At 56.2% G+C, this 57,009-nt stretch carries 50 protein-coding genes, 6 tRNA genes, 2 other RNA genes and 2 pseudogenes (1 of these 60 only partly in view); 31 read left to right on the top strand and 29 right to left on the bottom strand.

What is annotated here, in order from left to right; genetic code table 11:
* From GVK32_RS10675 to GVK32_RS10685, 3 genes and pseudogenes are all read right to left on the bottom strand, one after another.
* Positions 1-214 (bottom strand): annotated as a pseudogene (locus tag GVK32_RS10675) (carbohydrate porin); the annotation flags it as partial.
* A gap of 461 nt (positions 215-675) precedes the next feature.
* The gene (locus GVK32_RS10680) at positions 676-2,355 is read right to left on the bottom strand and encodes a glycoside hydrolase family 43 protein (protein ID WP_159867736.1); all 1,680 of its coding nucleotides are present in this window, start codon (positions 2,353-2,355) and stop codon (positions 676-678) included.
* Positions 2,356-2,415: 60 nt separating this feature from the next.
* On the bottom strand, positions 2,416-3,855 hold the full coding sequence (locus GVK32_RS10685) for an MFS transporter (RefSeq protein WP_200842865.1): 1,440 nt from the start codon (positions 3,853-3,855) through the stop codon (positions 2,416-2,418).
* A gap of 436 nt (positions 3,856-4,291) precedes the next feature.
* Between GVK32_RS10685 and GVK32_RS10690 the strand changes: the two are divergent.
* Both GVK32_RS10690 and GVK32_RS10695 read left to right on the top strand, forming a co-directional pair.
* Positions 4,292-4,520: pseudogene (locus GVK32_RS10690) on the top strand (xylose isomerase); the annotation flags it as partial.
* 60 nt (positions 4,521-4,580) lie between these two features.
* Complete coding sequence (locus GVK32_RS10695; RefSeq protein ID WP_370461150.1) at positions 4,581-4,979, top strand: VOC family protein; 399 nt, start codon at positions 4,581-4,583, stop codon at positions 4,977-4,979.
* A gap of 19 nt (positions 4,980-4,998) precedes the next feature.
* On the opposite strand, the gene GVK32_RS10700 is transcribed toward GVK32_RS10695, so the two are convergent.
* Positions 4,999-6,219 (bottom strand): arabinose transporter, encoded by a 1,221-nt coding sequence (locus GVK32_RS10700; protein WP_227697844.1) that lies wholly within the window; start codon positions 6,217-6,219, stop codon positions 4,999-5,001.
* Positions 6,220-6,304: 85 nt separating this feature from the next.
* Positions 6,305-6,964: an O-methyltransferase gene (locus GVK32_RS10705; RefSeq protein WP_159867742.1), complete on the bottom strand. Its 660-nt coding sequence runs from the start codon at positions 6,962-6,964 to the stop codon at positions 6,305-6,307.
* Positions 6,965-7,091: 127 nt separating this feature from the next.
* Here GVK32_RS10705 and GVK32_RS10710 point away from each other — a divergent pair, with 127 nt between their 5' ends.
* Positions 7,092-7,733, top strand: coding sequence for a TetR family transcriptional regulator (locus GVK32_RS10710; RefSeq protein ID WP_159867745.1), 642 nt, complete (start codon positions 7,092-7,094; stop codon positions 7,731-7,733).
* Between the two features lie 262 nt (positions 7,734-7,995).
* Complete coding sequence (locus GVK32_RS10715) at positions 7,996-8,796, top strand: MipA/OmpV family protein (protein ID WP_159867748.1); 801 nt, start codon at positions 7,996-7,998, stop codon at positions 8,794-8,796.
* A gap of 7 nt (positions 8,797-8,803) precedes the next feature.
* On the opposite strand, the gene cynR is transcribed toward GVK32_RS10715, so the two are convergent.
* Positions 8,804-9,706 carry a transcriptional regulator CynR gene (gene cynR, locus GVK32_RS10720; RefSeq protein WP_159868025.1) on the bottom strand — a complete coding sequence of 301 codons (903 nt, stop codon included), beginning with the start codon at positions 9,704-9,706 and terminating at the stop codon, positions 8,804-8,806.
* Positions 9,707-9,924: 218 nt separating this feature from the next.
* Here cynR and GVK32_RS10725 point away from each other — a divergent pair, with 218 nt between their 5' ends.
* Together GVK32_RS10725 and ypdK are read left to right on the top strand one after the other, a co-directional pair.
* Positions 9,925-11,130: a cyanate transporter gene (locus GVK32_RS10725; protein ID WP_304623241.1), complete on the top strand. Its 1,206-nt coding sequence runs from the start codon at positions 9,925-9,927 to the stop codon at positions 11,128-11,130.
* A 360-nt stretch (positions 11,131-11,490) separates the two neighbouring features.
* Positions 11,491-11,562 (top strand): membrane protein YpdK, encoded by a 72-nt coding sequence (ypdK, locus tag GVK32_RS10730; RefSeq protein ID WP_115193904.1) that lies wholly within the window; start codon positions 11,491-11,493, stop codon positions 11,560-11,562.
* Between the two features lie 69 nt (positions 11,563-11,631).
* Here the strand turns inward: ypdK and alaC are convergent, their stop codons facing one another.
* Positions 11,632-12,870, bottom strand: a complete 1,239-nt coding sequence (gene alaC / locus GVK32_RS10735) for an alanine transaminase (protein WP_041146631.1) — start codon at positions 12,868-12,870, stop codon at positions 11,632-11,634.
* 399 nt (positions 12,871-13,269) lie between these two features.
* Here alaC and GVK32_RS10740 point away from each other — a divergent pair, with 399 nt between their 5' ends.
* Positions 13,270-14,949, top strand: coding sequence for a sensor histidine kinase (locus GVK32_RS10740; RefSeq protein WP_200842866.1), 1,680 nt, complete (start codon positions 13,270-13,272; stop codon positions 14,947-14,949).
* 11 nt (positions 14,950-14,960) lie between these two features.
* On the top strand, positions 14,961-15,701 hold the full coding sequence (locus GVK32_RS10745; protein WP_159867754.1) for a LytTR family DNA-binding domain-containing protein: 741 nt from the start codon (positions 14,961-14,963) through the stop codon (positions 15,699-15,701).
* 38 nt (positions 15,702-15,739) lie between these two features.
* On the opposite strand, the gene glk is transcribed toward GVK32_RS10745, so the two are convergent.
* Complete coding sequence (glk, locus tag GVK32_RS10750; RefSeq protein WP_159867757.1) at positions 15,740-16,705, bottom strand: glucokinase; 966 nt, start codon at positions 16,703-16,705, stop codon at positions 15,740-15,742.
* Between the two features lie 264 nt (positions 16,706-16,969).
* Between glk and GVK32_RS10755 the strand changes: the two genes are divergently transcribed.
* The gene (locus GVK32_RS10755; RefSeq protein ID WP_159867760.1) at positions 16,970-18,205 is read left to right on the top strand and encodes an ion channel protein; all 1,236 of its coding nucleotides are present in this window, start codon (positions 16,970-16,972) and stop codon (positions 18,203-18,205) included.
* Here GVK32_RS10755 and GVK32_RS10760 read toward each other — a convergent pair.
* A complete protein-coding gene (locus GVK32_RS10760) occupies positions 18,202-19,863 on the bottom strand; it encodes an alpha-keto acid decarboxylase family protein (RefSeq protein WP_159867763.1) in 1,662 nt (553 codons plus the stop codon). The genes GVK32_RS10755 and GVK32_RS10760 overlap by 4 nt on opposite strands.
* 176 nt (positions 19,864-20,039) lie before the next feature.
* On the opposite strand from GVK32_RS10760, the gene mgrA reads away from it, so the two are divergent.
* Together mgrA and GVK32_RS10770 are read left to right on the top strand one after the other, a co-directional pair.
* Positions 20,040-21,032 (top strand): L-glyceraldehyde 3-phosphate reductase, encoded by a 993-nt coding sequence (gene mgrA / locus GVK32_RS10765; protein WP_148251406.1) that lies wholly within the window; start codon positions 20,040-20,042, stop codon positions 21,030-21,032.
* Between the two features lie 144 nt (positions 21,033-21,176).
* On the top strand, positions 21,177-21,524 hold the full coding sequence (locus tag GVK32_RS10770; protein WP_045856170.1) for a DUF2502 domain-containing protein: 348 nt from the start codon (positions 21,177-21,179) through the stop codon (positions 21,522-21,524).
* Between the two features lie 61 nt (positions 21,525-21,585).
* On the opposite strand, the gene GVK32_RS10775 is transcribed toward GVK32_RS10770, so the two are convergent.
* On the bottom strand, positions 21,586-22,824 hold the full coding sequence (locus GVK32_RS10775) for an Nramp family divalent metal transporter (protein ID WP_159867766.1): 1,239 nt from the start codon (positions 22,822-22,824) through the stop codon (positions 21,586-21,588).
* 346 nt (positions 22,825-23,170) lie between these two features.
* Here GVK32_RS10775 and GVK32_RS10780 point away from each other — a divergent pair, with 346 nt between their 5' ends.
* Positions 23,171-24,373 carry a NupC/NupG family nucleoside CNT transporter gene (locus GVK32_RS10780; protein WP_041146639.1) on the top strand — a complete coding sequence of 401 codons (1,203 nt, stop codon included), beginning with the start codon at positions 23,171-23,173 and terminating at the stop codon, positions 24,371-24,373.
* A gap of 41 nt (positions 24,374-24,414) precedes the next feature.
* On the opposite strand, the gene GVK32_RS10785 is transcribed toward GVK32_RS10780, so the two are convergent.
* From GVK32_RS10785 to GVK32_RS10795, 3 genes are all read right to left on the bottom strand, one after another.
* Positions 24,415-26,595, bottom strand: coding sequence for an EAL domain-containing protein (locus tag GVK32_RS10785; protein WP_159867769.1), 2,181 nt, complete (start codon positions 26,593-26,595; stop codon positions 24,415-24,417).
* A gap of 208 nt (positions 26,596-26,803) precedes the next feature.
* A tRNA-Ala gene (locus tag GVK32_RS10790) sits at positions 26,804-26,879 on the bottom strand.
* 40 nt (positions 26,880-26,919) lie between these two features.
* A tRNA-Ala gene (locus GVK32_RS10795) sits at positions 26,920-26,995 on the bottom strand.
* A 219-nt stretch (positions 26,996-27,214) separates the two neighbouring features.
* Here GVK32_RS10795 and GVK32_RS10800 point away from each other — a divergent pair.
* Positions 27,215-27,568, top strand: a complete 354-nt coding sequence (locus tag GVK32_RS10800; RefSeq protein WP_041146641.1) for a YfeC-like transcriptional regulator — start codon at positions 27,215-27,217, stop codon at positions 27,566-27,568.
* Positions 27,569-27,572: 4 nt separating this feature from the next.
* Entirely contained in the window at positions 27,573-27,974 is a 402-nt protein-coding gene (locus tag GVK32_RS10805; RefSeq protein ID WP_159868031.1) for a YfeC-like transcriptional regulator, read from the top strand.
* Positions 27,975-28,017: 43 nt separating this feature from the next.
* On the opposite strand, the gene gltX is transcribed toward GVK32_RS10805, so the two are convergent.
* Positions 28,018-29,436, bottom strand: coding sequence for a glutamate--tRNA ligase (gene gltX / locus GVK32_RS10810; RefSeq protein WP_041146642.1), 1,419 nt, complete (start codon positions 29,434-29,436; stop codon positions 28,018-28,020).
* Between the two features lie 259 nt (positions 29,437-29,695).
* On the opposite strand from gltX, the gene GVK32_RS10815 reads away from it, so the two are divergent.
* The 6 genes from GVK32_RS10815 (at position 29,696) to GVK32_RS10840 (ending at position 30,453) form a co-directional block, all read left to right on the top strand.
* Positions 29,696-29,771 (top strand) — tRNA-Val (locus GVK32_RS10815).
* A gap of 44 nt (positions 29,772-29,815) precedes the next feature.
* A tRNA-Val gene (locus GVK32_RS10820) sits at positions 29,816-29,891 on the top strand.
* 46 nt (positions 29,892-29,937) lie between these two features.
* A tRNA-Val gene (locus GVK32_RS10825) sits at positions 29,938-30,013 on the top strand.
* Between the two features lie 4 nt (positions 30,014-30,017).
* Positions 30,018-30,093 (top strand) — tRNA-Lys (locus GVK32_RS10830).
* Between the two features lie 43 nt (positions 30,094-30,136).
* A non-coding RNA gene (locus GVK32_RS10835) (RtT sRNA) lies at positions 30,137-30,273 on the top strand.
* 43 nt (positions 30,274-30,316) lie between these two features.
* A non-coding RNA gene (locus GVK32_RS10840) (RtT sRNA) lies at positions 30,317-30,453 on the top strand.
* Between the two features lie 72 nt (positions 30,454-30,525).
* Here the strand turns inward: GVK32_RS10840 and GVK32_RS10845 are convergent.
* A complete protein-coding gene (locus GVK32_RS10845; RefSeq protein ID WP_159867772.1) occupies positions 30,526-31,452 on the bottom strand; it encodes a LysR family transcriptional regulator in 927 nt (308 codons plus the stop codon).
* A gap of 89 nt (positions 31,453-31,541) precedes the next feature.
* On the opposite strand from GVK32_RS10845, the gene GVK32_RS10850 reads away from it, so the two are divergent.
* The gene (locus GVK32_RS10850) at positions 31,542-32,540 is read left to right on the top strand and encodes a bile acid:sodium symporter family protein (protein ID WP_159867775.1); all 999 of its coding nucleotides are present in this window, start codon (positions 31,542-31,544) and stop codon (positions 32,538-32,540) included.
* Here the strand turns inward: GVK32_RS10850 and GVK32_RS10855 are convergent.
* From GVK32_RS10855 to zipA, 3 genes are all read right to left on the bottom strand, one after another.
* Positions 32,537-32,755 (bottom strand): DUF3820 family protein, encoded by a 219-nt coding sequence (locus GVK32_RS10855; RefSeq protein ID WP_159867778.1) that lies wholly within the window; start codon positions 32,753-32,755, stop codon positions 32,537-32,539. The two genes, GVK32_RS10850 and GVK32_RS10855, sit on opposite strands and share 4 nt — an antisense overlap.
* 1 nt (position 32,756) lies before the next feature.
* Positions 32,757-34,772: an NAD-dependent DNA ligase LigA gene (ligA, locus tag GVK32_RS10860; RefSeq protein WP_159867781.1), complete on the bottom strand. Its 2,016-nt coding sequence runs from the start codon at positions 34,770-34,772 to the stop codon at positions 32,757-32,759.
* Positions 34,773-34,846: 74 nt separating this feature from the next.
* On the bottom strand, positions 34,847-35,851 hold the full coding sequence (gene zipA, locus GVK32_RS10865; RefSeq protein ID WP_200842864.1) for a cell division protein ZipA: 1,005 nt from the start codon (positions 35,849-35,851) through the stop codon (positions 34,847-34,849).
* A 230-nt stretch (positions 35,852-36,081) separates the two neighbouring features.
* On the opposite strand from zipA, the gene cysZ reads away from it, so the two are divergent.
* The 5 genes from cysZ (at position 36,082) to crr (ending at position 41,000) form a co-directional block, all read left to right on the top strand.
* Positions 36,082-36,843 carry a sulfate transporter CysZ gene (cysZ, locus tag GVK32_RS10870; protein ID WP_159867784.1) on the top strand — a complete coding sequence of 254 codons (762 nt, stop codon included), beginning with the start codon at positions 36,082-36,084 and terminating at the stop codon, positions 36,841-36,843.
* A 222-nt stretch (positions 36,844-37,065) separates the two neighbouring features.
* Entirely contained in the window at positions 37,066-38,037 is a 972-nt protein-coding gene (gene cysK, locus GVK32_RS10875) for a cysteine synthase A (RefSeq protein ID WP_041146648.1), read from the top strand.
* A 381-nt stretch (positions 38,038-38,418) separates the two neighbouring features.
* Positions 38,419-38,676 carry a phosphocarrier protein Hpr gene (gene ptsH, locus GVK32_RS10880; RefSeq protein ID WP_000487600.1) on the top strand — a complete coding sequence of 86 codons (258 nt, stop codon included), beginning with the start codon at positions 38,419-38,421 and terminating at the stop codon, positions 38,674-38,676.
* Positions 38,677-38,720: 44 nt separating this feature from the next.
* Positions 38,721-40,448, top strand: a complete 1,728-nt coding sequence (ptsI, locus tag GVK32_RS10885; protein ID WP_041146649.1) for a phosphoenolpyruvate-protein phosphotransferase PtsI — start codon at positions 38,721-38,723, stop codon at positions 40,446-40,448.
* Between the two features lie 42 nt (positions 40,449-40,490).
* Positions 40,491-41,000 carry a PTS glucose transporter subunit IIA gene (crr, locus tag GVK32_RS10890; protein WP_041146650.1) on the top strand — a complete coding sequence of 170 codons (510 nt, stop codon included), beginning with the start codon at positions 40,491-40,493 and terminating at the stop codon, positions 40,998-41,000.
* Positions 41,001-41,067: 67 nt separating this feature from the next.
* On the opposite strand, the gene pdxK is transcribed toward crr, so the two are convergent.
* A complete protein-coding gene (gene pdxK / locus GVK32_RS10895; protein WP_159867787.1) occupies positions 41,068-41,931 on the bottom strand; it encodes a pyridoxine/pyridoxal/pyridoxamine kinase in 864 nt (287 codons plus the stop codon).
* A gap of 82 nt (positions 41,932-42,013) precedes the next feature.
* Between pdxK and ptsJ the strand changes: the two genes are divergently transcribed.
* Together ptsJ and GVK32_RS10905 are read left to right on the top strand one after the other, a co-directional pair.
* On the top strand, positions 42,014-43,345 hold the full coding sequence (gene ptsJ, locus GVK32_RS10900; protein ID WP_159867790.1) for a transcriptional regulator PtsJ: 1,332 nt from the start codon (positions 42,014-42,016) through the stop codon (positions 43,343-43,345).
* Positions 43,327-43,728 (top strand): SgcJ/EcaC family oxidoreductase, encoded by a 402-nt coding sequence (locus GVK32_RS10905; RefSeq protein ID WP_159867793.1) that lies wholly within the window; start codon positions 43,327-43,329, stop codon positions 43,726-43,728. Before ptsJ ends, GVK32_RS10905 begins: the two co-directional genes overlap by 19 nt.
* Here the strand turns inward: GVK32_RS10905 and cysM are convergent.
* The 9 genes from cysM to GVK32_RS10950 all read right to left on the bottom strand — a co-directional run bounded on the left by cysM (position 43,725) and on the right by GVK32_RS10950 (position 51,275).
* The gene (cysM, locus tag GVK32_RS10910) at positions 43,725-44,636 is read right to left on the bottom strand and encodes a cysteine synthase CysM (protein ID WP_159867796.1); all 912 of its coding nucleotides are present in this window, start codon (positions 44,634-44,636) and stop codon (positions 43,725-43,727) included. The genes GVK32_RS10905 and cysM overlap by 4 nt on opposite strands.
* Before the next feature lie 127 nt (positions 44,637-44,763).
* Positions 44,764-45,858 (bottom strand): sulfate/thiosulfate ABC transporter ATP-binding protein CysA, encoded by a 1,095-nt coding sequence (cysA, locus tag GVK32_RS10915; protein WP_159867799.1) that lies wholly within the window; start codon positions 45,856-45,858, stop codon positions 44,764-44,766.
* Positions 45,848-46,723, bottom strand: coding sequence for a sulfate/thiosulfate ABC transporter permease CysW (gene cysW, locus GVK32_RS10920; RefSeq protein WP_159867802.1), 876 nt, complete (start codon positions 46,721-46,723; stop codon positions 45,848-45,850). The genes cysA and cysW overlap by 11 nt, the downstream gene beginning before the upstream one ends.
* On the bottom strand, positions 46,723-47,556 hold the full coding sequence (cysT, locus tag GVK32_RS10925) for a sulfate/thiosulfate ABC transporter permease CysT (protein ID WP_076947707.1): 834 nt from the start codon (positions 47,554-47,556) through the stop codon (positions 46,723-46,725). The genes cysW and cysT overlap by 1 nt, the downstream gene beginning before the upstream one ends.
* Positions 47,556-48,572 (bottom strand): sulfate ABC transporter substrate-binding protein, encoded by a 1,017-nt coding sequence (locus GVK32_RS10930; RefSeq protein ID WP_041146658.1) that lies wholly within the window; start codon positions 48,570-48,572, stop codon positions 47,556-47,558. Before GVK32_RS10930 ends, cysT begins: the two co-directional genes overlap by 1 nt.
* Before the next feature lie 209 nt (positions 48,573-48,781).
* Positions 48,782-49,681 carry a Dyp-type peroxidase gene (locus GVK32_RS10935; protein ID WP_159867805.1) on the bottom strand — a complete coding sequence of 300 codons (900 nt, stop codon included), beginning with the start codon at positions 49,679-49,681 and terminating at the stop codon, positions 48,782-48,784.
* Between the two features lie 95 nt (positions 49,682-49,776).
* Complete coding sequence (locus GVK32_RS10940; protein ID WP_041146660.1) at positions 49,777-50,352, bottom strand: RpoE-regulated lipoprotein; 576 nt, start codon at positions 50,350-50,352, stop codon at positions 49,777-49,779.
* A 61-nt stretch (positions 50,353-50,413) separates the two neighbouring features.
* Complete coding sequence (locus tag GVK32_RS10945; RefSeq protein ID WP_159867808.1) at positions 50,414-50,863, bottom strand: DUF2919 domain-containing protein; 450 nt, start codon at positions 50,861-50,863, stop codon at positions 50,414-50,416.
* Complete coding sequence (locus GVK32_RS10950; RefSeq protein WP_041146662.1) at positions 50,850-51,275, bottom strand: GNAT family acetyltransferase; 426 nt, start codon at positions 51,273-51,275, stop codon at positions 50,850-50,852. The genes GVK32_RS10945 and GVK32_RS10950 overlap by 14 nt, the downstream gene beginning before the upstream one ends.
* Positions 51,276-51,486: 211 nt before the next feature.
* On the opposite strand from GVK32_RS10950, the gene amiA reads away from it, so the two are divergent.
* Both amiA and hemF read left to right on the top strand, forming a co-directional pair.
* The gene (gene amiA / locus GVK32_RS10955) at positions 51,487-52,362 is read left to right on the top strand and encodes an N-acetylmuramoyl-L-alanine amidase AmiA (RefSeq protein WP_159867811.1); all 876 of its coding nucleotides are present in this window, start codon (positions 51,487-51,489) and stop codon (positions 52,360-52,362) included.
* The gene (gene hemF, locus GVK32_RS10960) at positions 52,359-53,258 is read left to right on the top strand and encodes an oxygen-dependent coproporphyrinogen oxidase (RefSeq protein ID WP_159867814.1); all 900 of its coding nucleotides are present in this window, start codon (positions 52,359-52,361) and stop codon (positions 53,256-53,258) included. The genes amiA and hemF overlap by 4 nt, the downstream gene beginning before the upstream one ends.
* Positions 53,259-53,289: 31 nt before the next feature.
* Here hemF and maeB read toward each other — a convergent pair whose 3' ends face one another.
* On the bottom strand, positions 53,290-55,569 hold the full coding sequence (gene maeB, locus GVK32_RS10965) for an NADP-dependent oxaloacetate-decarboxylating malate dehydrogenase (protein ID WP_159867817.1): 2,280 nt from the start codon (positions 55,567-55,569) through the stop codon (positions 53,290-53,292).
* A gap of 288 nt (positions 55,570-55,857) precedes the next feature.
* Between maeB and tkt the strand changes: the two genes are divergently transcribed.
* Positions 55,858-57,009 carry the 5' portion of a transketolase gene (gene tkt, locus GVK32_RS10970; RefSeq protein WP_159867820.1) on the top strand. It continues 843 nt past the right edge of the window, so only the first 1,152 of its 1,995 coding nucleotides appear in the window; the start codon lies at positions 55,858-55,860; its stop codon lies off the right edge, out of view.

Below are 57,009 nucleotides of genomic sequence, written 5' to 3' on the forward strand. Positions count from 1 at the left end.
GCGTGGCTGCGGTGGTCTGGGGGTTAGTAATGACGTCCACCTTTTTATCGGCGGCGGCATCGATTTTGGTCTGACGGTCGGCCAGCGCTTTATCCACGGCTTTCGCCACAATGGCATCTATTTGTTGCTGAGTAAAATCTTGCGCTAATACAGAAATTGGGCACAGCGCGGCAACTACCGCCATGGCTAATGGCAGTTTTTTTATAGTTTTCATGGTTATCTCAAATTAATTAATTATATTTTCAGACAATAACCATCCCGTTTTGGGGTAAATTAAAAAGATACCGTCAAAACAAGCTGATTTTATTTTTATTTGCGCAGAGGTACAGTTAAATAAATCGGGCAATAGGCTTCTCCCTATTCGGAATAATTAAATGTCAGCATGGATATAGATGAATAGTCTGTTGCAATAATCCACGCACGAACAAAAATGATGGCGGCTCGACATCTGCACCACAGTCGAGGTCATAGACTGCCGTAGTTTGCTTACAACCTTGCCGCTCTGCCGGGTCTACCTCGGTGCGCCAGCAGGCGTAGCCATCGGTATCCCACAGCAGATTTCTGGCATTCTCTATCGCGCGCTGACGTAAGGCGGGCAGCGTTCATCAGCAGCCCCCCTTTCTTCACGATCGTAAGCGGGTATTTCGTTTATTATCTGAATTGGTGTGTCAGTATTTAATTAGAGCGTAATTCCCCTGCGTCCCAGCCATAATTGCCAGTCGGCGTTAACGAATCACCGAGCTCCTGATAAGCGAAATCATAAAAATCAGCGCTGACCTCATAGCCAGAGTAGTCGACTGCCGCCAGGCCAACGAATGCCCCGGTAAAGAACCCACCATAGCTTTGCAGGACATAATCGTCTGAAAGTATTGCGGCATCTAGCGTGACCGGAATTTGAGTGAAGCTGATCCCGTCAAAGCTATATTCATAGCTGTACGTTTGTTTGCGAACTTTGGTGCGGAACCAGACATACTCGGTACCTTCAGGGATCTTGATGGCATCATCTTTTAAATAAGAGGTATATTTCCCGCGATTATTTTCACCTATTTCGATGACTGAGCCATTAATTTCATTCCAGGTGATGAACACAAAACTCCAGTGGCGATCGTTGTAGAAATTCGTTAACCCCGCCATTTGTTGATAACTGAATGGATTAAATTTGACCTTAACCTGGGCATCAAAATAGAAAGCTTGCCAACGTCGGGCAATAAGCGACAGGTCATGGGTATTCGCTAAAGAACCCTGACCAATCAACGTCAGTTTACCATCGCCTGTGGTACCCATTTTTTTGGTGAACGGAACGCGGAGCGTATTCCAGTTGCTATCGAGCGTCGACGTTGTAAACGCATCATGCTGGCTATGATCTTTTGCGCTTTCGGTGTAAATGGCATCCTCTGGGCCGTCAACAAATGTTTTTCCACCGTGGCCGCCTTCAACACGCGGCCAGCCCTCTTCATCCCAGTACACTTTTTGGATCGACGTTTCTCTGCCCAGCGTTGACCAGCCGCGAGGATCGTAGACAGACTCGCCTGGACGATTCCACGGACGCGCGCAGAGCGAAGCGTAATACCATTCGCCAGCAGGCGTTGAAACCAAAGAACCGTGGCCCTGCTTCTGGATGTAGCTGTCCGGCGTATCGACGTTGGTGAGGAAAACTTCTCCCGGTGCCGTGGTAAAACTGTGGGCATCTAAGGTCTTAGAACGCGCGACAACCTCCTGATGGGTGAATACGGTCCCTCCCTGAGCGGCGAAAAGATAATAATATCCGTTGAGTTTGTAGAGGTGTGGCCCCTCGACGAGCGCAACGGCAGTGCCGCGATAGAGAGTTCGTGCTGTTTCCGGTTTTAACTTTAATGTCCGGGTATCAAGCTCAGTCAACGTAATGCCATCGAATGGGTGATGATATTCCCGATGGTCCCAGGTTTGCTGAACGATATATTTACGCCCGTCATCATCATGGAAAAGTGAAGCATCAAAGCCCACGCCATTCAGTTTGATAGGATCTGACCATGGACCACGAATATCCGTCGCGGTGGTCAGATAGTTGGTCATGTCTTTAAAGGCACCTTCCGTGATTTTCACATCTGTATACACTAACCAGAATTTGCCATCAGCATGAGAAAGTGCCGGAGCCCAAATGCCACCTGATGAAGGATTGCCTTTCATATCTAACAGCGCGGTTGTGGACAAGGGGCTGGGGAGAAGATCCCAGTGCTGCAGGTCCTTTGACTCATGTAAACGCACGCCAGGGAACCACTCAAACGTAGAGTTTGCGATATAGTAGGTGTCATCTACACGGATAATACTGGGGTCCGCATTAAATCCAGGCAACACAGGGTTTTGAATAAGAGTCATATCAATCTTCCTTTATATAATTCTCTAATTTAAATTTTTGCAATTTAATTCAAGCTTTAACTATACCCGTACCTCGTCAAGCTGACGGTTGATCTCTGTGACGTTTTTATCTGAGATAGGATAGAGTTGAATGACGATCATCGAAACAACGGATAAAGCAATCGGGATCCAAACCGCTGTCATAATAATTCCATCGATAGCATTGGCACTTTGTTGAGCACCGGTTTCGCTAAAGCCGTACGCAGCCAGTAACCATAATGGAATAGCACCGCCAATAGTAAACCCAATCTTGAAGAAGAGGCCCATGATCGCATTAATAATCGCCGCATTGCGCTTGCCTGATTTCAATTCGCCATAGGCAATCACTTCAGGAACCAGCGCCCACATAAAGCCCGTAGCCGAGGTTAACCCCCATTGTTTAATAAATGTGGCGATATAAGCGAGCCACAGGGCATCATGCATGCCTTCGCGTGACCAAACGTAAGTCAACAATTCACCCACAATAAACATGGCAAGGAAAAGATGGAAGAACCCTTTTTTACCAAAAAACTTCTTGAGTTTAGGCCAAAAAATAGGGAAGACAATACCCGGAATTGAGGCAACAAGACCAACCGCCCCCATCCATTCTGAATGGCCGACAACAAACTGATTGAAGAAGCCATTCACCGTATTCATGAAGAACATAAAGGTAAAGGCCAGCATGAAAAACAGCCCCAGAATGACAAGCGGCCGGTTGTTTTTCAGTTCAAGAAATAGATCGGTCGTTTTTACATTGGCCGTTTGTTCTGCCGTCGCGACCACACGCTCTTTGGTAAATTTATAACAGAAGAAAAGTGCCGCTGCGCCTAGTACCATATAAATTGAGTACACGCCAAACCACGCGTAATTCGCGGATGGATCGGTATAGTTCCCCATATTGAGTTCAAAGCCAAAAAAGCCGGTATCCTTGAGGCTTCGATCTTTGGGTGAGGCGATTTGTACAAACATCGGGAACAGGGTATAGACAAGCAGGTTTGCACTGTTTGCCAGCATCATTCGGGTACTGGTCAGTTTATCAATGGACTCAGGATCGCGTGTCAATGACGCGTTAAGAGAACCATAAGGAATATTCACCACTGAATAAACTAAATCCAGTGCCAAATAAATGATAAATGCGAAAGGAACAGAACCCCGGACGCCAGGAATAGGGGCAAACAGCAATGCAGAAAGAATAACGAGCGGAATACCAGCCCTTAAAAGCCAGGGACGATATTTGCCAGTGCTGGAGCTTCTTCTGTCAACGTAGGTTCCGACCATTGGGTCCCAAAAAACGTTAACTATGCGGACAAAAAGAAATATAAATCCTGCCGTTGCCGTGCTGATAGTATTTACCGTCAACATATGTAGAGCAAGAAAACCGCCAATTGTACCAAAGACAAGGTTTTGCGCAAAATCACCCATCCCATAACCAATGCGCTCGCCCCGCGTTAATTTGTGGTATTCATCATGCCGACTTGGAATTATATCTTTACGCATTCTAATCAGGTCTCCGATTGTTTTTGTAAATGTGAAACACTTTTTGACACAGATAACTGCGGAGAATCTATTGCGTTTTTATATTAACTAGTTACGTTTTTTTACTTTTGTGATCATTAAAACACAGGTTTTCTATCGTTTACCTAAAAAAAATATGGACTTTGTTTCCCCCTCCATGTCCGGGCAGGAAGCATTTACTCGACAAAACCGGCATTTTTTCAGCGCTGGTCAGCATCCCCGAAAACTGAATTCTACATGACCGTCAGCGCGAGGAATACATGGCTCGACTTTTTGCGGGATTGCTCACATTTGAGCAATCTCTTAATCTGCGAATGAAATAACGTAATTGATCAATTGATGATGGAAAATAGAGGATAGCCGCAGTCATTGACTTTCCGCGCCCTGAATGATGGAGTTCATTGTGCAAACTTATTTCGATCGACTCGACGGCGTACGTTTTGCAGCCCCTACGGCAACAAACCCGCTGGCTTTTCGCCATTACAACCCGGATGTTATTGTGCCGGCAAACGAATGGCAGAGCATCGGCGCTTTGCCGCCTGTTATGGGCACAACTTCTGCTGGAACGGCGCAGAGCAGATATGTTTGGCAAGAGTTCTCTTGAACGCCTTTGTCCGCAGGCTGGCGATGCTCCAGGCCCGGTGCCGACTATACTAACGACACCGTGCATACAACAACCGTTACAGGAGTTTATGGTGTCTTTTACCCATCTGCGTATCGCCCGCCCCGTCACCCGCCTTGAGCGCGCATTCAGGATGTATGCCGAGGGTTTAGGTTTACAAAAAATTGCCGATTTCTCGGATCACGACGGCTTCAGCGGGATCATGCTGGGCCGTAAAGATTTACCCTGGCATATCGAATTGACCCTCTGTCACCATCACCCGGTCCGCCCTACGCAGACGGAAGAAGACTTATTGGTGCTGTACTACCCCGAACGGGATGAGTGGCAAAGGGCGTGCGCAAAAATGGAGCTGGCCGGGTTTACCCCGGTGAGCTCGTTTAATCCGTACTGGGATGTTAGCGGGCGGACCTATGCCGATGACGATGGCTATCGGGTAGTCCTGCAGAACAGATCCTGGTCATCGGTCTAGAATCAACGCGTAGACCCGCTCAGCCCGCACGGTTTGCGCCTCTGTTCAGCAGCGCCAGCGCGACGGCGGCGGAGAGCGCAACGGCAGCCGCGCTCGCCAGATAGACGGCGTTAATTCCCCATTTTCCCGCCAGGGCGCCGGCCAGCGGAGCGGTTACCCCTAAAGAAACATCAAGGAAAGCAACGTACGCTCCCATTGCCAGACTGCGGGTTTGGGGAGGAGCGCGGCGTACGGCTTCCACGCCAAACCCGGGAAAAGCCAGCGAGTAGCCAAAGCCGGTAAGCGCCGCGCCAAGGTAGGCCAGGGAGACCGTATCGGCTCGCCAGATAAACAGCTGGCCCACGGCCTCAATCACCACGCAGATCAGCGCAACCCTTGCGCCGCCCAGCCTGTCGGGCAGATGACCGAAGGCAATCCGCGCGGTAATAAAGGCCAGGCCGAAAGCGGTAAAGGCCAGCGAGGCGTTACCCCAGCGATGGGCGGTAAACAGCAGCGCGATAAACGCTTCGATAACGCCGAAGCCGACGCTGCACAGGGCGAGACCTAATCCCGGCTTCCAGACGGCGCTAAGGACGGTATAGAACGAGGTTTTCTCCGTTGCCAGCGGGGCAACGCCGCGAACTCTGGCAATGGCCAGCAGAGCAATAAAGGGGACCAGCAGCACGGCAAGCGACAGGCCAAAGAAGCCGCCCCAGGCGCTGAAGGACACCCCGAGCGGAGCGCCCGACGCGTAGGCGCCGTACATCGCAATCCCGTTCCAGGACATCACTTTCCCGGCGTTTCGCCGGCCCACCAGCCCTACCCCCCAGCCCATCGCGCCGGTCACCAGCAGGCTTTCGCCCAGCGCCAGCACGATGCGTCCGGCCAGCAGGATCCACACGCTAACGCCGGGGCTGGCAATAAACAGCAGCGAGAGCAGATACAGGATCCCGGACCCGGCCGTCACCAGCAGGCCGATAACCATCGCGCGTTTCGCGCCGTGTATATCGGCAAAGTTGCCGGCCCAGGAGCGCGAAAGCAGGGCGGCCACAAACTGCGATCCGATGACCAGCCCCACCACCAGCGTACTCTGCCCCAGCGTACCGTGCAGATGCAGCGGTAATACCGGCAGCTGCATGCCAATAATCAGGAAACCAATATAAACCGATATCACAATCGGCAGTAAGGTCAGGAACACGGACCTGGCCTGCGGCATGGCGTGAGTCAACGCCGCGGAAGTTTGATTTTGTTGTTCAGTCATAAGTGAATTCATTCAATGCGGGGATAAATAGCGGGCCGAAGGGCATTCTCCCCTTCGGCTCTTGCGCCCTATCGCGGGCTCTTTTTCATCTCGTGCGCAGCGAGAGCTCCACGTCATCCGCAAAGGGCACGGACAGGTAACCGTGTTGCGGATGGTGCACGTAATCCAGATATTCGGCGCTGTAGTCGGCATTATCGGCGATGATAAGCGCACCGGGGCGCAGACGGCTTTCGAGGAGCGCCAAAATCTCCGGATACAGCGCTTTGGCGCCGTCCAGCAGCACCATATCGATGGTCTCCGGCAGATTCTGCGCCAGGGTTTGCAGCGCATCGCCTTCACGAATATCGACCAGCGCATCAAGCCCGGCCTCTTTCAGGTGCTCGCGGGCCCGCAGCACCTTATTCGGCTCAAACTCGCTGGTTATCAGCAGACCGCCGCCGTTATCCTTTAGCGCGGCGGCCAGATGGAGCGCGGAAATACCAAACGAGGTCCCAAACTCCACAATATGCTGCGCCCGAATGCTGCGAGCCAGCATATAGAGCAACGTCCCGGTCTCTGCGGCAACGGGGAGCCAGAGATCCTTCAGATGACCATAAAGCTCGCGATATTCGGTTTTGCTGGTCATCATCCGCTCGCGGTCGGCGCGAGGAATGCTGGAGAACGCCGCGCTTGCGGCCCCGTTTGCCTGTTTAAACAGGCGTTCTAGTAATGCCGCCAGCGGCGCGGATGTCAGCGTGGTTGACATAATAAATCCTTCAGAAGTTGTGTGGTTTACGCCTGCGGCATAAAATGCGAATGATTCGTCATATTTTAAAGAATACGATCAATTATTCGCATTAACTATTCGCGTTCCGGCTCGGGAGAGAAGCGCCATGTCGCCTGCTAAAAGCAAGTTGATTTCATTGAGGAAAAAGCCAAAACAGGCCCGCTCAACCGAGCTGGTATCGGCGATTATTCAGGCCGCGCTTCAGGTTTTAGAAAAAGAGGGAGCGGTACGCTTTACCACCGCGAGGGTGGCAGAAAAGGCGGGAGTGAGCGTCGGGTCGGTATATCAGTATTTTCCCAACAAAGCGGCGATACTGTTTCGCTTACAAAGCGATGAATGGCAGCAGACAACGGTCATGCTCAGCGGGATCCTCGGTAACGCCGATCGTCCTCCGCTCGACCGATTACGCACCCTGGTGCACGCCTTTATCCAGTCGGAGTGCGAAGAGGCGGGACTGCGCCAGGCGCTCAACGACGCGGCGCCGCTCTATCGCGACGCCCCCGAGGCCCAAGAAAATCGAACCGCGGCCGATAGCGTCTATCGCCACTTTATTGAGGAAGTCCTTCCCGACGCCTCGGCGGCCAGGCAACAGCTGGCCTGCGAGCTGTTGACGACAACGCTAAGCTCGGTGGGCAGCGGTTTCTCATCCAGCCCGCGCACGGCCGAAGAGATTAGCCGCTTCTCTGCTGCGATGGCGGATATGTTCAGCGCCTGGCTAAGAGAGTGCGCACAGGAGGACGCCGGCTGAGGGCGACGCGGGCACCGCAGAGCTGATGGCGTGATACCGCCAGGCGCAGGTTGGCGACGGCGCTTTTACCCTCCAGAAACGCCGGTTCCTCAGACAAGACGCCCTCAGTTGACTCACGACAGGCGGCGTCGTTACCGCAGCGTACTTTGTGAAAAATTAAGAAAAAACAAAAACCAACCCGCGTACTCGCCCAACCTGGTATATATTCAAAAAGCACTTTTCTGCCTTCATTTCACCGCCACTAGCCATTTTTGGAATATGGATGAAACCCTATCTCAGCCCGGTCGCCGTACTTTGCACGTTATGTTTATCTTGCACCTATGCCAGCGCCGAGGTTGATCTGGGCTCTATCGATATTTTCTCGGCAAACAACCCCAATAGTCCGGTACCCAAAGGGTTCGTGCTGGGCGGTGCCGCCATCAGCGGCACCGCGCGCTACGAAAAGCAGGATAACGATACGCACCTGATCCCCGGCGGACTCTATTTTGGCGACCGCTTTATCTACCTTGGCGATCGCGCCCGCTACTATTTTCATATCGATGACACGGTGGCGGCCTACGGTTACGGCCGCTGGCGTTTTGGTAATTTAGATCCCAGCGATAGCGATGCGTTTAGCGGAATGGCAAAGCGCAAGGGAGAGTTTGAAGCGGGGATCGGCGCGACGCTGATCACCCCGTATGCGCTGCTCAGCGCGCGCATTAGCTCCGACGTCACCGGTCGCAGCGACGGACAGGAGCTGCTTTTATGGGCCGACTTCCCGATCATCAAAAACAATCTGCTGATCATGCCGGGGATGGGGCTGATGATCCGCAGTAAAAATATGGCGAACTACTATTTTGGCGGCGTGTCGTCCGCGGAAGCTACCGACCAGCGCCAGCAGTGGGATACCGGCACGACCGTTTCGCCGATGGCGGCTATTGTCACCAGCTACCGCTTTAGCCCCCACTGGGTAGGGATGCTCGCGGCTAACTACGAGCTCTACGATAAGGACATCGCTGACAGCCCTATCGTCCAGCACAGCGGCGAGCTGTACGGTATTCTCGGCGTCGGCTACACCTGGTAAGCCCGCGCTAGCGCCCCTCTCCTTCAGCGTTCAGCCCTGCGGCCACCTCCAGCGCCATGGCGCTAAACGCCCGTGCGGCCGCGCTCTGCCAGGCATCCTTATGCTGCAGCAGACAGGCCGTTCTTTCCAGCAGCGCCGGCGTTAGCTCAATGGCAACCAGATCGTCGCGCTCCCGGACAACGGCGGCCGGAAGCAGGGTCGATAGTGGCGTACGCTGGATAACGGTCAGTACCGCGCTAATCGAGTTCGCCTCCATCCGAACCTGCGGCTCAATCCCGTATCGGCGGCAATAGCGATCGATCCGCTCGCGGGTCGCAAACTCTTCGCTGAGCAATATCAGCGACTCCTGACCCAGCGCTTCCCGCTCCACCCGCCGCTGCGCCGCCAGCGGATGGTGGCGGCCCACCACCAGCGCCAGCGTTTCCGTCAGCAAAGGGCGGGAGACGATATCTCGCGATCCGCCACCGTCAAAGGCAATACCGAGATCCAGCTCATCGTTGCGCAGCAGGGCTTCCATTCGATCCTGATCCATTTCGCGCAGGGTCAGCGAAATATTGGGGTAGCGCTGATAAAAAGAGCCCACCAGCGGCCCCATAAAATAGGTCGTAAAGGTCGGCATCATCGCCACCCGCAGCGTCCCTCGCTGAAGGTCCTCCACGTCGTGGATGGCACGCTTTCCCTCGGCTAAATCCTGCAGCGCCCGGCGCGCATAGATCAGCCACACCTCCCCGGCATCCGTTAAGCGGATGCTGCGCGCGCTGCGGTCAAAAAGCTGGGCCCCCAGCGTCTCTTCGAGCTGGCGGATCTGCTGCGATAGCGCCGGCTGCGAGATATGGAGCGCCGTTGCGGCGCGCGTAAAGCCACGATGTTCGGCAACCGCCAGAAAACAGGTGAGATGGCGCAGCAGCATGCCGGTATCCATAAGTAATTCAAATTGAACTCATCATAAATAAGTCTTTTAACTTATGGAATAAGATACGTAACCTGTCGGCACGTTTAATCCCGGCGCTTCCCCCCGCGCGCCGCGTCCCTATTTGCAGGAGCCCTTATGCCCATCGAGGTTAACGTTATTCAGCATGCGTCCGTCGGCCGCCCTGGCCTGCATTCGCAGCGGGCAGGCGGGTCGCGATGAGCCATGCGGCGCGCGGCCGGCTGATGCTGCTGGTACTGGTCCTTGTCGGCATCAATATGCGCCCCCTGCTGACCTCAATCGGCCCCCTGCTTCCTCAGCTGCAGCAGGCCAGCGGTATGAGCTTTACCCTCGTTTCGCTACTCACCGCCATCCCGGTCGTCACGATGGGCGCGCTGGCTCTGGCCAGCCCGTGGATTGACCGCTGCCTCAGCGAGAACCGGGGGATCGCGCTGAGCCTGCTGGCAATCGCCGCCGGCGCGCTGCTTCGCGAGTTCGCCCCGCGCAGCGGGCTGCTGCTGAGCAGCGCCCTGCTCGGGGGGATCGGCATCGGTATTATTCAGGCAACGATCCCGCGAGTGATAAAACGCCGCTTCCCGCAGCATACGCCCCAGGTGATGGGGCTATGGTCAGCGGCGCTGATGGGCGGCGGCGGTCTCGGGGCGGCCATAACGCCGTGGCTGGCGCAGCGCAGCGCCGTCTGGTACCACGCCATGGCCTGGTGGACGCTGCCCGCGGCGCTGGCGCTCCTCGGCTGGTGGTCCGTTAACCGCGCGCCCGCGCGGGAAGCGCCTTTCGCCTCAGCGACGCCGGAAACCGTAATTTTCCGCCGCCGTCGCGCCTGGACGCTCGGACTGTACTTCGGCCTCATTAACGGCGGCTACGCCAGCCTGATCGCCTGGCTGCCGCCCTACTATATGCAGTCAGGCTACAGCGCTCAGCTTAGCGGCACCCTGCTGGCCGTGATGACGCTCGGCCAAACCGTCGGCGCCCTACTGCTGCCGATGCTGGCCCGGCATGAGGATCGGCGCAAATTGCTGATGCTGACGCTGCTGCTGCAGCTGATTGGCTTTTGCGGGTTTATCTGGCTGCCGCTGTACCTGCCGCAGCTCTGGGCGATAAGCTGCGGGATTGGTTTAGGCGGCGCTTTTCCGCTGTGCCTGGTGCTGGCGCTCGACCACTCCCGACATCCGGCGATTGCCGGACGGCTGGTGGCCTTTATGCAGGGAATTGGCTTTATCGTCGCCGGCCTTTCGCCATGGCTATCGGGCCTGCTGCGCAGCCTGAGCGGGAATTACGTGCTGGACTGGGCCTTTCACGCCGTCTGCGTGGGGCTCCTGATGGTGATAACGCTGCGTTTTGTGCCGGCACGCTACCCGCAGGAGTGGCGAAAAACGCAGCCGACCGGCGATCGGGCGCGATAATGTCAGGTGCGAAAGGGCCGCTTTCGCCCCCTTCCCGCAGAGAAAAAAGCCAAAAATCAAACCGCTACCCGCATTAAAACTATCGCCGCGAATTGCCTTCGCCAGAATCGTATTTATTACCGAGTGAAATTAATGTGTCGCCGAATCACGACACCCGTAAGTAACTAAAAATTAATAAAAAAATGCCTCTTGTCTCCCCCATTTTTTAGGCGTACATTAGCGCCAGCTGGAGCAGTGACAGCCTGTCATTCCGAACCGCCGTAGCCGCCAGAAGCCTCTGGTTTTTCCTGCGACAGTTCATGGAAAACAATGAAAACAAGATTCGTTTGGCGTTTCGCCGAGAATGCGGAGTAATGAGACGTGAAATACTTTTTTATGGGCGTGTCTTTTATGGTCATCGTTTGGGCCGGCACCTTTGCCCTGATGATCTAAGCAGCGTGAATAGTTAAAAGAAAGGGAGCCAGCGGCTCCCTTTTTTCATTCCTGTTTTTATTCCCGCACTTATTCCTGGCCTTCGCCCGCCGGCTTGCCCGCGGCAGGAAGCAGTCCGTCGGCGCGGAACATCGATTTTATGCCGCGAATAGCCTGGCGGATCCGATCGCGGTTTTCAATCAAGGCGAAGCGCACGTGGGTGTCGCCGTAGTCGCCAAAGCCGATGCCCGGCGATACGCACACTTTGGCATCCTGAAGCAGCTTTTTGGCGAACTCCAGCGATCCCATCGCCGCATAGTGCTCAGGGATCTTTGCCCACACGTACATGGACGCTTTCGGGCACTCCACCATCCAGCCCGCTTCGTGCAGTCCCTTAACCAGCACGTCGCGACGGCGCTTGTACTGCTCCGCAATATCGCGCACGCACTGCTGATCGCCTTCCAGGGCGGCGATGGCCGCCACCTGCAGCGGGGTAAAGGTGCCGTAATCGTGGTAGCTTTTAATTCGCGCCAGCGCGTTGACCAGCGTTTTGTTGCCGACCATAAAGCCGATGCGCCAGCCGGCCATATTGTAGCTTTTCGACAGCGTGAAGAACTCAACCGCCACGTCGCGCGCGCCGGGCACTTCCATAATGGAAGGCGCCTTCCAGCCGTCATAGACAATATCGGCATAGGCCAGGTCATGCACCACCAGCACGTCGTAGCGCTTGGCCAGCGCCACCACTTTTTCAAAGAACTCCAGCTCGACGCACTGCGCGGTCGGGTTAGAAGGGAAGCCAAGGATCATCATCTTCGGCTTCGGATAGCTTTCGCGGATCGCGCGCTCCAGCTCGTTGAAGAAATCTACGCCTTCCACCAGCGGCACCGAACGCACCTGGGCGCCGGCAATGACCGCGCCGTAAATATGAATAGGGTAGCTGGGATTCGGCACCAGTACCGTGTCACCGTGATCCAGCGTCGCCAGCATCAGATGCGCCAGCCCCTCTTTCGAGCCGATGGTCACAATGGCTTCCGATTCCGGGTCAATCTCGACGTTGTAGCGATCCTGATACCAGCGCGAGATAGCCCGGCGCAGGCGTGGAATGCCGCGCGAGGTCGAGTAGCCGTGGGTATCCGGGCGTTGGGCAACGGTGCACAGTTTTTCAACGATATGCGGCGGCGTCGCGCCGTCCGGGTTGCCCATGCTGAAATCAATAATATCTTCGCCGCGCCGACGCGCAGCCATTTTCAGTTCAGCGGTAATGTTAAAAACGTACGGGGGGAGACGATCGATACGCGTAAAGCGGCGTTCAGGACTGAATTCAGCCATAGATTCCTCGGATTAACGTGAGCGCCCGGACCGTCCGAGCGACGCTGCCGCTGTTGCGACACGTTTAGAAAATAACCCGAAAAAATTCATGCTGTCGAGAGGGCAGAGAAAAAATAAAATCTGGCAGGAAAAACGGGCACTCGTTCCAGTAAATACGGCAGCGGCGGATCCGGGTTTAGCCGATACGATCGTTGAAAGTAACATCTTAATATCTTTTGTATCACCTGATTTTAGCCACAGGGCTCTCGCCTTCGCGGCCGCCCGCCGTTTGTTGGAGATCCCCTTTTAAACGTGTGCCTGTTCCCTATTATTGTCTGCGGCTGGCCTTCTGGGGCGAGGTTTTTTATCATAGCGTTTTCCCGCGAATGACACGGCGCCTCCATGCACGAAATATTCACCATGCTGCTCGCAGTTTTTGACCGCGCGGCACTGATGCTGATTTGTCTTTTTTTCCTCATCCGCCTGCGGCTGTTTCGCGAACTGCTGCATAAATCTGCCCATACGCCGAAGGAGCTGCTGGCGGTCACCGCCATCTTCTCCCTGTTTGCCCTGTTTAGTACCTGGTCAGGCGTACCGGTGGAGGGATCGCTGGTCAACGTGCGCATCATCGCGGTGATGTCCGGCGGTATCCTGTTTGGCCCGTGGGTCGGCGCCATCGTTGGCGTCATTGCCGGGGTGCACCGCTACCTGATCGATATCGACGGCGTTACCGCCATCCCCTGCTTTATCACCAGCATCATCGCCGGGCTATTGGCCGGACTGATCGGCCGCAGGGTGCCCAAGGCTCAGCGCTGGAAGGCCGGGATCCTCGCCGGGATGCTCTGCGAAACGCTGACCATGATCCTCGTGGTGCTGTGGGCGCCCTCTTTTTCACTGGGCCTCAATATCGTCTCGAAAATCGGTATCCCGATGATCCTCGGCAGCGTCAGTATCGGTTTTATCGTCCTGCTGGTGCAGAGCGTCGAGGGAGAAAAAGAGGCCAGCGCCGCGCGCCAGGCCAAACTGGCGCTGGATATTGCCAACAAAACGCTGCCGCTGTTTCGCCACGTTAACAGCGAGTCGCTCCGTCAGGTCTGCGACATTATCCGCCGCGATATCAACGCCGATGCGGTAGCGATCACCACCACCGATCGGGTGCTGGCCTACGTTGGCTTTGGCGAGGGCAACTATCACGACCGCGACAACGCCATTAGCCCCACCACTCGCCAGGCGATTGAGAGTGGCAAAATTATTATCAAGAACAACGATGAGGCGTACAGAACCCCTGAAATTCACTCGATGCTGGTGATCCCATTGCGGGAAAAAGGCGTCGTTACCGGGACGCTGAAAATTTACTACTGCCACGCGCACCGCATCACTTCGTCGCTGCAGGAGATGGCGATAGGCCTGTCGCAAATTATCTCCACCCAGCTGGAGGTCTCCCGCGCGGAGCAGCTGCGGGAAATGGCCAACAGGGCCGAGCTGCGCGCGCTGCAGAGTAAAATCAATCCGCACTTTCTCTTCAACGCGCTCAACGCTATCTCATCATCGATTCGCATGAACCCGGATACCGCGCGTCAGCTTATTTTTAATTTATCGCGCTATTTACGCTATAACATTGAATTAAAAGACGACGAGCAGATTGATATTAAAAGGGAGCTGTACCAAATCAAGGACTACATTGCCATTGAACAGGCGCGTTTTGGCGACAAGCTCACCGTTATCTATGATATCGATGATGAAGTCAGCTGCGTCATTCCCAGCCTGCTGATCCAGCCGCTGGTAGAAAATGCCATTGTTCACGGGATCCAGCCCTGCAAGGGAAAAGGCGTGGTCACGATTGGCATCAACGAGTGTGGGAACCGGGTTCGGATTAGCGTCCGTGATACCGGCAACGGCATCGATCCGGCCGTCGTCGCCCGGGTGGAAGCCGATGAAATGCCGGGGAATAAAATCGGCCTGCTCAACGTTCACCATCGGGTCAAACTGCTGTACGGCGAAGGGCTGCATATCCGGCGCATGACCCCGGGTACGGAGATCACCTTCTACGTACCCAACCGCAACGCCCCTCAGTCTACGCCGGTGTCGCTGCTGCCATGAGCGGAGAAAAAATGAAAGTCATCATCGTTGAGGACGAGTTCCCGGCGCAACAGGAGCTGACCTGGCTGATTAACACCCACAGCCAGATGGAGATTGTCGGTACCTTTGACGACGGGCTGGACGTACTGAAGTTTCTCCAGCACAACAGGGTTGATGCCATTTTTCTCGACATCAACATCCCCTCGCTGGACGGCGTTCTGCTGGCGCAGAACATCAGCCAGTTTGCCCATAAGCCGTTTATTGTGTTTATCACCGCCTGGAAAGAGCACGCCGTAGAGGCATTTGAGCTTGAGGCGTTCGATTACATCCTCAAGCCCTATCAGGAATCACGGATTATCAACATGCTGCAGAAGCTAAGCAGCGCCTGGCAACAGCAGCTTCCGGCGGCCAGCGCCAGCGCGGCGCCGAACCCGCAGCGGGAAAACGACACCATCAATCTGATCAAAGATGAGCGGATTATCGTCACCAGCATTCACGATATTTACTACGCGGAAGCGCATGAAAAAATGACGTTTGTCTATACCCGGCGGGAGTCGTTCGTAATGCCGATGAACATTACGGAGTTTTGCGCCAAACTGCCACCGGCGCACTTCTTCCGCTGCCACCGCTCCTACTGCGTCAACCTGAACAAAATTCGCGAAATTGAGCCGTGGTTTAATAACACCTACGTTCTGCGGCTGCGGGATCTTGAGTTTCAGGTGCCGGTGAGCCGCAGCAAGGTCAAAGAGTTCCGCCAGCTGATGCACCTGTAGCCGGCGCGTTTCCGGGCCCTCGGGCCCGGAGTCGGGGTTTAGAGGATTTGACCGAGCGTCTGGCGCAAATGCGCGCCGGAGCCCAGTAGCCCCGGATTGTCGTGGACAATCAGGTACACCGGAATATCCTGCACGAAAGCTTTAAAGCGTCCCTTATCTTCAAAACCGCCGCGGAAGCCGGACGCCTTAAAGAATTCGAGGAAGCGCGGCACGATACCGCCCGCAATATACACGCCGCCAAAGGTCGCCAGCGTCAGCGCCAGGTTGCCGCCAAAACGGCCCATGATCACGCAGAACAGCGACAGCGCGCGGCGGCAGTCGATGCAGGAGTCGGCAAGCGCGCGTTCAGTCACGTCTTTCGGCTGCAGATTTTCCGGTAAACGACCGTCAGATTTCACTATCGCGCGATAGAGGTATACCAGACCCGGGCCTGAGAGCACGCGTTCGGCGGAAACGTGTCCCAGCTCGGCGCGCAGCTCTTGCAGAATAATTCCTTCTTCTTCGCTGTTCGGCGCGAAGTCGACGTGGCCGCCCTCGCCCGGCAGGCTGACCCAGCGTTTATCAACGTGGACCAGATGCGCCACACCGAGGCCGGTTCCCGCGCCATAGACGGCGATAGGTTTCCCCTCCACCGGCGCCGTGCCGCCAAACTGAATCAGGTGCTCAGCTTTTAGCATCGGAATCGCCATCGATACCGCCGTGAAATCGTTGATGATTTCCAGATGCGCAAACCCGAGGTTGCTTTTCATTTCGGCAATGGAAAACGCCCAGGTATGGTTGGTCATCGCCACCCAGTCGCCGGTGATCGGGCAGGCGATAGCAATGCAGCCATCCTCGACGTCGACGCTGTGCTCGTCGAGATAGACGCGAACAACGGCTTCGAGACTGGGATAATCGAGCCCGGAATAGGTTTTTGCGCGGGAGATCTCCCCGTTCGCCATATCACATAATGCCAGTCGGGCATTGGTTCCGCCGACATCCCCTACTAAAGCAAATTTTGTCATTCCGTTACGGCTCCACTAAAGTCAAAATGATTCTTTTGGCACACTGTAAATTCATGATGCCTTAACAACAACGACCAACGTATAAGCGCCCACAGTTTAGCGACCTATATCACATTTAGGCTGTAATCTGTGCAAAATGGTTTATCCCGCGCCGCCGCGATCGTCAGGCATAGCCTTAAGTTTATCGTTTCAGCACCATTTGCATCGACGCTCTCCTGGCGCGAAGGCAAAGTAGTGCTCCGCAACCTGCAAAAGGAAATTTTCATGCTGCATCCGCGCGCCAGAACAATGCTGTTGCTATCGGTCCCGGCGGTTATCATCGGGATTGCGTCCAGCCTGGTATTGATTGTGACGATGAAGGTTGCGAGCGTCCTGCAGAATATCCTCTGGAGCGTTTTGCCGCTAAGCCTCGGCCTTAACGCCGGCGGGCATCTCTGGACCATTGCCATTCTGACGCTCACCGGTATTGCCGTCGGTCTGGTTATCCGCTTTAGCCCAGGCCACGCCGGGCCCGATCCGGCGGCTGAATCGCTGGTCGGCGCGCCGGTCAGCACCAGCGCCCTGCCAGGGCTGATTGCCGCGCTCATTTTAGGCCTCGCGGGCGGCGTCAGCCTTGGGCCAGAACACCCCATCATGGTGGTCAATATCGCCCTGGCGGTGGCCATCGGTTCGCGCCTGTTTCCGCGCGTCAGCTCGCTTGACTGGACGATCCTCGCCGCCTCCGGGACTATCGGCGCCCTGTTTGGCACGCCGGTTGCCGCCGCGCTGATCTTTTCGCAAACCCTTAACGGCAGCAACGACGTCCCGCTGTGGGACCGCCTTTTTGCCCCGCTGCTGGCGGCGGCCGCCGGCGCCCTGACAACCAGCCTGTTCTTCAACCCTCATTTCTCGCTACCTATCCCGCACTATCCCCAGATGCGGCTGGTGGATATCTTTAGCGGCGCGGTGGTCGCGCTTATCGCGATTGCCGTTGGCATGGTCGCGGTCTGGTGTTTACCGCGCCTGCATACGCTGATGCACCGCCTGAAAAGCCCCGTTTTAACGCTCGGGATCGGCGGTTTGCTGCTAGGCGTTCTCGCAACCGTCGGCGGGCATATCACCCTGTTTAAAGGGCTGGATGAGATGCAGCAGATGGTTTTCAGCCAGACCCTGACCGGCGGCGACTTTATGCTGATTGCGCTGGTGAAGCTGGCGGCGCTGGTGCTCGCGGCCGCCAGCGGCTTTCGCGGTGGGCGGATTTTCCCGGCGGTATTTGTCGGCGTGGCGCTGGGCCTGATGCTGCACGCGCACGTTGACGCCGTCCCGGCGGCGATTACGGTCTCCTGTGCGATTCTCGGAATGACGCTGGTGGTCACCCGTGACGGCTGGCTGAGCCTGTTTATGGCCGCCGTCGTGGTGCCGGACACCACCCTGCTGCCGCTGCTGTGCATGGTGATGCTCCCGGCCTGGCTACTGCTGGCCGGGAAGCCGCTGATGATAGCCAAAAAACGTCCCGACTAGACGCGGCTGTTGCGCTCCTCAAGGGCCTGGGTCACCGCCCGCAAAAAGTCGGGGATATCCATTTTGGGCAGCATCACCTCGACCAGCGTCAGCCGGTCGGAGGTCAGGCTGTCGTTCATCGCCTCCTTCAGCTCCGCGGTGCGCGTCACGCGCCAGCAGCGCGAAGGGACGTCGGGGGCAAACGCCTCCGGCAGGCGGTTCCAGTCCCAGAGGGCGATATCGTTATAGCGCTGCTCCGGCCCGTGGATCGCCCGCTCAACCGTGTAGCCTTCGTTGTTAAGCAACAGAATGAGCGGCCGCTGTTTGTCGCGCAGCATCGAGCCCATTTCCTGGATCGTGAGCTGTGCTGCGCCATCGCCAATAATCAATACCACCCTTCGGTCCGGCGCAGCGGTCTGCGCGCCGTAGGCCGCCGGCAGCGTAAAACCTATCGATCCCCACAGGGGCTGAACCAGCAGCGTCGCATCCGAGGGGAGCCTCAGCGCCGCGACGCCGAATGCCGCTGTTCCCTGATCGGCGAGAATAATATCCCCCGGCCGCAGCTGCTCCTGCACGGTGCTCCAGAAGCTTTTCTGCGTCAGCGCGCCGCCCGCAGCGCCGCCAACCTCCGGCAGCGAGACCGGCGGCAGCGTCCACTCAGCCGCCAGGCTGGCGGAGAGCCCGATCAGGACCGCCAGCGCCTGATCCATCGGGATCCGACTAAACCAGCGCTCCCCTACCCTGACGGCGAACGGCTGGATCTCAATGGTGCGCTCGGGCGGTAAATGCTGGGTAAATCCGGCGGTAATGGTGTCGGTAAAGCGCGTGCCTACGCAGATGATGGTATCGGCGTTTTCAATGGTCTCGCGGGTTTGGGGCGCGCTGGCAATGCCGCTGTAGGTTCCAACAAAACCGGGGTTCTGCTCGTCAAAGAGCCCCTTGCCCATCAGCATGGTGGCGTGAGCAATCGGCGTTTTTTCGACCCAGGTTCTTAGCGTTTCCTGTAGGCCATAGCGCTGGGCGAGAAAATCCGCCAGCAGCGATACCCGCCGGCTGCCGCGCAGCAGCTGTCCCGCATACTCCTGAAAGCCAGCCAGCTGATTCTCGTCCGCCGGCGGCCCCTTAATCACCAGACGACGCGCGGGCGGCGTGGCGCTGGCCCTTGCGACGTCGGCAGGCAGCATTAAATAGCCGGGGCGATGGTGGGCCAGCATTTCGCTGAGGACGCGATCGATTTCATGGCAGGCGTTGCCCGCCGTCAGGGTGGCCTGAGTGCAGGTAATCTGCTCGCTCATCCGCGCAAAATGCGTAAAATCGCCATCCCCCAGGGTGTGGTGCAACAGTTCCCCCCGCTGCTGGGCGCCGCTGCAGGGAGCACCAACGATATGCAGAACCGGGACGTGTTCGGCATAGCTGCCCGCCACGCCGTTAAGAGCGCTCAGCTCGCCAACGCCGTAGGTCGTCAGCAGCGCGCCGGCGCCCTTAATACGCGCATAGCCGTCGGCCGCATAGGCGGCGTTCAGTTCGTTCGCGCAGCCGACCCATCCCAGCGCCTCATGCGCAATCACACGATCGAGGAACTGCAGATTGTAATCTCCCGGTACGCCAAACAAGCGGTCTATGCCGCAATCTACAAGGCGATCCAGCAGATAATCGCCAATCGTGTAAGTCGGTTGCATAGCCATACTCCTCATCCCGTGCAGGTAATTTGAGTATTGAATAAGCGATCGAACTGTCCAGATTGTGTCGAATATATGAGGTGGAAAGCAAAATTTACGACTTTGGGGTGTGTACTCCGGGCTGAACATTCTTTAGTGTAAACGTATACACAAGCTGTTTTATCTGCGGAGGAAGTATGGTTTACCAGGCAAATGCGACGCGATATCAGACAATGGAGTTCCGCCGATGCGGCCAGAGCGGGCTAAAGCTGCCGGCAGTTTCTCTCGGCCTTTGGCATAACTTTGGTGACGAAACGCGGGTAGAAACCAGCCGCCAGCTGCTGCGTCACGCCTTCGATCTCGGCATTACGCACTTCGATCTGGCCAATAACTACGGGCCGCCGCCGGGTTCCGCTGAGAGCAATTTCGGCCGCATCCTGCGGGAGGATTTTTTACCTTATCGCGATGAGCTGATTATCTCCAGCAAGGCCGGTTACACCATGTGGGACGGGCCTTACGGCGACTGGGGTTCGCGCAAGTATCTGATTGCCAGCCTCGATCAGAGCCTGAAACGGATGGGGCTGGAATACGTCGATATCTTCTATCATCACCGCCCCGATCCCGAGACTCCGCTGCTGGAAACGATGCGCGCGCTTGACCATATCGTGCGTCAGGGTAAAGCGCTTTACGTCGGGCTATCCAACTACCCTCTCGCCCAGGCGACGGAGGCGGTGAGCATTCTCAACGATCTCGGCACGCCGTGCATTATTCATCAGCCAAAATACTCCATGTTAGAGCGCTGGGTTGAAGACGGTCTGCTGGATTTTCTGCAGGCCGAGGGGGTCGGAAGCATTGCGTTTTCACCGCTGGCCGGCGGCCAGCTTACCGACCGCTATTTACACGGTATCCCGGCTGATTCCCGGGCCGCCAGCGGCAGCCGCTTCCTGCAGGCGGATCAGCTGACGGCAGAAAAACTGGAGAAAGTCCGCCAGCTGGACGCCCTGGCGCAGGCGCGCGGACAGAAGCTATCGCAGATGGCGCTGGCCTGGGTGCTTCGCGGTGAAAAAGTGACCTCGGTGCTGATCGGAGCCAGCAAAACGGCCCAACTTGACGATGCCGTCGGGATGCTCGCCAACCGCCACTTCAGCCCTGATGAGTGCGCGAAAATAGACGCGATTCTGGCGGCGTAAACAAAAAGTTACTTTAGCAAAAAAGTCATTTTAGCAAAAAGTGCTCTTATCCGCGATTTAGGAGTTCATCCAATGCTGCGGGGCTTCACTGCCTCGTAATATCACGTTAACAAGCCGCAAGGCTCGATCGTGAAGGAGAAGAGTATGTTCAGGTCACTGATACTGGCTGCCGTACTGCTGGCCTCAGCGCCATTAGTTGCTAACGCTGGTGAAATCACCCTGCTGCCATCTGTAAAATTACAAATAGGCGATCGCGACAATTACGGTAATTACTGGGACGGTGGCGGCTGGCGCGACCGTGATTACTGGCGTCGTAACTACGAATGGCGCGATAACCGCTGGCGGCATCATGACAACGGCCGTCACCGCGGCTGGGATAAGCGCAAAGCTTATGAACGCGGCTACCGTGAGGGCTGGAACGATCGCGACGACCGTCGCGGCGGCTGGGGGCGTGGACCCGGAGGTCGCGGACACGGTCACGGTCATCACTAAATGTCCTGCAATCAGTTAAATCAAACGGGGGGGCCTTGCGGCTCCCCCGTTTATTATCCGCTTATAATCCTAGCACCGTCCCCACCAGCAGCCAGCCGTTCAGCGCAACCACAATCGCCACGATGACCCAGCCGGTTCGCTTAATCCATACCGTATTCACCAGATCGCCCATCAGCTTCGGGTTACTGGTAAAAATCAGCAGCGGCACCAGCGCCAGCGCAATACCAAAGCTCAGCAGCACCTGACTCATCACCAAGATACGGGTCGGATCGAGCCCCATCATGATGACGATAAACGACGGCAGCATGGTAATCGCCCGGCGAAACCACAGCGGGATATGAAAGCGAATAAACCCCTGCATCACCACCTGGCCCGCCAGGGTACCTACCACCGTCGACGACAGCCCGGCAGCCACCAGGCTGAAGCCAAATATGGTTGCCGCGGCGTGGCTCAGCAGCGGCTCCAGCGTCAGGTAGGCGGCATCAAGATCGGCGACGCCGGTATGACCGTTAAAGTGAAACGCGGCGGCAGCGGTGGCCATCATCGCCAGGTTAACAAAGCCGGCGATGGTCATGGCAATCGCTACATCCCAGCGGGTGGCGTTATAGCGCTCTTTGCGCGTGCCGTCATGCAGATTCTGGGTCAGCGACGAGTGCAGATAGATGACGTGAGGCATAATGGTGGCCCCCAGCACCCCGGCCGCCAGGAACACCGCTTCTCCGTTAGGCAGGCTCGGGATAATCATCCCTTTCGCCAGCGGCGCCAGCGCCGGCTGGGAGAATATCAGCTCAACGATATAGGCGCCGGCAACAAACAGCAGCAGCCCGCCAATGACCTTCTCCAGCGGCTTTTGCCCGCGACGCTGTAGCATCAAAATCAAAAACGTGGCGATACCGGTCAGCACGGCGCCCTGCAGTAAAGAGACGCCAAGCAGCAGCTTAAAGCCGATCGCCGCGCCAATAAACTCGGCAAGGTCCGTCGCCATGGCGATAATTTCCGCCTGCACCCAATAGAACCACACCACCGGGCGCGGATAATGGTCGCGGATCTGCTCCGCGAGATTTTTACCCGTCGCAATTCCCAGCTTTGCCGACAGCACCTGAATCAGCATCGCCATCAGGTTTGCCCATACCACCACCCACAGCAACTGGTAGCCGAAGCTGGCGCCCGCCTGGATATTGGTCGCAAAGTTACCGGGATCGATATACCCGATGGCAGCAATAAAGGCAGGCCCCATCAAAGCGAGCTTCATCTTGCGCGCTGCGCGACCGCTGCTATTCTCAACGCGACTGCTTGTCATTTTCTGCCTCAGAAATATAGCCTTTGCTATGTTTAATGCTACCAAAATGCGAATGATTATCAAGTTCATTTGTAACGGCGATAATTATTGCTTTGATAGGGGGGAACGATAGCGGCTAATAACGAAAAGGTGGCATCGATGGAAGTCCATCGCGCCTGGTCATCAGATTAGTACAATCTAAGCAACTTTTAAAACCTTTACGCAACATAACAAAAATGTATGTTCGATCACTATTTTGGTGATTAGTCACAGTTCCTTGCAATAGTGTGGATTTGATCTCGTTTTCTTTGAGCTTGTTACATAGAATGTGCACAGAAATTTAACCTGCCTCATATTTGGAGCAAATATGGACCGCGTCCTGCACTTTATTCTCGCGATCGTCGTGGTGGCTATTTTGGCCCTTTTGGTCAGCCACAACCGTAAGCAGATTCGTATTCGTTATGTTATTCAATTGCTTGTCATTGAAGTCCTGCTGGCATGGTTCTTCCTGAACTCCGATATCGGTCTGGGTTTCGTGAAAGGATTCTCCGAGATGTTCGAAAAACTTCTCGGCTTTGCTAACGAAGGGACCAACTTCGTCTTCGGCAATATGAACGATAAAGGCCTCGCCTTCTTCTTCCTCAAGGTTCTGTGCCCCATCGTCTTCATCTCTGCGCTGATCGGTATTTTGCAGCATATCCGCATCCTGCCTATCGTCATTCGCGCGATCGGTACCGTGCTGTCCAAAATTAACGGCATGGGTAAGCTGGAATCATTCAACGCCGTCAGCTCGCTGATTCTGGGCCAGTCGGAAAACTTTATCGCGTATAAAGATATCCTCGGCAAAATGTCGCGTAACCGCATGTACACCATGGCGGCGACCGCGATGTCCACCGTTTCCATGTCCATCGTCGGCGCGTACATGACCATGCTGCAGCCGAAGTACGTCGTGGCGGCGCTGGTTCTTAACATGTTCAGCACCTTTATCGTACTGTCGCTGATTAACCCGTACCGCGTTGATGAAAGCGAAGAAAATCTGCAGATGTCGAACCTGCATGAAGGTCAGAGCTTCTTTGAAATGCTGGGTGAGTACATCCTGGCAGGCTTTAAAGTGGCGATTATCGTTGCGGCGATGCTGATTGGTTTCATCGCGTTAATCTCTGCGCTGAACGCCCTGTTCGCGACCGTTACCGGCTGGTTCGGTTACAGCATCTCCTTCCAGGGTATCCTCGGCTACATCTTCTACCCGGTAGCATGGGTGATGGGCGTACCGGCAGGTGAAGCGCTGCAGGTCGGCAGTATCATGGCGACTAAACTGGTTTCAAACGAATTCGTTGCGATGATGGATCTGCAGAAAATTGCCAGCACGCTCTCTCCGCGTGCGGAAGGCATTATCTCCATCTTCCTGGTCTCCTTCGCCAACTTCTCCTCAATCGGGATTATTGCCGGGGCGATTAAAGGCCTGAACGAAGAGCAGGGTAACGTTGTTTCCCGCTTTGGCCTGAAGCTGGTTTACGGCTCGACCCTGGTGAGCGTGCTCTCAGCGTCTATCGCCGCGCTGGTACTGTAATTTCTTAAGGTTGTGCAAAAGCCGGGCGTGTCCCGGCTTTTTTACGCCCGTAGTTCCTCGAGCGGCCGCGGCTTGCCGATCAGGTAGCCCTGCAAATAGTCAACGCCTAGCGCCAGCAGCTGCGCCCTCTGCGCCTCCGTTTCCACGTACTCCGCCACAACCGTCAGGTTTTTCACTCTCGCCATCTCGATGATGGATTTGATAATGATCGCATCCAGAGGGTCGGTCTCCACGTCGCGCACGAAGCAGCCGTCAATCTTCACGATATCCGCCTGGAGCCGCTTCAGGCGCTCATAGTTCGCATAACCGGTACCAAAGTCATCGATAGCAATGGCGCAGCCAAAATCCCGCAGCTGCTGGATGTTGTGCAGGCTGGTTTGCTCATCGCAGAAGGCCTGCTCTTCGGTAATTTCGAGGGTGATCGCTTCGGCCTGGAGGTTATAGCGTCTGAACAACGCAATAATCTGCGCCGCGCTGTCGCGCTGCATCAGAGTGTAGGGCAGCAGATTAACGGAGAAGTGCTGGCCCGGATGACGGTGCAGGGTGCTGAACAACGTTTCCAGTACCAGCATGTCGAAACGCTGGCTCAGGTTGAACTGCACGATGAGCGGAATAAAGCGGTCCGGCGTAATGACGGTTTCTCCGCACTGCATCCGCGTAAGCACTTCGTAATAGCCCTCCCCCGTCGCGTTCTGGATCGGCTGGGCATACAGCACGAGATCGCGTTTGCTGAGCGCCTGCTTCACCCGGGTTAGCATACGTACCTGCTCGCTGGTCTGATCGGAAACCTGCCCCTGCGTCGCGTCCAGCGCCAGCACCCTCTGCCTCGCGCCGGCCTGCTCCGAAAGCCAGCTCAGCTGGCCCAGCATCGGATGAAGCTCGGCCTCGACGCCATGATGCCGGCCCCACGATGCGCCAAACTCCAGATCCAGCGTCTGGTTATTCCAGCTAAATTTATTGTGGTTGAGTATCGCCACGATGTGGCCTAGCCGCGCCTCGGGTTCCGGCCCGCACAGCACCAGCAGCAGCTCGCTGCCGGGTAGCTGAAATATTTTATCTCCCGCCCCCAGCAGCGGCTGCACCTTACCGGCTACCTGCCGCTTGCAGTGCACGTGCATCATCATGCCGTAATGGCGGCTGAGGAAGTCCAGATTATCAATTCGTAGGCTGCTGATGGCGACCTGAGGATTGCGGCGTAAATGGCACTCCAGCGCACGCAGATTAGGTAATCCGGTCAGCGGGTCCTCCTGCGCCTGATCCCGCCATCTGAGCTTGATTCGTTCGTTCTGAGCGTAAATATCCAGCATATAAAACAAGCAGATGGTGAATGAGATGAGTACCGAGAGCACGAATGATAAGGCGTATTCGGTCTTTACGCCCTGCAAGAAATTTTGATTATAGGCAACCAGCAAGAATGCTGAAACGGACCATGAAATACGGATTAGCACATGGCCCAACCGGCTAATACCAATAAAATAGAGAATAAAAATAAGCGGGACTAAATAACCTGCAATAAAAACAGAGTTATAAGGTGCACAAAGTACCACTAATATTGCTGCGAGCGCCATAAACCAGTACAGCGTAAATACCCGACGCTCGCGGGTAAGCCACGGTTGACAATGACGAAGCCAGAATATGCGGGCAAAACGCGGACTGATAATCATCCGCAACGGATAATAAAAGAAGGTGGTAAAAATTAACGCTGCACAAATCAAACTCTGAATATCAATAATGGTATAAATTGCCGGCATATCTTTGAAATAACTCGATATAACCAAAGGGAAAGAAAAAAACACCCCCGCCAGATACATGGTGACTTTCATTAATATGGTGGCAAAAAAACCGCCCCAAAAGATTCTGATGCCCATCCGCTTTGTGGTTAACCCACTGCGCCACGTCTTACCGAGCAGCATGCGGACAACGGCGCACGACGCCAGCACCGAGAATAGCTGACAGAATAATAAAATTGCCGCCTGCAGCATCGTCAGAGGGACTATCCAGGCGTTAGTGATAGCAAAGGCGATAATCAACGGAGCGACCGCAAAGCGGCCAAATATAAAGATGACCGCGTACATCATACTTAGCGGTAGCCAGGCGAGGAAAATTTGATTGCCGTCAATCAATGCCTGAGGTGAAATAAACCTGGCTAATGGAATCGTAATTAAACAAACGATCAGCGCGAGTAAAGATCTTCTGATATTAATGTTAAATTTACCTGTCATTATTGTTAATTAAAGGTCCCGCGCCGGAATTATACTTAATATATAAATACTATGTTGGTTAATTATGGCAGGCAAGGTAATAAGCCAGGGAAAATTCTTAAATTACACTTCATTCTACTAGCAGGAGATTTTCTGACGTAAGCACAAAGTGCTTTACATTAGCGAAGGAGAAAACAAAAAACCCCCGCCGTAGCGAGGGTTTCGAATTTGGTGGAGCTAAGCGGGATCGAACCGCTGACCTCTTGCATGCCATGCAAGCGCTCTCCCAGCTGAGCTATAGCCCCAACAGTACGTTTTACAACCAAACCTGATGGGAACAGGATTTGGTGGAGCTAAGCGGGATCGAACCGCTGACCTCTTGCATGCCATGCAAGCGCTCTCCCAGCTGAGCTATAGCCCCGTAACATAAAACGTGTCGTGTTGACGGGCGGCATAATATGAATTCCTTCGTCAGGTGTCAACGGCAAAATCACCCCTCTGAATTTGATCGCTGAAAAAGCAGGCAAATAGCTGACATTGCGAAGCTTATCGCAGGGAGAAGTTAAACATGTCACTCTTTCATCTAAAAGGATGCTATAACATGAACAACTAATTCCCACATTTTTACTCAGGAAATAGTATGCTCAAGGAACGAATGACACCTGAAGAAATCGCCCATCTCACCGGCTTCAGCCGGCAGACAATCAATAAATGGGTACGCAAAGAAGGATGGCAAACATCCCCCCGCCCCGGTGTGCAGGGAGGCAAAGCCCGCCTCGTACACGTCAACGAGCAGGTGCGCGATTTTATTCGCAGCGCACAGCGCGTGGCTGAAACGCCTCCCTCTTACGCCAGCGTAGAAAACGACCTTGAACCGCTGCTGCTTACGCTGAGCAAAGAGATGACCCCCGGCGAACAGAAAAAGCTGATGTCGCTTTTGCTGCGTGAAGGTATCACCGGTTTACTCCAGCGCCTGGACATTCGCGACCAGTAACATGATGATGAAATTAAAAGATAAGATGACCCCGGCAGAGCTTGCGGAATGTCTCGGCCTTGCCAGACAAACGATTAACCGCTGGGTCAGAGAGCAAAAGTGGCGTACGGAGACCATTCCCGGCGTCAAAGGTGGGCGCGCGCGTCTCATCGTTATCGACAGGCCGGTTCTTGATTTTCTGACAAATATTCCCGCGCTGCGGCACCTGATTGCCGATTATCAGCTGGCAGAACCGCCTGGCCACTACTTTATTAACGATGCCGGAGCTATCTGGCGACAAATTGCCGAGACGCTTCATCTCATGACGCCAGAAGAACAGCAGCATTTGCGGGACTTTCTTGCAAGAGAGGGCATCAGCGGATTTTTATCGCGTCTGGGAATTAACGGCGAGCGGTCAAAAGAATAAAAAAACGGCAGGAGTGCCTGCCGTTATGCGTAGCTTATGATGCTCAGGCCTGCTGGCTTTCGCGTTCAGCAATAAACGCCAGCGCTTTATTGATGCGTTCTACGCTGCGGGATTTACCAATCGCATGAACGGTCACGTCGAGGGCCGGAGATTGTCCAGCACCGGTTACCGCAACGCGCAGCGGCATCCCAACTTTCCCCATCCCAACTTCCAGCTCATCCGCCGTCGCCTGAATAGCGTGGTGAACGTTTTCTGCCGTCCAGTCGGTCACCGCAGCCAGCTTATCGCGTACGACTTCCAGCGGCTGACGCGCAACAGGGCGCAGGTGTTTTTTCGCCGCGTCGGCATCAAACTCGTCAAACTCTTCATAGAAGTAACGGCAGCTCGCCGCCATCTCTTTCAGCGTTTTGCAACGCTCGCCGAGCAGCTTCACCAGCTCAGCCAGCTGCGGGCCGTTACGGGTATCGATATTTTCCTGCTCAATATGCCACTGCAGATGCGTTGCCACATACTCCGGCGCCAGGGAGTTAATGTAGTGGTGGTTCAGCCACTGCAGCTTCTCGGTGTTAAACGCGCTGGCGGATTTGCTGACCGCGCCGAGGGAGAAGAGCTTAATCATCTCTTCACGGGTGAAGATCTCCTGATCGCCGCTGGACCAGCCCAGGCGTACCAGGTAGTTCAGCAGCGCTTCAGGCAGGTAGCCATCGTCGCGGTACTGCATCACGCTCACCGCACCATGGCGCTTAGAGAGCTTTTTACCGTCATCGCCGTTGATCATCGAAACGTGCGCATAGACCGGCACCGGCGCGTTCAATGCTTTAAGGATATTGATCTGACGCGGGGTATTGTTGATATGGTCTTCACCACGGATCACGTGCGTGATCTCCATATCCCAGTCATCCACGACAACGCAGAAGTTATAGGTCGGAGAACCGTCGGTACGGCGAATGATCAGATCGTCCAGCTCCTGGTTACTGAACTCAATCGGTCCGCGGATCTGATCGTCAAAAATAACGGAACCGTCCTGCGGGTTGGCAAAACGCACCACGCACGGTTCGTTGTCCGCATGATGCTCGTGACCATGGCGGCAGCGACCGTCGTAGCGAGGTTTCTCGCCGTTTGCCATCTGCTCTTCACGCAGCGCGTCGAGGCGCTCTTTAGAGCAGTAGCATTTATAGGCCGTGCCCGCTTCCAGCATTTCATCAATAACGGCGTTGTAGCGGTCAAAACGTTTAGTCTGGAAATACGGACCTTCGTCCCACTCCAGATTCAGCCAGTTCATCCCATCCATAATGGCTTCGATTGCTTCCGGCGTGGAGCGTTCGAGATCGGTGTCTTCAATACGCAGTACAAACTCACCGTTGTTGTTGCGGGCAAAAAGCCAGGAGTAGAGAGCAGTACGCGCGCCGCCAACGTGCAGATAGCCTGTCGGGCTGGGCGCGAAGCGAGTTTTGATTTTCATGAAATGGCCTTACGTTTAATAAAGATGCCGACAACCGGCAGAGTCTGTTGGTATTTATGGGTGAATATTCTAACACCGTAGGCTGATTCCTCAATGTAGTTCCCGTCTGAACGTCACGCTTTGCCATTTTTGTTTATAAATCATGCGCCGCGGATGCTTTCGCGATCGTTTTGTTTAATTTTACGACGAACAAACAAATTATTTAGAAAAGGCGTTGACTCATTTTCAACTCTCCCTATAATGCGACTCCACACAGCGGGGGTGATTAGCTCAGCTGGGAGAGCACCTCCCTTACAAGGAGGGGGTCGGCGGTTCGAACCCGTCATCACCCACCAACTACTTTACGTAGTCTCCGCCGTGTAGCAAGAAATTGAGAAGTGGGTGATTAGCTCAGCTGGGAGAGCACCTCCCTTACAAGGAGGGGGTCGGCGGTTCGATCCCGTCATCACCCACCACTTTCTCACCAGCTGGATTTCTTGCAATAAAATGAAGTACCGAAGTGGGTGATTAGCTCAGCTGGGAGAGCACCTCCCTTACAAGGAGGGGGTCGGCGGTTCGATCCCGTCATCACCCACCACTTCGGGTCGTTAGCTCAGTTGGTAGAGCAGTTGACTTTTAATCAATTGGTCGCAGGTTCGAATCCTGCACGACCCACCATATTTAGAAAAAAGCGCCTTTTGGCGCTTTTTTCGTTTCTGCGCACCGTACTTAACCGTGCAGGATGAGAACCTGCTGCAGGTTCGACAAAATCGCCGGGAGCGATTTTGCATCGCCACCTGTGGCGACCCACAGGGCGAGTCTCAGGATGAGACGAGTGATATCCTGCACGACCCACCATATTTAGAAAAAAGCGCCTTTTGGCGCTTTTTTCGTTTCTGCGCACCGTACTTAACCGTGCAGGATGAGAACCTGCTGCAGGTTCGACAAAATCGCCGGGAGCGATTTTGCATCGCCACCTGTGGCGACCCGCAGGGCGAGTCTCAGGATGAGACGAGTGATATCCTGCACGACCCACCATATTTAGAAAAAAGCGCCTTTTGGCGCTTTTTTCGTTTCTGAACGCCACGCCCGCTCCTGGAGACTCACGCCTCACCGCTGATACAGCGGATCCTCAGTTCTGCCCGCAGTCAGCGTATTCCCCTCTTCACGCACCACCTCCCACAGCGCCTGGGCGGCGGTTGAAAGCGAGCGTTTCTTACGCTGCGCCAGCATCAGCTGACGCTCAACGACCGGCGTTAGCCGCTTGACCCGCAAATGGCTGCCCTGAGGCAGCGGTAGCGCCAGCGCCGGTAGTATGCTGATACCAATTCCTGACTCCACCATCGGAAACAGCGTCGCCGGATGCCCAATCTCCTGCACAATATTGGCGTCAATACCAAAGCGCGCCAGCGCGGCGTCAATCAGCGGCCGGCTGCCGGAGGCGTAGTCCTGCAATACCAGCCGCTGGTGCTGAAGATCCTGCCAGCTCACCGATGTCCTTTCGGCAAAAGGATGATCCTCCCGACATAAAAGCAAAAACGGCTCAGACAGGACCGTCTCACACTGCAAATCCGTCGCGACGCCGGGATCGATAACAATGCCAAAATCCACCTCTCCCTGGCGAATGCTCTCCAGAACCCACTGCTGAGGGCGATCGTGCAGCACAAAATCAATCTCCGGGTAACGCCGATTACTGTGGGCAATGCACTGAGGGATGAGGTGAGCGGAAATCGTCTGGCTGGCAGCAACCCGCACGGTTCCCGTCAGCTGCTGACCCACGCGTCCGGCATCGCGCAGCGTACTATTCAGCTCGTCCAGCAGCCGCTCAAGCCGACCCGCCAGCTGATGCCCCGCCTCCGTCAGCACCACCTCTCGGGTGGTTCTGTCGAGCAGTCGCACACCGGTCTGATGCTCCAGCTCCTTGACGCTATGGCTCACCGCCGACTGGCTGAGCCCAATCATCTCCCCTGCCCGACTGAAGCTTCTCGCCCTGGCGACGGTGACAAATACCTTTAACTGACGCAGTGAATAATTCATCTTTTTTATTCATGAATAGATGCAATAAATCAATTTTATTTCTCAAACTAAAAAAAGCACAATAGCGAAATCGATTTTCAGGAGCGATTATGAAATTTTTCCGCATTCTTGACCCATTTACCCTTACCCTCGTTACCGTCGTCCTGCTGGCCTCCTTTTTCCCGGCGCGCGGCGAATTTGTCCCCTTCTTTGAGCACCTCACCACCGCGGCCATTGCCCTGCTGTTCTTTATGCACGGCGCAAAGCTCTCCCGCGAGGCGATTATCTCCGGCGGCGGCCACTGGCGTTTGCATCTGTGGGTGATGTGCAGCACTTTTATCGTCTTCCCCGTTTTGGGGGTGCTGTTTGCGTGGTGGGCGCCGATAAACGTCGATCCAGCGCTCTATACCGGCTTTATTTATCTCTGCATTCTGCCCGCGACCGTGCAGTCAGCGATCGCCTTCACTTCACTGGCTGGCGGAAACGTAGCGGCGGCCGTATGTTCAGCCTCGGCATCGAGCCTGCTGGGAATTTTCATTTCACCGCTGCTGGTCGGGCTACTGATGAATCTGCACGGCGCCGGCGGCAGCCTGGAGCAGGTCGGCAAGATTATGCTGCAGCTTCTGCTGCCGTTCGTCCTCGGTCATCTGTCCCGTCCGTGGATTGGCGCATGGGTGGCGCGGCATAAAAAATGGATTTCAAAAACCGATCAGACCTCTATCCTGCTGGTCGTCTACTCGGCGTTTAGTGAGGCGGTGGTGAACGGTATCTGGCATAAAGTCGGCCTTGGCTCGCTGCTTTTCATCGTCGTCGTCAGCATCGTGCTGCTGGCCATCGTTATCGCCATTAACATCTTTGTTGCGCGCAAATGCGGCTTCAATAAAGCGGATGAAATTACCATTGTCTTCTGCGGATCGAAAAAGAGCCTGGCAAACGGGATCCCGATGGCCAATATTCTCTTTCCAACCTCGATTCTGGGGATCATGGTGCTGCCGCTGATGATTTTCCATCAGATCCAGCTGATGGTGTGCGCCGTGCTGGCACGACGCTATAAACGACAGGCGGAAGAGCGGCTGGCGCGTGAAAATGCCAGCGCGCCAGAGGCTTAACGCGGCTGCCTGAAGGGCTGAACCAGCTGGGTCAGCCCTTCGGTTTTAATCAATAAGGTTAACGCCATCAGCTCACCAAGATGCCCGGCGGGAAACTGCTCCTTACGGGCAAACCACAGCAAATACTCTTCAGGCACGTCAATCAAACGACGACCTTTATATTTGCCAAACGGCATTTCCGTATTGGCAATCTCGATAAGCCGTTCCTTATCCACGTTAATCTCCCAACAGCCGCAGCATTTCGGCCTCATCGATCACCGCAATACCCAGCTCCTGCGCTTTAGCCAGCTTCGACCCCGCCGCTTCCCCGGCAATCACCAGATCGGTTTTCTTTGATACGCTGCCCGCCACTTTCGCCCCCAGCGCCACCAGCCGCGCTTTGGCATCATCACGGGACAGCAGGCTCAGGCTGCCGGTCAGGACCACGGTTTTGCCGGCAAACGGGCTATCGATCTCTTCGGCATTCACCACCACCGGCGCGGGCCAGCGGACGCCCTCCGCGCGCAGCTGGGCGATAACCTCACGGTTGCTCTCTTCAGCAAAGAAATTACGCACGTGGGTAGCCACCACAATGCCGACGTCCGGCACCTTCTGCAGATCGTCAATGGATGCCTGCTCGAGCGCCTCAATCGTCGCAAAATGCGCCGCCAGCCCCGCGGCCGTTGCTTCGCCGACCTCACGAATGCCAAGCGCGTACAGGAAGCGGGCAAAGGTCGTCTCTTTCGATTTTTCCAGCGAATTGACCACGTTTTGCGCCGACTTTGGCCCCATGCGATCAAGGCCGGTGAGCTTACCCGGGCTTAAGCGGAACAGGTCGGCCGGCGTGTGCACGTACTCTTTCTCAACCAGCTGGTCGATGATCTTGTCGCCCATGCCCTCAACGTCTAACGCGCGACGGGAAACGAAGTGCTTTAAGGCCTCTTTACGCTGCGCGCCGCAAATTAATCCGCCGGTACAGCGCGTCACCACTTCGCCTTCCACGCGCTCAACGTCTGAATGACATACCGGGCAGTGGGTCGGGAAGAGGATTTCACGCGTATCTTCCGGACGTTCGGAGAGCACGACGTTAACCACCTGAGGAATAACGTCCCCGGCGCGGCGGATCACCACCTTATCGCCGATTCGCAGACCCAGGCGTTCAATTTCATCGGCGTTGTGCAGCGTGGCGTTACTCACCAGCACGCCAGCAACCTGAACCGGCTCGAGGCGCGCCACCGGCGTGATTGCTCCGGTACGGCCAACCTGGAACTCCACGTCGCGCACGAAGGTCATCTGCTCCTGAGCGGGGAACTTAAAGGCGACGGCCCAGCGCGGGGCGCGGGCGACAAAGCCGAGCTGCTCCTGAAGCGCCAGAGAATCCACTTTGATGACCACGCCGTCGATATCAAAACCTAACGTCGGGCGGTCCTCCTCAACCTTACGATAGTAAGTAAGTACTTCCTCTGGAGTGCGGCAGAGCGTTACGCGCTCGCTAACCGGCAATCCCCAGGCCTTAAACTGCTGCAGACGCCCGGAGTGACTCGCCGGCAGCTCGCCACCTTCCAGCGCACCCACGCCGTAGCAAAAGAAAGTAAGCGGTCGCTTCGCTGTGATCCGCGGGTCGAGCTGGCGCAGGGAACCTGCGGCCGCATTGCGCGGGTTAGCAAAGACCTTGCCGCCGCTGCGACGCGCCTCGTCGTTAATTTTTTCAAACCCGGCCTGCGGCAGGAACACCTCGCCGCGCACTTCCAGGCGCGCAGGAATATTGTCACCGCGCAGCTTCAGCGGGATCGCGCGAATCGTCCGCACATTAGAGGTAATATCCTCGCCGGTAGTGCCATCGCCGCGCGTTGCCGCCTGCACCAGCACGCCGTTTTCGTACAAAATACTCACCGCCAGTCCGTCCAGCTTCAGCTCGCAGCAGTAGACCAGATCGTCGCTGCTTTTCAGCCGGTCCTGAACGCGCTTGTTAAACGCGAGGAAGCTCTCTTCGTCAAAGACGTTATCCAGCGAAAGCATCGGTACTTCATGGCGAATCTGGCTAAAGGAGGCCAGCGGAGCCGCGCCCACGCGCTGAGTCGGCGAGTCGGAGACGATGAGTTCGGGATGCTCGGCTTCCAGCTCGCGCAGTTCGCGCATCAGCCGGTCATATTCCGCATCGGAAACTTCAGGGGTATCCATAACGTGGTACAGATATTCATGATGGCGAAGCGTGGTTCGCAGTTCAGTCAGTTTTTGTTCGATCGGTTCCATATCGCACCATCAATGATAAAAAACCCCCGACGGGCGGGGGTTCAGGATTGGGAGACGAAACGCAGGTCAGTGAATCAGGCGTTAGACTCTTTCACTTCACGAATACGGTCTTGATATTCACGCATTTTCTGCGGAGTCATCATCCGACGCTGATCGTCTAACACCACGCCACCGACTTCGTCAGCGATGTACTGTGCAGACTGCAGCATCAGCTTAAAGTTTTGCAGCTCGTCGCCGAAGGACGGCACCTGCATAAAGATAGTGACCCCAGGCGTCGTCATATCCGCCATGCTGTCCGGGTTAAAGGTACCGGGTTTCACCATATTCGCGAGGCTGAACAGGACCTGGCCGCTGCCGTCTGGGCTGAGATGACGATGGAAGATATTCATATCGCCAAATTTGAAGCCCGCCTGCTGGATGCTGTTGATCAACACTTCACCGTTGATCTGCGAGCCCTGATGCGCTGACACGTTCATCACGATGACCGTCTCTTTACGCTCTTTTGGCTGAGGGGCTGCCGGCGCGGGTTCCGCAATCGCCGGTTCAGGCGCTGGCTGAGTCGGTGCGGCGGCGGCTGGCTGGACCGGAGCAGGCTGCGGTGCGCTCTGTGCTACCGGCTGCTGAGGCGCCTGCGCTACGGGCTGATGCTGCACTGGCTGCTGCGGCGTTACCGGCTGATGCTGAGGCGCGCTGGTTTGCGGCTGCGGGGCCTGCGGCTGTTGATGGGCAGGCTGCGGCTGGCGAACGGGTTCTTCCGCACGCACGGGCGGCTGCGCCTGACGTTCGTAAGGCGGCTGATACTGGTGTTGCGGCGTCTGACGAGGTGCCTCTTGCTCCCCATTGTGACCATTTGGGGCGTGATTAACCCGATGAACGCGAACTTCACCTACGCCTTCAACATCGTCATCGAAGCCATCGCTTTCAGACTCTTCGTCATCGCGAGACTTCATACGTTTTAGTGGGCGATCGCGAAACATCGAGGAACGTTCTTTACGGCTGGTCCAGAAACCGTGTACCAGTAAAGCGATTATGGCGATCGCGCCAACAATGATTAATATCAGACGCAAATCCTGCATCATTATATTCTCTGTTGTTCTAACACCTTGCCACCACGGCAAACATTTACTTACTAAGAGTATTTGTCGATTACGCCGAGTGCAAGTGGGTCTACCGCTTTCACTACATAAAGATGAACTAAATCGTGCTTTTTGCTGCTTTTTCGAACATTTCCTAACTGGTTATTGTCTGGCAACCCGATAAAATAAGCGGGCATTCAGCCTGAATGCCAAAAAAGGAGCATCGCCTGACCATGGTTTCAACATCCCCCACTTCCCCGCGTAGCGGCGTTTACTATTTTTCGCAGGGCTGGAAACTGATCGGGCTGCCGGGGATTCGTCGTTTCGTATTTCTGCCTTTATTAGTCAATATTATCCTGATGGGCGGTGCCTTTTGGTGGCTGTTCACGCGCCTTGATAGCTGGATCCCCTCGCTGATGAGCCACGTGCCGGAATGGCTGAGCTGGCTCAACTATCTGCTGTGGCCGGTCATGGTCATCTCGATTCTGCTGGTCTTCGGCTACTTTTTCTCTACCATTGCCAACTGGATTGCCGCCCCGTTTAGCGGCCTGCTGGCGGAGCAACTGGAGGCGCGCCTAACCGGCGCCACGCCTCCCGACGTCGGCGTATTCGGCATCATGAAAGATGTTCCGCGCATCATGAAGCGTGAGTGGCAAAAGTTTTCCTGGTATCTGCCGCGCGCCATCATCCTGCTGATCCTGTACTTCATTCCAGGCATCGGCCAGACCGTGGCGCCGGTGCTGTGGTTCCTGTTCAGCGCGTGGATGCTGGCCATTCAGTACTGCGACTACCCGTTTGATAACCACAAGGTACCGTTTAAAACCATGCGTGAGGCGCTGCGTACGCGCAAAGTCACCAACATGCAGTTTGGCGCGCTGACCAGCCTGTTCACCATGATCCCGATCCTCAACCTCGTTATCCTGCCGGTGGCTATTTGCGGCGCAACGGCAATGTGGGTCGACTGCTATCGCCATAAACATGCGATGTGGAAATAGGCCCTGACGGATGAGCCAGGCCTATGGATGGGCCAAAAATCGCGACTTCGCGGCCCCTCATTTTCAGCGCTACCGGGCGATGGCTTATGCCGCGCCTTATTCCTTCTGGCTTGCCATTATTTCCCTTACGAATATAGATATGCTAAATCCTTACTTCCGCATATTCTTTAAGCGGGTATGCTGAAGCCGTACTCCCAAATTTCATACAGTTAAGGACGGGCCATGAGTAAGATTTTTGAAGATAACTCCCTGACTATCGGTCATACGCCGCTAGTCCGACTGAACCGAATCGGTAACGGACGCATCCTGGCAAAGGTTGAATCTCGCAACCCGAGCTTTAGCGTTAAATGCCGTATCGGTGCCAATATGATTTGGGATGCTGAAAAACGCGGAGTATTGAAAGCGGGCGTTGAGCTGGTAGAACCGACCAGCGGCAACACCGGTATCGCCCTCGCCTACGTCGCCGCAGCCCGCGGCTACAAGCTGACGCTGACCATGCCGGAAACCATGAGCATCGAACGCCGTAAGCTGCTGAAAGCGCTGGGAGCCAACCTGGTGCTGACCGAAGGCGCGAAAGGCATGAAAGGGGCGATTCAAAAAGCCGAAGAAATCGTTGCCAGCAACCCGGAAAAATATTTGCTGCTACAGCAGTTCAGCAATCCGGCAAACCCGGAAATCCATGAAAAGACCACCGGCCCGGAAATCTGGGAAGATACCGATGGTCAGGTTGACGTCTTTATCTCCGGCGTCGGCACCGGCGGTACGCTGACCGGCGTAAGTCGCTACATTAAAGGCACCAAGGGCAAAAAAGATCTGATTACCGTTGCGGTCGAGCCGACCGATTCACCGGTAATCGCTCAGGCGCTGGCAGGTCAGGAGCTCAAGCCAGGCCCGCACAAAATTCAGGGGATCGGCGCCGGCTTTATTCCAGGCAACCTCGATCTGAAGCTGGTCGATAAAGTCGTGGCTATCACCAACGAAGAGGCTATTTCGACCGCCCGTCGCCTGATGGATGAAGAAGGTATCCTCGCCGGTATCTCCTCCGGTGCTGCCGTCGCCGCCGCGCTTAAGCTGCAGGAAGATGAGGCCTTTACCAATAAGAATATAGTGGTTATCCTACCATCTTCTGGTGAGCGTTATTTAAGCACAGCCCTGTTCGCCGATCTCTTCACCGAGAAAGAACTGCAACAGTGATGCCAGCTTGTAAGTATCGTGTAAAAAAGCACCTTTTTAGGTGCTTTTTTGTGGCATACGTCAAAGTTTTACCCCTCCTGGCATTGATTCACCGCGTAGGGTCTGGTATTTAACCAGCACATTTATTTTGATGCGCGAAATTATTCAGAATTGGATTTCCATAAGCTGAATCGATTTTATGATTTGGTTCAAGTCTTCCTTTCGCGGCATAATGTTTAATGACGTGCCAGACGTCAACGGCCAGATGGTCCTCACAGCGGTTCACCGCTGCCGACACCTTAGCCAGACACGTAACGCCGGCGCTAACAATACAGGCTAAAGCCTGGCCGTTAGGCTAGACTTTAGGTCCACAACACTAAACCTATAAGTTGGGGAAATATAATGTTCCAGCAAGAAGTTACCATTACCGCTCCGAACGGTCTGCACACCCGCCCTGCTGCTCAGTTTGTTAAAGAAGCTAAAGGCTTTACTTCTGAGATCACTGTTACCTCCAACGGCAAAAGCGCCAGCGCCAAAAGCCTGTTCAAACTGCAAACTCTGGGTCTGACTCAGGGTACCGTCGTCACCATCTCCGCTGAAGGCGAAGATGAGCAGAAAGCAGTTGAGCATCTGGTAAAACTGATGGCTGAACTCGAATAAGTTCACGGGTTCTTTTTAATATCAGTCACAAGTAAGGTAGGGTTATGATTTCAGGCATTTTAGCATCCCCGGGTATCGCTTTCGGTAAGGCTCTCCTGCTGAAAGAAGACGAAATTGTCATCGACCGGAAGAAAATTTCTGCCGATAAGGTTGAGCAGGAAATTGAACGTTTCCTGAGCGGCCGCACCAAGGCCTCCGCCCAGCTGGAGGTCATCAAAACCAAAGCTGGTGAAACTTTCGGTGAAGAAAAAGAAGCCATCTTCGAAGGGCACATCATGCTGCTGGAAGATGAGGAGCTTGAGCAGGAAATCATAGCCCTGATTAAAGATAAGCACATGACTGCCGACGCGGCAGCTAATGAAATTATCGAAGGCCAGGCTATTGCTCTGGAAGAGCTCGATGATGAATACCTGAAAGAGCGTGCGGCTGACGTACGCGATATTGGTAAGCGCCTACTGCGTAACATCCTCGGCCTGGCTATCATCGATCTGAGCGCGATTCAGGATGAAGTCATTCTGGTTGCCGCCGATCTTACCCCGTCAGAAACCGCACAGCTGAACCTGAACAAGGTGCTGGGCTTTATCACCGACGCGGGCGGCCGTACTTCCCACACCTCCATCATGGCGCGCTCCCTTGAGCTGCCGGCAATTGTCGGCACCGGTAGTGTGACCACGCAGGTGAAAAACGGCGACTATCTGGTTCTTGACGCGGTCAACAACCAGGTACTGGTTAACCCAAGCAACGAACAAATTGAAGAGCTGCGCGATCTGCAAGCTCAGGTCGCTGAAGAGAAAGCCGAGCTGGCGAAGCTGAAAGATCTGCCGGCCATCACGCTCGACGGCCACCAGGTTGAAGTGTGCGCCAACATCGGTACCGTTCGCGATATCGACGGCGCTGAACGTAACGGCGCGGAAGGCGTAGGCCTGTACCGTACCGAATTCCTGTTCATGGACCGTGATGCGCTGCCGACTGAAGAAGAACAGTTCGCCGCCTACAAAGCGGTAGCTGAAGCGTGCGGCTCTCAGGCTGTTATCGTTCGCACCATGGATATCGGTGGCGATAAAGAGCTGCCGTACATGAACTTCCCGAAAGAAGAGAACCCGTTCCTCGGCTGGCGAGCCGTGCGTATCGCAATGGATCGTAAAGAGATCCTGCGTGACCAGGTTCGCGCCATCCTGCGTGCCTCTGCTTTCGGTAAGCTGCGCATCATGTTCCCGATGATCATCTCTGTCGAAGAAGTGCGTGCGCTGAAGAAAGAGATTGAAATCTATAAGCAGGAACTGCGTGACGAAGGTAAAGCATTTGACGAAACAATCGAAGTTGGCGTGATGGTTGAAACACCGGCCGCTGCCACGATTGCTCGTCACTTAGCGAAGGAAGTTGATTTCTTTAGTATCGGAACCAATGATTTAACGCAGTATACTCTGGCAGTTGACCGTGGTAATGATATGATTTCACATCTTTACCAGCCAATGTCACCATCCGTCCTGACGCTGATTAAGCAAGTTATTGATGCTTCTCACGCTGAAGGCAAATGGACCGGCATGTGTGGTGAGCTTGCGGGCGATGAACGTGCTACACTTCTGTTGCTGGGTATGGGGCTGGACGAATTCTCTATGAGCGCCATTTCCATCCCGCGCATCAAGAAGATTATTCGTAACACGAACTTCGAAGATGCGAAAGTATTAGCAGAGCAGGCTCTTGCTCAACCGACAACGGACGAGTTAATGACGCTGGTTAACAAGTTCATTGAAGAAAAAACAATCTGCTAATCCATAAGATGCGCGGCCCAAATTACTGCTTAGGAGAAGATCATGGGTTTGTTCGATAAATTGAAATCTCTGGTTTCTGATGACAAAAAAGACACCGGAACTATTGAGATTATTGCTCCGCTCTCTGGCGAGATCGTTAACATCGAAGACGTGCCGGATGTGGTTTTTGCAGAAAAAATTGTGGGTGATGGCATCGCCATCAAGCCTACCGGCAACAAAATGGTTGCGCCGGTAGACGGCACCATCGGTAAAATCTTTGAAACCAACCATGCGTTCTCTATCGAATCCGATAGCGGCATCGAGCTGTTCGTTCACTTCGGTATTGATACCGTTGAGCTGAAAGGCGAAGGCTTCAAGCGTATTGCTGAAGAAGGCCAGCGCGTGAAAATCGGTGACCCGGTTATCGAATTTGACCTGCCGCTGCTGGAAGAGAAAGCCAAGTCTACCCTGACTCCGGTTGTTATCTCCAACATGGACGAGATCAAAGAGCTGATCAAACTGTCCGGTAGCGTGACCGTGGGTGAAACTCCGGTTATTCGCATCAAGAAGTAATTCTTGCCGCAGAAAAATGGCGCCTCTGGCGCCATTTTTTTTATCTCAGCATCGCCTAATCCGGCCGTTATCCTCTTCCCGGCGCGGGGAGGATCAGCTCATCGCTACCGTGCTCCGCGGTCCAGGTCATCACCGCCAGCACCCGCTGCGCCGCTGCGCGCGTCGCGTCACCTAACGCCTGTCCGCTCACTAAACCGCTGATCAGCTCGGCGCAGAAAAGGTCGCCCGTTCCCTTCAGATCCGTTTCTACCCGCGGATGGATAACCACCTCCACCGACTCTGCCGTCACTACCAGCACATTCATGGTGGCACTATCGAGGCCCGGCGCGCTGGTGATAACCACCCATTTCAGCGTTTCGGACAGCAGGCTACGCGCGGCATTCACCGCCTCCTGCTGGCTGCGGCAGGACATCCCGCTGAGCGTTTCCAGCTCAAAGAGGTTAGGCGTGATCCCCTGGGCCAGCGGCAGCAGATGGCGACGGTAGGCCTCCGGGATTTCGGCCTTAACGTAAATGCCGCTGTCAACGTCGCCGATCACCGGATCGACCAGAATACACAGCTCAGGGTGGCTATCGCGGATCCGCATCAGCCACTGCGCCAGCCGCTCAATCTGCACCGCGCTCCCCATATAGCCTGCGGTAACCGCCCGCAGCTCGCGTAGCGCATCGCGCTCTTCCAGCGCGCGCAGATAGCCAACGAACCACTCATCAGGGATCACTCCGCCGTAGTACGTATCGTAGTGCGGCGTATTGCTGAACAGCACCGTCGGCACCGCCATGACCCGCAGGCCGTGCTGTTCAATTGCCGGTACCGCGATGCTGTTACCCACGCTGCCGTAAACGACCTGCGACTGCACGGCAACGATATCGACCTGCAGCGCCCGACTTTTGTCATTGAAGAGCACCGATTGTATTTCGTCTTGCTGGCCCATCCCGTCTCCTCCCGCTGGACAGCGGGTTATACCCTGATTATTATTCGTCTTATGCTAAAATTCATTTTGTCATAGGTCAATAATGTTCGCCGGAAAAACCGCCAATGATATCTTCGATAACATCCGTCATCTGGTGCAGAGCGGAACGTTACAACCCGGTGACATGCTGCCTCCGGTTCGCGAGCTGGCTACCAGACTCGCCGTTAACCGCAATACCGTCGCCGCGGCCTATAAGCGGCTGGTGACCTCCGGCCTGGCCGTAAGCCAGGGGCGCAACGGTACGGCAATCAGAGCCCCCGGCGCGCCAATGGTGCTAGAAGGCAGCGCCCAGGGCTGCGCGTTAAACGATATTTCCGGCGGCAACCCCGACCCACGGCGTCTCCCCGACCTCACCCGCTACCTCCCTGGCCTCAGCCCGGCTCCGCGCCTGTACGGCAGCGCCGCCGTCGACCCGAAGCTGGCCCGCTGGGCGCACGACTGGGTGCAAAAAGACGTGAGAGCTGAGAGCGAAATCAACCTCACCAGCGGCGCGATTGACGCCCTGGAGCGACTCCTGTGCGCGCTGCTGCTGCCCGGCGATCGGGTGGTGGTGGAAGACCCCTGCTTTCTCAGCAGCATCAACATGCTGCGCTATGCCGGTTTTAACGCCTGTCCGGTGCCGGTCGATATCGAAGGCATACAGCACGCCGCGCTGGAGGAGGCGTTACGCCAGGGCGCCAGGGCGGTAATTATCACTCCGCGTGCGCACAATCCCACCGGCTGCAGCCTGAGCGAGGCGCGGGCCGCGGCGATCCGCGAAATCCTGGCCCGCTACCCGCAGGTGCTGGTCATTCTCGACGACCATTTTGCGCTGCTCTCCTCCACGCCGTGGCACTCTCCTCTGCCCGAGGAGACCCGGCGCTGGGCGCTGATCCGCTCGATGTCAAAGGCCCTGGGACCCGACTTGCGGCTGGCGGTTGTCGCCAGCGATCCCACCACCTCAGCGGCGCTGAGGCTGCGCCTCAACTCGGGCAGCCAGTGGGTCAGCCACCTGCTGCAGGATTTGGCGCTGGCCTGTCTGAATGATCGTGCGTTTACTGCCTCCCTGGCGCAAACCCGCCGCGCCTACCGCCAGGGTAATGAAAGGCTGGCCAGCGCCCTTACCCGCCGCGGTATCGATAACCCTGGCCCCGGCGATGGCCTGAACTTTTGGCTTCCGCTGTCGGCGCCGAGCCAGCCGCTTGCGCTACGCCTGGCCCGCGCCGGTTGGCTGGTGCGCGAAGGCGAGCCCTTTGGCATTCGCGCGCCGTCGTATGGATTACGGCTCTCGCTCGCCGCCCTCACTCCTGATGAGATTGACCGGCTGGCCGGGGATCTCCATCACGCGATCCTCCCACACAAACCAGAGTCAATATCATGTCAAACCCGCAGCTAAAAGCGGCCATCGAAGCCTGCGACCGGGCTATCTCGCAGGAAGACTACGCTACCTTAATGGCTTACTACGCGGAAGACGCCGTGCTGGTCGTTAAGCCGGGAATGGTGGTCAGGGGCAAAGAGAATATCCGCAAGGCTTTCGTCGCAATTGCCGACTATTTTCAGCATCGGCTGATCGTCACCCAGGGAAAAATGGAGATTATTGAAGGCGCGGGAAACGCGCTGGTGATAATGGAAACGCGGCTGGATATCCCCACTGCGGAGGGCGGTTCAACACAGGTCACGCGCCGCGCGACCTATGTTTTCCAGCTGCAGAACGATCGCTGGCTCTGCAGCGTTGATAACTCCTACGGCACCGATCTGCTGGACCAGCCGCCGGTTTAAATCCCTGCGCCCTGGGCAAAGTGCTCTTCGCCAAACACGCCGGTGGAGAGGTAGCGATCGCCGCGATCGCAAACGATCGCTACCACCACCGCCCCAGGATTTTCCCGGGCAATACGCAGCGCGCCGGCCACCGCACCGCCGGAGCTTACGCCGCAAAAAATGCCTTCCCGGGTAGCCAGCATGCGCATGGTGTTTTCCGCATCCTGCTGATGAATATCCAGCACCGCGTCCACCAGCGAGGCGTTAAAAATGCCCGGCATATACTCTGCCGGCCAGCGGCGGATGCCCGGGATGCTGCTCCCCTCCTCCGGCTGCAGGCCGACAATACTCACCGGCTTATGCTGTTCGCGCAGGAATCGTGAAACGCCGGTAATCGTCCCGGTCGTCCCCATGCTGGAGACAAAATGGCTGATGCGCCCCTCGGTCTGCTGCCAAATTTCCGGCCCGGTGGTGGTGTAGTGCGCGTAGGGATTGTCGGGATTATTGAACTGATCCAGCAGCCTGCCTTCGCCACGCTGCGCCATCTCGGCGGCGAGGTCGCGCGCGCCTTCCATTCCCTGCTCTTTGGTGACCAAAATCAGCTCGGCGCCGTATGCCCGCATGGCGGCGCGGCGCTCCTGGCTCATATTATCGGGCATCAGCAGCTTCATCTGATAGCCTTTCAGCGCCGCAATCATCGCCAGCGCGATGCCGGTATTGCCGCTGGTCGCTTCAATCAGCACGTCCCCGGGCGCGATTTCGCCACGTTTTTCCGCCTCGACGATCATCGAAAGCGCGGCGCGGTCCTTAACGGAACCCGCCGGGTTATTGCCTTCCAGTTTGACCCAGATTTCGCTGCCGTTGTCCGGCCCCAGGCGCTGCAGTTTAACCAGAGGAGTATTGCCGATGGTTTGTTCTAATGTATTCACGGTTTTTACCCAATAAAAAGGCCGGGGTCTGAGTTTACCCGGCCTGCAAACGTCCCCGGACGGCGTTGCATCCGGGCTACCTAATCCTTGCCGTCGCCTGAACGACGATAAACTGAGGGTTAAGCTATCAGGCAGATTCTGCCAGAGCAAGTTCCTCGCGCGGCTCGATGCGCTCTTTGCCGTTGTACAGGCGCGCGTTTTGCAAGCCGACAAACAGACGTTCGCCGCGATACGGCGCGTCGTCGCCGGGCAGGACCACGGTCAGCGGCTCGTCATACCACCCCAGCGGCTGCACGACTAATTGGGTGTAGTGGCCTTTCGGGCTGGCTTCCAGAACCTGTACCGGCAGCGGTGAATCAAGGCTGGTACGGCGGCTGATATCGACCTCCCACGGACGCAGGAACAGATCGACCGGCCCCTGATACGCCGGGGTATAGCCCAACGGCCAGCGGTGTGCGCCAACGTGGAACTGGCCGCCGCGGATGGTCCCCTTCAGGCGGTTAACTTCGCCCATAAACTCCAGCACGAAGCGGGTAGAAGGTTCGCGCCAGACCCGTTCCGGGGCGTCGGCCTGCTCGATGCTGCCCTGGCTCATGACCACCACGCGATCGGCGACTTCCATCGCCTCTTCCTGATCGTGGGTCACAAACACGCTGGTAAACTTGAGCTCCTCATGCAGCTGACGCAGCCAGCGGCGGAGCTCTTTACGCACCTGGGCATCCAGCGCGCCGAAGGGCTCATCAAGCAGCAGAATCTGCGGCTCAACGGCCAGCGCGCGCGCAAGGGCCACGCGCTGTTTCTGACCGCCGGAGAGCTGCGCCGGATAGCGATCGGCAAGATGCGCCAGCTGCACCATTTCCAGCAGCTTCGTCACCTTAGCCTTGATCCCGGCGGCGTTCGGCCGTTCGCGGCGCGGCAGCACCGTCAGGCCAAAGGCGATATTGTCGAATACCGTCATATGACGGAACAGCGCGTAGTGCTGGAACACAAAGCCCACTTTGCGATCGCGGGCGTGCACGCGGCTCACGTCGGTGCCGTGAAAGCGAATATGGCCGCTGGACTGATTCTCCAGGCCGGCAATGATGCGCAGCAGCGTCGTTTTCCCGGAGCCTGACGGCCCCAGCAGCGCGACCATCTGTCCGGAAGGGATATCCAGCGAGATATCATTCAGCACCAGGGTGCGACCAAAAGATTTCTTAATATTGGCAATCTCAATGCTCATGATTTCCCTCCAGCTGCGCGCGTTTTTCCTGATTGGCCAAACGCCATTGCACTAAACTTTTCAAAAACAGGGTCAAAATAGCCATTAACGTCAGCAGGGCTGCGGCGGTAAATGAACCCACGGTATTGTAATCCTGCTCCAACAGCTCAATTTGCAGCGGCAGCGACAGCGTCTCGCCGCGAATTGACCCGGAGACCACCGACACCGCGCCGAACTCGCCGATGGCGCGCGCGTTGGTCAGCACCACGCCGTACAGCAGCGCCCAGCGAATATTGGGCAGCGTGACCCGACGGAACATCTGCCAGCCCGACGCGCCGAGCAGAATCGCCGCCTCATCTTCGTTGCTGCCCTGGCTCATCATCACCGGCACCAGCTCGCGCACCACAAACGGACAGGTCACGAAGATCGTTGCCAGCACCATGCCCGGCCAGGCAAACATAATTTGCAGGTTATGCTCATCCAGCCAGCCACCAAGCGGGCCGTTAGAGCCGTAAAACAGTAGATAGACCAGTCCCGCCACTACCGGCGAAACGGCAAAAGGGATATCCAGCAGCGTCAGCAGAAGCTGGCGGCCAGGGAAGGTAAAGCGCGTCACCAGCCAGGCCAGCAGCGTACCGAATACCAGGTTCACCGGGACCGTAATCAGCGCAATCATCACCGTCAGCCAGATCGCGTGTAGCATATCCGGGTCGGCGAGGTTTTGCAGGACCGGCATCAGGCCTTTACTAAAGGCCTGAACGAAGATGTAAACCATCGGCACGATAAGAATGAAGCCGGAAACCAGTATCCCGGTACCAATCAGAAACCATTTTCCCCAGTTGATGCGGGGCGTGTCGTAACGCTTCAATTGAGTAACTTCCGCCATTAGTGACCTACCACACGTCGACCAAAGCGACTTTGCAGGGTGTTGATGGAAAACAGCAGCAGCAGCGAGGCGGCCAGGATCACCGAGGCGATTGCGCTCGCCGCCGGGTAGTCAAACTCCTGCAGACGCACAAAAATCATCAGCGAGGTGACTTCCGTCTTCCACGCGATATTTCCGGCGATAAAGATAACCGCCCCGAACTCACCCAGGCTGCGGGTAAATGACAGGGCAACGCCGGCCAGCAGTGCCGGAGAGAGCTCCGGAAGCACGACTTTACGGAAGCTCTGCAGACGCGTGGCGCCCAGCGTTTCCGCGGCCTCTTCGTATTCAGGGCCCAGCTCTTCCAGCACCGGCTGAACGGTACGCACCACGAACGGGATGCTGGTAAAAGCCATCGCCACCGCAATACCCAGCCAGGTATAGGTGACCTTGATATCAAACTTCGCCAACCACTCGCCGTAAAAACCGTTGACCGAAAACAGCGACGCCAGGGTCAGGCCCGCTACCGCCGTCGGCAGCGCAAAGGGCAGATCGATCAGCGCATCGAGCAGCGTGCGGCCGGGAAAGCGGTAGCGCGTCAGGATCCACGCCATCAGCAGGCCAAACACGCCGTTAAAAATAGAGGCCACAAAGGCCGACAGCAGCGTCACCTTATACGCGGCAACCACCTGCGGGTTGGTAACAACATCCCAGTACTGTCCCCAGCTCATCTGCGCCAGCTGCATCACCAGCGCGCTCAGAGGAAGCAGCAGAATTAAACAGACAAACAGCAGGCTGGTGCCGAGGCTCAGGGTAAAGCCCGGCAGCACGCGCTTAGAGGCAACAGCAAACATTACTTACGCCCCGCCGCCAACAGTTTGTCCAGCTCACCGCCGCTGGCAAAATGCGTTTTCATGACCTGCGGCCAGGATCCAAACTTGTCCTCAACGCGGAACAGTTCAGTCTGGGGGAATTTATCCTTCAGCGTTTCCATCACCTGCGGGTTGTTCACGCGGTAGTAGTAGTCGGTGATGATCGTCTGCGCCTGCGGGCTGTAGAGCCAGTTCAGGTAGGCTTTTGCCGCCTTCTCCGTGCCGTTGGCCTTGACGTTTTTATCCACCCACGCCACCGGGAATTCGGCAAGAACGTTGGTTTTCGGTACCACCACCTCAAACCCCTGCGCTTCATACTGCTTGCGGATGTTGTTCACTTCCGATTCGAAGCTAATCAGCACATCGCCCAGTCCGCGCTCCGCGAAGGTGGTGGTCGCGCCGCGGCCGCCGGTATCAAACACTTCGACATTTTTCAGGAACTGGGTCATGAACTGCTCGGTTTTAGCTTTATCGCCGCCGTCGGCTTTATCCGCTGCGCCCCATGCGGCTAAATAGGTGTAGCGCGCGTTGCCCGACGTTTTCGGGTTAGGGAAGATAAGCTTCACGTCGGAACGAACGAGATCGTTCCAGTCATGGATGTTTTTCGGGTTCCCTTTGCGCACCAGGAAGCCCATCGTGGAGTAGAACGGCGAGCTGTTGTTCGGCAGGCGGCTCTGCCAGTCGGCCGGGATCAGGTTGCCTTTGTCATGCAGGACCTGCACGTCGGTCACCTGGTTATAGGTCACCACGTCGGCTTTTAAGCCCTGTAGGATCGCCAGCGCCTGCTTTGACGAGCCGGCGTGGGACTGCTTAATCGTCAGCTTATCGCCGGCGTTATCTTTCGCCCACTGCTGTTCAAACGGCGGGTTAAGGGCGGCAAACAGCTCGCGAGAAACATCGTAGGAACTGTTCAGCAATTCAGTCGCCTGAGCCTGCGCAACCAGCAGCACAGAAGCAGCCAGCGCCAGGTATCCTTTGTTCAGTGATTTAACGGCCATTGCGCACCCTTATAAGATTGATGACTTTCATATGGTCATAATATTTATAACGCGTACCAAAGGAGTAACGGTTTTATATACCGTTTGGCGATTTGGAAGTAGAAAAGAGAATAAGGGCTTTGAAAACCGCGGCCGGCGGCAACGTTAAAAAGAGGCAAACATTGATAGCAGCCCTCCCCGCGGGGGAGAGGGCGATGGCGCAGGAAGATCTACAGCGCCAGAATACGATCCACGGACGGCGCGAAATAATAGCCGCCGGTTACCGGTTTGGTAAAGCGCAGCATAGCGTCGCGCTTGCCGTCGGTATCGCCAAACATGCTCAGCAGCTGCTGTTCAATGTTGTAGATACGGGCGCAGTAGGCGCAGAAATAGAGGCCGTGCGTGCCGCTGGCGGTACCGTACGGCAGGCTCTGGCGCACAATCTTCAGCCCTTTGCCGTCCTCTTTCAGGTCAACGCGGCTGAGATGCGAGGTCTCCGGGCGATCGTCGCCGTCAATCTCTTCATTGGCCTCTTTGGTCCGGCCAATCATCATCTCCTGATCCGGAACGCTCATGCGGTTTAGCTGCTTGAGGTTGTGCTCCCAGCGCTGAACGAAGACGTAGCTCCCGCCCGCATCGACGCCATCTTTGATAATGGCGACATCACGGCGCGTCTCTTCGCCGGCCGGGTTTTCGGTACCGTCGACAAAGCCGCTGAGGTCACGCTCTTCGATCCAGCGGAAGCCGTGGACTTCCTCTTTGACCTCAACGATGCCGCCAAACGCTGCCATTGCCGCCTGGGCAACGGAGAAGTTCACTTCATGACGAGCGGACAGGATATGAATCAGCAGATCGTACTGAGTCGATGGCGCCAGGCCTTTTCCGTAAACGGGAAACTCTTTTAGCTCTTCGGCACCCACGCCGCCGCTCAGCTCGCGCCAGACGTTATTGCCAAAGGCAATGGCCGCCCCCAGCTGCGCGTCCGGGAATTTAGCCTGGAAGGTGGCTAACTTATCGATAAAGTTTTTGCTGGCTTCACGCAGGGCGTTAACGTCCCCTTTTACATTGGCTTCAATCCAAATCGCCGCACGGCAATGTTCCGGCAAAATGCCGCTCTGAACCTGAGACATCGCTCCTCCTGAAATGAGACAACCACAACGCTGTGGCGCTTTAAACGCGACTATTGTACGCGTTTTTCCCCGCCGTCGTGTCTCTCCAGATCAAATTAGCGGCGCCAGGTGATTTTACCGATTTTCCAGTTTTTCAGCGTATCGTCTGAAGGCATCAGCTCTTCCGGGCCGCTCCAGTGGCCGGTGAAGGCGTAGCTGATATGCTGGCTGCCCTGCGCCTGACACTCGACCACCGCGCCGTTGTCGCTGCTGGCCTTCTGACAGTTGCCGAACGCTTTGCTGTACAGCTCGCTGAACGGAGTCCCTACCTGCACGCCGCTCTCGGTTTTGATTTCGCTGTCGCGCACGTCGATGCGGCTGATGGTGCCGTTCTCGCCGTTAATCGTCATCACCACCTTGTCGTCCTTCAGCGCCTCAAAGTAGCGCACGATATTGCCGTTGGCGGTTTTCATGCCGCTGCGCAGGCGGTAGCCGCCGCCGAGCGCGTCGCTGATGGCCTGTTCATTCAGCGGCGTGGCGGCCGTCAGATTACCCACCCCCTGCTCGGTGACCTCCATGGAGGAACCAAACCAGTTCCACGGCAGGGCCCCGGACCAGTTGACCGCACTCATCGTCGAGCAGCCGGTTAACGCCAGCGGAAGCGCGCAAAGAAGTAAACGTAGCGATTTCATGAGATCGTCCTTTCCTGTTAATTTGACGCCTGTTGGAGTGCGAGATCGGCAAAAAGTGCCGTTAAACCTGCTCTTGCTGGAAACAGGCTCTCAGCCGACGGCTGCTTAGCAGCCACCACAGCGCATAAATATCCGCTACCAGCAGGCCGATGGTCAGGGCCGAAGGCGACTCGCCGCCCAGCCACAGCACCGGCTGCCAGATAAGCAGCAGCGCCTGAGAGAGCACCAGCAGCCAGCGTATCAGCGGCCAGAAGCGGGGAAAGCGCTGCCGCTGGCCGCTGACGATAAACGCCAGTACCGCCGGTATTCCGGGCAGCAGCCCAAGCCAGAAGTTGTCATGATCGGGGTAGAACAGATTCAGCAGAGCATCGCCCTGCTGCCGCGACGCCCCGGCCATAATAAACAGCACCCAGGTTCGCGCCTGCAGCAGCAGCACGCACCAGAAGAGGAACGGCAGCCTTAGCCGGCCGTGCGCATCAAAATCGGCGGGGATGAGCTCAGTATTCTTCATCTTCAATCAAACGCTTACCCAGGCTGAGCACGTCCGCATATTCGTAGCCAAGCCGTTCATACATGCCCTGCACGACCTCGTTGTCTTCGCGGATCATGATATTAATTTTTGGGCAGCCGCGGGCGGTGAGTTTTTTTTCCAGCCGGTTAAGCAGCGCGTTGGCGATTCCGCGTCCGCGATACTCCGGATGAACGCCGAGATAGTAAGCCGAACCGCGATGGCCATCGTAGCCGCCCATCACCGTGCCCACAACCTCACCGTTAACCTCGGCAACCAGAAACAGGCTGACATCGTGATTAACCTTACGCTCGATGTCCATTTCCGGGTCATTCCACGGGCGCAGAAGCTCGCAGCGCTCCCAGAGAGTTATCACCTCTTCAAAATCCTGCTGGCGAAAAACGCGTATCTCCATGGTATTCCCCATCTTTTAGGCATAAAAAAAGTGATTATGGCGTGATTATGTCCGATAGCCAATATCAGGCGAAATTAACCTCAAAAAATGACATAATATGACCTTGTCACGTATTGAAATGAAAAGTAAAACAATTCTTATTATGAAAGGTCGTAACGGAAAACACGATACGATATAACATTGGGTACCACTTGTTTGTAATTCAGGCCGAATGAGCACTTTTAAACCATTAAAAATACTTGCTTCGCGCCGCCAGGTGCTGAAAGCCGGGCTGGCTGCCGTAACCCTTAGCGGGATTGCCTCGCAGGCCAGCGCAAAAGAACAGCCGTTGACGACGTCCAATGGGCACAGTAAGCCGGCCGCAAAAAAAGCGGGCGCGAAGCGCGTCGTGATGCTCGACCCGGGACACGGCGGTATTGATACCGGCGCTATCGGCCATAACGGCTCCAAAGAGAAACACGTCGTGCTGGCGATTGCCAAAACCGTGCGCAGCATTCTGCGCAGTAACGGCATCGACGCGCGCCTGACGCGCACTGGCGATACCTTTATTCCGCTGTACGACCGCGTGGAAATTGCCCATCAGCACGGTGCGGATCTGTTTATGTCTATTCACGCCGACGGCTTTACTAACCCCAGCGCCGCCGGGGCGTCCGTGTTTGCCCTCTCCAACCGTGGCGCCAGTAGCGCAATGGCGAAATACCTCTCCGATCGCGAAAACCGCGCCGACGAGGTTGCGGGCAAAAAGACCACCGCGAAAGATCATCTGCTACAGCAGGTGCTGTTCGATCTGGTCCAGACGGATACCATCAAAAATAGCCTGACGCTGGGCTCACATATCCTGAAAAATATTAAGCCGGTGCATAAGCTGCACAGCCGCAACACCGAACAGGCGGCCTTCGTCGTGCTGAAGTCGCCGTCGATTCCGTCGGTGCTGGTCGAGACCTCATTTATTACCAATCCGGGCGAGGAAAAGCTGTTAGGTACCACCGCGTTTCGGCAGAAAATCGCCAGCGCCATTGCCTCCGGCATCATCGGCTACTTCCACTGGTTCGATAACCAAAAAGCCCACTCAAAGAGACGTAAATGAAGCCCGACGTGCAACAGGTTAAACGCTATCTCCTCCAGCTGCAGGACGCTATCTGCCGGCAGCTCAGCGCCCTCGACGGCCAGCCGTTTATCGAAGATAGCTGGCAGCGCGAAGGCGGCGGCGGCGGACGTAGCCGGGTGCTGCGGGAAGGCGCTATCTTTGAGCAGGCCGGAGTCAACTTTTCTCATGTTCACGGCGACGCCATGCCGGCTTCGGCCACGGCTCATCGCCCGGAGCTGGCTGGCCGTAGCTTTGAAGCGCTGGGCGTTTCGCTGGTGGTTCACCCGCGCAGTCCCTACGTGCCGACCAGCCACGCCAACGTGCGCTTTTTCATCGCCGAAAAGCCCGGCGCGGACCCGGTGTGGTGGTTTGGCGGCGGTTTCGATCTGACCCCCTACTACGGTTTTGAAGAGGACGCTCGCCACTGGCACCGCACCGCGCGCGACCTGTGCCAGCCGTTTGGCGAAGGGGTCTATCCGCGCTACAAAAAGTGGTGCGATGACTACTTCTTCCTCAGGCACCGCAACGAGCAGCGCGGCATTGGCGGCCTGTTCTTTGACGATTTAAATACCCCGGACTTTGACCACTGCTTCAGCTTTATGCAGGCCGTGGGCAATGGCTACACCGATGCGTATCTGCCGATCGTTGAGCGGCGTAAAGCGATGGCGTACGGCGAGCGGGAGCGTCAGTTTCAGCTCTATCGTCGCGGGCGCTACGTTGAGTTCAATCTGGTATGGGATCGCGGGACGCTATTTGGCCTGCAGACCGGCGGACGCACGGAGTCGATTCTGATGTCGATGCCGCCGCTGGTGCGTTGGGAGTATGACTACCAGCCGCAAGAAGGCAGCCCGGAGGCTGCCCTGAGCGACTTTATCAAAGTCAAAGAGTGGATTTAAACCCAGCCCCGGTCATCCGGGGCTGCGTTCATTACAGCGGCTGAGTTTGCGCTTCCACTACCGCCAGCGCCACCATATTGACAATGCGGCGAACGGAGGCAATCGGCGTCAGAATATGCACCGGTTTTGCCACCCCCATCAGCACCGGCCCAACGGTCACCCCTTCGGAGCTCGAAACCCGCAGCAGGTTGTAGCTAATGCGCGCGGCTTCCATATTCGGCATCACCAGAATGTTAGCCGCCCCTTTCAGCGGGCTGTCCGGCATCCGATCGTGGCGAATACTTTCGACCAGCGCGGCATCGCCGTGCATTTCGCCATCGATCATCAGATCCGGCGCGCTCGCCTTCACCAGCTCCAGGGTCTTGCGCATTTTGCTCGCTGACGGGCAGTTGGCGGAGCCGAAGTTAGAGTGCGACAGCAGCGCAACGCGCGGCTCGATACCGAAGCGGCGCACGCTCTCCGCCGCCATCAGGGCGATTTCAGCCAGCTGCTCCGGCGTCGGATCGTGGTTGACGTAGGTATCGGCAATGAAAGTGTTACCGCTCGGCAGTAGCAGCGCGTTCATCGCCCCCGCCGTGTTTACGCCGTCACGATAGCCAAACAGCGGCTGAACCACGGCGTAGTGCTCATGGTAATCACCGATGGTGCCGCAGATCATTGCATCCGCCTCGCCGCGATGGACCATGATCGCGCCAATCACCGTGGTATTGCTGATAACCGCCCGCTGCGCCTGCTCCTGGGTGACGCCGCTGCGTTTCATCAGCTGGTAGTATTCGCTCCAGTACTCTTTAAAGCGCGGATCGGATTCATTATTGACGATCTCAAAATCAACCCCGGCTTTAATCTGCAGGCCGAGCTTCTGAATGCGCATCTCGATAACGCTCGGACGCCCTACCAGAATCGGCTTCGCCAGCCCCAAAGAGACCAGCTCCTGAGTCGCGTGCAGGACCCGCGTCTCCTCTCCTTCTGCCAGCACCACGCGCTTCGGCTCTTTGCGCGCCTGGGAGAAAATCGGCTTCATAAACAGGTTGGTTTTGTAAACGAACTCGCTGAGTTTCTCGATGTAGGCATCAAAGTCGGCAATCGGGCGCGTCGCCACGCCGGAGTCCATCGCCGCCTTCGCCACCGCCGGCGCGATCTTCACGATCAGTCGCGGATCGAACGGTTTCGGGATGATGTATTCCGGCCCGAAGCTCAGATCCTGATCGCCGTAGGCGGAGGCCACCACTTCGCTCTGCTCGGCATGCGCCAGTTCAGCAATCGCGTGCACTGCCGCCAGCTTCATCTCTTCGTTAATCGCCGTGGCGCCGACGTCCAGCGCGCCGCGGAAGATAAACGGGAAGCACAGCACGTTGTTAACCTGGTTCGGATAGTCAGAGCGGCCGGTGCAGATAATCGCATCTTCGCGGACCTGCTTCGCCAGCGGCGGCAGGATTTCCGGTTCCGGGTTAGCCAGCGCGAGGATCAGCGGCGCGCGGGCCATCTTTTGCACCATCTCCGGCGTCAGCACTTTCGGGCCGGAGCAGCCGAGGAAAATATCCGCCCCGTCGATCACGTCGTCGAGGGTGCGTTTGCCGTCGTCGTCCACCGCGTAGGCCGCTTTGGTCTCCGCCATGTTTGGCTCACGCTCTTTATAAATCACCCCCTTGGAGTCGCAGACCACAATGTTGTGTTTCTGCATGCCCAGCACCACCAACAGGTTCATACAGGCGATAGCCGCGGCGCCCGCCCCGGAAACGACCATCCGCACGTCGGAGAGGTTTTTCTCAACCACCCGCAGGCCGTTGAGAATGGCGGCGGTGCTGATAATGGCCGTGCCGTGCTGATCGTCATGGAATACCGGGATATTCATGCGCTCGCGCAGCTTCTGCTCGATGTAGAAACACTCGGGCGCCTTGATATCTTCCAGGTTGATGCCGCCAAAGGTTGGCTCCAGCGCGGCCACCACGTTGATAAATTTGTCCGGGTCCAGCTCGTCAACTTCAATATCAAACACGTCAATGCCGGCGAACTTCTTAAATAAAACGCCCTTACCTTCCATCACCGGCTTACCGGCGAGCGCGCCGATATTGCCGAGACCGAGCACCGCGGTACCGTTGGAGACGACCGCAACCAGGTTGCCGCGCGCGGTGTATTTATAGGCGGCCAGCGGGTCTTTTTCGATCTCCAGGCAAGGCGCTGCTACCCCCGGCGAGTAGGCCAGCGCGAGGTCGCGCTGCGTCGCGAGGGGTTTGGTCGGCACGACCTGAATTTTTCCAGGGACTGGAAATTCATGGAAGTCGAGGGCGCTTTGTTTCAACTGCTCATCCATTTTATTGTTCCTTTCACGTATCGATCGTAGGGGGTGACGGGCAATGTCTATCCTGATGTCCACCCAAGGTGGGGCATAGTATCTCGCCTGACGGCTTTCCAAACTTTGAACACCGCCAAACTCTCGCCATCACAAAGGTATATTTGTTATAGATTTATAACATTTTTGTAACCTAGTTTCGCAGGCAATGATAGCCCTGTCTGCTATGCTTTTTAGTTATTCACCCTAAAACTTCCGCTACCATTCATCACAAAAAACTCATGCAACATATTGTTTCAGGAGTACATTATGTCCCGAAGAGAACTTGCCAACGCGATTCGCGCCCTCAGCATGGACGCCGTTCAGAAAGCCAATTCCGGCCATCCCGGAGCCCCGATGGGCATGGCGGATATCGCCGAAGTCCTGTGGAATGACTTCCTCCAGCACAACCCGGAGAACCCGCACTGGTACGATCGCGACCGCTTTGTGCTGTCCAACGGCCACGCCTCGATGCTGCTCTATAGTCTGCTGCATCTGACCGGCTACGACCTGCCGATGGAAGAGCTCAAAAACTTCCGCCAGCTGCACTCTAAAACCCCCGGCCACCCGGAGCACGGCTACACCCCAGGCGTAGAGACCACCACCGGCCCGCTCGGTCAGGGCCTGGCGAACGCGGTCGGGATGGCAATTGCGGAACGGACGCTGGCGGCGCAGTTCAACCGCCCGGGACACGAGATAGTCGATCACCACACCTGGGTTTTTATGGGAGACGGCTGCCTGATGGAGGGGGTTTCGCACGAGGCCAGCTCGCTGGCGGGAACCCTGGGGCTGGGTAAGCTTATCGGTTTCTATGACCATAACGGCATCTCCATCGACGGTCACGTTGAGGGCTGGTTCACCGACGATACCGCCGAACGCTTCAGGGCCTATCACTGGCACGTGATCGGCGATATCGACGGCCACGATCCGCAGGCGATTGAGCAGGCGATCCGCGAGGCGCAAAGCGTCAAAGATAAGCCGTCGCTGATTATCTGCCGCACCGTCATCGGCTTCGGCTCCCCCAATAAAGCCGGCTCCGAAGAGGCGCACGGCGCGGCGCTCGGGGAAAAAGAGGTGGCCTTAGCCCGCGAGAAGCTGGGCTGGAAATATCCGCCGTTCGAGATCCCAAAAGAGATTTATCAAAAGTGGGATGCCCGGCCGCGCGGTGAAAAAGCCGAGCACGCGTGGAATGACCAATTTGCCGCCTATCGTCAGGCATACCCCGAGCTGGCAGACGAGCTTACGCGGCGGATGAACGGCGAACTGCCTGAAAGCTGGAGCGAGATCGTCCGCGGCTATATCGCAAAGCTGCAGGCCAGTCCGGAAAAAATTGCCAGCCGCAAAGCCTCACAGAATGCGCTTAACGCCTACGGGCCGGCGCTGCCTGAGCTGCTCGGCGGCTCGGCGGATCTGGCGCCCAGC

This window comes from Klebsiella sp. 18074, assembly GCF_902705905.1.
GTDB classification, from domain to species: Bacteria; Pseudomonadota; Gammaproteobacteria; order Enterobacterales; family Enterobacteriaceae; genus Klebsiella; species Klebsiella terrigena.

Bases quoted from the DNA above. Each gene is read 5' to 3' on its own strand.
- GVK32_RS10740 (WP_200842866.1), top strand. From the start codon at position 13,270: ATGCTGCTCGCAGTTTTTGACCGCGCGGCACTGATGCTGATTTGTCTT.
- GVK32_RS10775 (WP_159867766.1), bottom strand. From the start codon at position 22,824: ATGACAAGCAGTCGCGTTGAGAATAGCAGCGGTCGCGCAGCGCGCAAG.
- GVK32_RS10695 (WP_370461150.1), top strand. From the start codon at position 4,581: ATGGTGTCTTTTACCCATCTGCGTATCGCCCGCCCCGTCACCCGCCTT.
- ptsI (WP_041146649.1), top strand. From the start codon at position 38,721: ATGATTTCAGGCATTTTAGCATCCCCGGGTATCGCTTTCGGTAAGGCT.
- cysA (WP_159867799.1), bottom strand. From the start codon at position 45,858: ATGAGCATTGAGATTGCCAATATTAAGAAATCTTTTGGTCGCACCCTG.
- cynR (WP_159868025.1), bottom strand. From the start codon at position 9,706: ATGCTGCTGCGCCATCTCACCTGTTTTCTGGCGGTTGCCGAACATCGT.
- maeB (WP_159867817.1), bottom strand. From the start codon at position 55,569: ATGGATGAGCAGTTGAAACAAAGCGCCCTCGACTTCCATGAATTTCCA.
- GVK32_RS10700 (WP_227697844.1), bottom strand. From the start codon at position 6,219: ATGACTGAACAACAAAATCAAACTTCCGCGGCGTTGACTCACGCCATG.
- GVK32_RS10680 (WP_159867736.1), bottom strand. From the start codon at position 2,355: ATGACTCTTATTCAAAACCCTGTGTTGCCTGGATTTAATGCGGACCCC.
- ligA (WP_159867781.1), bottom strand. From the start codon at position 34,772: ATGGAACCGATCGAACAAAAACTGACTGAACTGCGAACCACGCTTCGC.
- GVK32_RS10780 (WP_041146639.1), top strand. From the start codon at position 23,171: ATGGACCGCGTCCTGCACTTTATTCTCGCGATCGTCGTGGTGGCTATT.
- hemF (WP_159867814.1), top strand. From the start codon at position 52,359: ATGAAGCCCGACGTGCAACAGGTTAAACGCTATCTCCTCCAGCTGCAG.
- GVK32_RS10715 (WP_159867748.1), top strand. From the start codon at position 7,996: ATGAAACCCTATCTCAGCCCGGTCGCCGTACTTTGCACGTTATGTTTA.
- GVK32_RS10905 (WP_159867793.1), top strand. From the start codon at position 43,327: ATGTCAAACCCGCAGCTAAAAGCGGCCATCGAAGCCTGCGACCGGGCT.
- GVK32_RS10710 (WP_159867745.1), top strand. From the start codon at position 7,092: ATGTCGCCTGCTAAAAGCAAGTTGATTTCATTGAGGAAAAAGCCAAAA.
- cysT (WP_076947707.1), bottom strand. From the start codon at position 47,556: ATGTTTGCTGTTGCCTCTAAGCGCGTGCTGCCGGGCTTTACCCTGAGC.
- GVK32_RS10805 (WP_159868031.1), top strand. From the start codon at position 27,573: ATGATGAAATTAAAAGATAAGATGACCCCGGCAGAGCTTGCGGAATGT.
- GVK32_RS10755 (WP_159867760.1), top strand. From the start codon at position 16,970: ATGCTGCATCCGCGCGCCAGAACAATGCTGTTGCTATCGGTCCCGGCG.
- gltX (WP_041146642.1), bottom strand. From the start codon at position 29,436: ATGAAAATCAAAACTCGCTTCGCGCCCAGCCCGACAGGCTATCTGCAC.
- GVK32_RS10935 (WP_159867805.1), bottom strand. From the start codon at position 49,681: ATGTCTCAGGTTCAGAGCGGCATTTTGCCGGAACATTGCCGTGCGGCG.
- GVK32_RS10745 (WP_159867754.1), top strand. From the start codon at position 14,961: ATGAAAGTCATCATCGTTGAGGACGAGTTCCCGGCGCAACAGGAGCTG.
- glk (WP_159867757.1), bottom strand. From the start codon at position 16,705: ATGACAAAATTTGCTTTAGTAGGGGATGTCGGCGGAACCAATGCCCGA.
- mgrA (WP_148251406.1), top strand. From the start codon at position 20,040: ATGGTTTACCAGGCAAATGCGACGCGATATCAGACAATGGAGTTCCGC.
- GVK32_RS10850 (WP_159867775.1), top strand. From the start codon at position 31,542: ATGAAATTTTTCCGCATTCTTGACCCATTTACCCTTACCCTCGTTACC.
- GVK32_RS10930 (WP_041146658.1), bottom strand. From the start codon at position 48,572: ATGGCCGTTAAATCACTGAACAAAGGATACCTGGCGCTGGCTGCTTCT.
- ptsJ (WP_159867790.1), top strand. From the start codon at position 42,014: ATGTTCGCCGGAAAAACCGCCAATGATATCTTCGATAACATCCGTCAT.
- cysW (WP_159867802.1), bottom strand. From the start codon at position 46,723: ATGGCGGAAGTTACTCAATTGAAGCGTTACGACACGCCCCGCATCAAC.
- zipA (WP_200842864.1), bottom strand. From the start codon at position 35,851: ATGATGCAGGATTTGCGTCTGATATTAATCATTGTTGGCGCGATCGCC.
- GVK32_RS10845 (WP_159867772.1), bottom strand. From the start codon at position 31,452: ATGAATTATTCACTGCGTCAGTTAAAGGTATTTGTCACCGTCGCCAGG.
- GVK32_RS10945 (WP_159867808.1), bottom strand. From the start codon at position 50,863: ATGAAGAATACTGAGCTCATCCCCGCCGATTTTGATGCGCACGGCCGG.
- cysK (WP_041146648.1), top strand. From the start codon at position 37,066: ATGAGTAAGATTTTTGAAGATAACTCCCTGACTATCGGTCATACGCCG.
- cysZ (WP_159867784.1), top strand. From the start codon at position 36,082: ATGGTTTCAACATCCCCCACTTCCCCGCGTAGCGGCGTTTACTATTTT.
- alaC (WP_041146631.1), bottom strand. From the start codon at position 12,870: ATGGCTGAATTCAGTCCTGAACGCCGCTTTACGCGTATCGATCGTCTC.
- amiA (WP_159867811.1), top strand. From the start codon at position 51,487: ATGAGCACTTTTAAACCATTAAAAATACTTGCTTCGCGCCGCCAGGTG.
- GVK32_RS10800 (WP_041146641.1), top strand. From the start codon at position 27,215: ATGCTCAAGGAACGAATGACACCTGAAGAAATCGCCCATCTCACCGGC.
- GVK32_RS10725 (WP_304623241.1), top strand. From the start codon at position 9,925: ATGAGCCATGCGGCGCGCGGCCGGCTGATGCTGCTGGTACTGGTCCTT.
- crr (WP_041146650.1), top strand. From the start codon at position 40,491: ATGGGTTTGTTCGATAAATTGAAATCTCTGGTTTCTGATGACAAAAAA.
- GVK32_RS10760 (WP_159867763.1), bottom strand. From the start codon at position 19,863: ATGCAACCGACTTACACGATTGGCGATTATCTGCTGGATCGCCTTGTA.
- ptsH (WP_000487600.1), top strand. From the start codon at position 38,419: ATGTTCCAGCAAGAAGTTACCATTACCGCTCCGAACGGTCTGCACACC.
- GVK32_RS10785 (WP_159867769.1), bottom strand. From the start codon at position 26,595: ATGACAGGTAAATTTAACATTAATATCAGAAGATCTTTACTCGCGCTG.
- GVK32_RS10770 (WP_045856170.1), top strand. From the start codon at position 21,177: ATGTTCAGGTCACTGATACTGGCTGCCGTACTGCTGGCCTCAGCGCCA.
- GVK32_RS10705 (WP_159867742.1), bottom strand. From the start codon at position 6,964: ATGTCAACCACGCTGACATCCGCGCCGCTGGCGGCATTACTAGAACGC.
- GVK32_RS10950 (WP_041146662.1), bottom strand. From the start codon at position 51,275: ATGGAGATACGCGTTTTTCGCCAGCAGGATTTTGAAGAGGTGATAACT.
- pdxK (WP_159867787.1), bottom strand. From the start codon at position 41,931: ATGGGCCAGCAAGACGAAATACAATCGGTGCTCTTCAATGACAAAAGT.
- GVK32_RS10940 (WP_041146660.1), bottom strand. From the start codon at position 50,352: ATGAAATCGCTACGTTTACTTCTTTGCGCGCTTCCGCTGGCGTTAACC.